Annotated in this window: 45 protein-coding genes and 1 tRNA gene (1 of these 46 cut by a window edge); 7 read left to right on the top strand and 39 right to left on the bottom strand. The window is 47.4% G+C overall.

Features of this window, described 5'->3' with window-relative positions:
- Window positions 1-122: 122 nt before the first annotated feature.
- Window positions 123-2,195: an elongation factor G gene (fusA, locus tag HNQ47_RS08365; protein ID WP_183328947.1), complete on the bottom strand. Its 2,073-nt coding sequence runs from the start codon at window positions 2,193-2,195 to the stop codon at window positions 123-125.
- A 12-nt stretch (window positions 2,196-2,207) separates the two neighbouring features.
- Complete coding sequence (locus HNQ47_RS08360) at window positions 2,208-2,879, bottom strand: ankyrin repeat domain-containing protein (protein ID WP_183328949.1); 672 nt, start codon at window positions 2,877-2,879, stop codon at window positions 2,208-2,210.
- Window positions 2,880-3,171: 292 nt separating this feature from the next.
- Here HNQ47_RS08360 and HNQ47_RS08355 point away from each other — a divergent pair, with 292 nt between their 5' ends.
- Window positions 3,172-3,942, top strand: a complete 771-nt coding sequence (locus HNQ47_RS08355) for a Cof-type HAD-IIB family hydrolase (RefSeq protein WP_183328946.1) — start codon at window positions 3,172-3,174, stop codon at window positions 3,940-3,942.
- Here HNQ47_RS08355 and rnr read toward each other — a convergent pair.
- From rnr to gap, 11 genes are all read right to left on the bottom strand, one after another.
- Window positions 3,939-5,990, bottom strand: coding sequence for a ribonuclease R (gene rnr, locus HNQ47_RS08350; protein WP_183328945.1), 2,052 nt, complete (start codon window positions 5,988-5,990; stop codon window positions 3,939-3,941). The two genes, HNQ47_RS08355 and rnr, sit on opposite strands and share 4 nt — an antisense overlap.
- Window positions 5,991-6,029: 39 nt before the next feature.
- On the bottom strand, window positions 6,030-6,260 hold the full coding sequence (gene secG / locus HNQ47_RS08345) for a preprotein translocase subunit SecG (protein ID WP_183328944.1): 231 nt from the start codon (window positions 6,258-6,260) through the stop codon (window positions 6,030-6,032).
- Between the two features lie 15 nt (window positions 6,261-6,275).
- Window positions 6,276-6,833 carry a transcription termination/antitermination protein NusG gene (gene nusG / locus HNQ47_RS08340; RefSeq protein ID WP_183328943.1) on the bottom strand — a complete coding sequence of 186 codons (558 nt, stop codon included), beginning with the start codon at window positions 6,831-6,833 and terminating at the stop codon, window positions 6,276-6,278.
- 12 nt (window positions 6,834-6,845) lie between these two features.
- Window positions 6,846-7,265: a preprotein translocase subunit SecE gene (gene secE, locus HNQ47_RS08335; RefSeq protein WP_183328942.1), complete on the bottom strand. Its 420-nt coding sequence runs from the start codon at window positions 7,263-7,265 to the stop codon at window positions 6,846-6,848.
- A gap of 12 nt (window positions 7,266-7,277) precedes the next feature.
- Window positions 7,278-7,427 carry a 50S ribosomal protein L33 gene (gene rpmG, locus HNQ47_RS08330; protein WP_183328941.1) on the bottom strand — a complete coding sequence of 50 codons (150 nt, stop codon included), beginning with the start codon at window positions 7,425-7,427 and terminating at the stop codon, window positions 7,278-7,280.
- 42 nt (window positions 7,428-7,469) lie between these two features.
- Complete coding sequence (locus HNQ47_RS08325) at window positions 7,470-8,066, bottom strand: helix-turn-helix domain-containing protein (RefSeq protein WP_183328940.1); 597 nt, start codon at window positions 8,064-8,066, stop codon at window positions 7,470-7,472.
- Between the two features lie 24 nt (window positions 8,067-8,090).
- A complete protein-coding gene (rlmB, locus tag HNQ47_RS08320) occupies window positions 8,091-8,804 on the bottom strand; it encodes a 23S rRNA (guanosine(2251)-2'-O)-methyltransferase RlmB (protein ID WP_183328939.1) in 714 nt (237 codons plus the stop codon).
- A complete protein-coding gene (locus HNQ47_RS08315) occupies window positions 8,801-9,187 on the bottom strand; it encodes a Mini-ribonuclease 3 (RefSeq protein WP_183328938.1) in 387 nt (128 codons plus the stop codon). The genes rlmB and HNQ47_RS08315 overlap by 4 nt, the downstream gene beginning before the upstream one ends.
- On the bottom strand, window positions 9,187-10,521 hold the full coding sequence (gene cysS / locus HNQ47_RS08310; RefSeq protein WP_183328937.1) for a cysteine--tRNA ligase: 1,335 nt from the start codon (window positions 10,519-10,521) through the stop codon (window positions 9,187-9,189). Before cysS ends, HNQ47_RS08315 begins: the two co-directional genes overlap by 1 nt.
- A gap of 36 nt (window positions 10,522-10,557) precedes the next feature.
- Window positions 10,558-10,728 (bottom strand): hypothetical protein, encoded by a 171-nt coding sequence (locus HNQ47_RS08305; RefSeq protein WP_183328936.1) that lies wholly within the window; start codon window positions 10,726-10,728, stop codon window positions 10,558-10,560.
- A gap of 95 nt (window positions 10,729-10,823) precedes the next feature.
- The gene (gap, locus tag HNQ47_RS08300; RefSeq protein ID WP_183328935.1) at window positions 10,824-11,837 is read right to left on the bottom strand and encodes a type I glyceraldehyde-3-phosphate dehydrogenase; all 1,014 of its coding nucleotides are present in this window, start codon (window positions 11,835-11,837) and stop codon (window positions 10,824-10,826) included.
- Window positions 11,838-12,214: 377 nt separating this feature from the next.
- Between gap and HNQ47_RS08295 the strand changes: the two genes are divergently transcribed.
- Together HNQ47_RS08295 and HNQ47_RS08290 are read left to right on the top strand one after the other, a co-directional pair.
- Window positions 12,215-12,709: an Lrp/AsnC family transcriptional regulator gene (locus tag HNQ47_RS08295; RefSeq protein ID WP_183328934.1), complete on the top strand. Its 495-nt coding sequence runs from the start codon at window positions 12,215-12,217 to the stop codon at window positions 12,707-12,709.
- Window positions 12,709-13,872 carry an aminotransferase class I/II-fold pyridoxal phosphate-dependent enzyme gene (locus tag HNQ47_RS08290; RefSeq protein WP_183328933.1) on the top strand — a complete coding sequence of 388 codons (1,164 nt, stop codon included), beginning with the start codon at window positions 12,709-12,711 and terminating at the stop codon, window positions 13,870-13,872. Before HNQ47_RS08295 ends, HNQ47_RS08290 begins: the two co-directional genes overlap by 1 nt.
- 9 nt (window positions 13,873-13,881) lie before the next feature.
- Here the strand turns inward: HNQ47_RS08290 and HNQ47_RS08285 are convergent, their stop codons facing one another.
- From HNQ47_RS08285 to HNQ47_RS08220, 14 genes are all read right to left on the bottom strand, one after another.
- A complete protein-coding gene (locus tag HNQ47_RS08285) occupies window positions 13,882-14,640 on the bottom strand; it encodes an amino acid ABC transporter ATP-binding protein (protein ID WP_183328932.1) in 759 nt (252 codons plus the stop codon).
- A 12-nt stretch (window positions 14,641-14,652) separates the two neighbouring features.
- Window positions 14,653-15,318, bottom strand: a complete 666-nt coding sequence (locus tag HNQ47_RS08280; RefSeq protein ID WP_183328931.1) for an amino acid ABC transporter permease — start codon at window positions 15,316-15,318, stop codon at window positions 14,653-14,655.
- A 45-nt stretch (window positions 15,319-15,363) separates the two neighbouring features.
- On the bottom strand, window positions 15,364-16,185 hold the full coding sequence (locus HNQ47_RS08275) for an amino acid ABC transporter substrate-binding protein (RefSeq protein ID WP_183328930.1): 822 nt from the start codon (window positions 16,183-16,185) through the stop codon (window positions 15,364-15,366).
- A 70-nt stretch (window positions 16,186-16,255) separates the two neighbouring features.
- On the bottom strand, window positions 16,256-17,143 hold the full coding sequence (locus HNQ47_RS08270; RefSeq protein ID WP_221248084.1) for a putative ABC transporter permease: 888 nt from the start codon (window positions 17,141-17,143) through the stop codon (window positions 16,256-16,258).
- An 84-nt stretch (window positions 17,144-17,227) separates the two neighbouring features.
- Complete coding sequence (locus HNQ47_RS08265) at window positions 17,228-18,928, bottom strand: phospho-sugar mutase (RefSeq protein WP_183328928.1); 1,701 nt, start codon at window positions 18,926-18,928, stop codon at window positions 17,228-17,230.
- A 100-nt stretch (window positions 18,929-19,028) separates the two neighbouring features.
- Complete coding sequence (locus HNQ47_RS08260; RefSeq protein WP_183328927.1) at window positions 19,029-21,278, bottom strand: hydratase; 2,250 nt, start codon at window positions 21,276-21,278, stop codon at window positions 19,029-19,031.
- A gap of 97 nt (window positions 21,279-21,375) precedes the next feature.
- Window positions 21,376-21,642 carry a phosphocarrier protein HPr gene (locus HNQ47_RS08255; RefSeq protein ID WP_183328926.1) on the bottom strand — a complete coding sequence of 89 codons (267 nt, stop codon included), beginning with the start codon at window positions 21,640-21,642 and terminating at the stop codon, window positions 21,376-21,378.
- 84 nt (window positions 21,643-21,726) lie between these two features.
- Entirely contained in the window at window positions 21,727-22,134 is a 408-nt protein-coding gene (locus HNQ47_RS08250) for a 2-thiouracil desulfurase family protein (protein WP_183328925.1), read from the bottom strand.
- Window positions 22,134-23,576: a glycogen synthase GlgA gene (glgA, locus tag HNQ47_RS08245; protein ID WP_183328924.1), complete on the bottom strand. Its 1,443-nt coding sequence runs from the start codon at window positions 23,574-23,576 to the stop codon at window positions 22,134-22,136. Before glgA ends, HNQ47_RS08250 begins: the two co-directional genes overlap by 1 nt.
- A complete protein-coding gene (gene glgD, locus HNQ47_RS08240; protein WP_183328923.1) occupies window positions 23,576-24,688 on the bottom strand; it encodes a glucose-1-phosphate adenylyltransferase subunit GlgD in 1,113 nt (370 codons plus the stop codon). The genes glgA and glgD overlap by 1 nt, the downstream gene beginning before the upstream one ends.
- A gap of 1 nt (window position 24,689) precedes the next feature.
- Window positions 24,690-25,829: a glucose-1-phosphate adenylyltransferase gene (locus HNQ47_RS08235; RefSeq protein WP_183328922.1), complete on the bottom strand. Its 1,140-nt coding sequence runs from the start codon at window positions 25,827-25,829 to the stop codon at window positions 24,690-24,692.
- A gap of 112 nt (window positions 25,830-25,941) precedes the next feature.
- Window positions 25,942-28,518 (bottom strand): ABC transporter ATP-binding protein/permease, encoded by a 2,577-nt coding sequence (locus HNQ47_RS08230; protein WP_183328921.1) that lies wholly within the window; start codon window positions 28,516-28,518, stop codon window positions 25,942-25,944.
- Between the two features lie 25 nt (window positions 28,519-28,543).
- Window positions 28,544-29,773, bottom strand: a complete 1,230-nt coding sequence (locus tag HNQ47_RS08225; protein ID WP_183328920.1) for a chloride channel protein — start codon at window positions 29,771-29,773, stop codon at window positions 28,544-28,546.
- A gap of 80 nt (window positions 29,774-29,853) precedes the next feature.
- Window positions 29,854-30,243 (bottom strand): desulfoferrodoxin family protein, encoded by a 390-nt coding sequence (locus HNQ47_RS08220; RefSeq protein ID WP_183328919.1) that lies wholly within the window; start codon window positions 30,241-30,243, stop codon window positions 29,854-29,856.
- Window positions 30,244-30,292: 49 nt separating this feature from the next.
- On the opposite strand from HNQ47_RS08220, the gene HNQ47_RS08215 reads away from it, so the two are divergent.
- Window positions 30,293-31,111 (top strand): RluA family pseudouridine synthase, encoded by an 819-nt coding sequence (locus HNQ47_RS08215; protein ID WP_183328918.1) that lies wholly within the window; start codon window positions 30,293-30,295, stop codon window positions 31,109-31,111.
- Here the strand turns inward: HNQ47_RS08215 and HNQ47_RS08210 are convergent.
- From HNQ47_RS08210 to HNQ47_RS08200, 3 genes are read right to left on the bottom strand one after another with little or no spacing between them, the layout of a single operon-like run.
- On the bottom strand, window positions 31,099-31,512 hold the full coding sequence (locus tag HNQ47_RS08210) for a prepilin peptidase (RefSeq protein ID WP_183328917.1): 414 nt from the start codon (window positions 31,510-31,512) through the stop codon (window positions 31,099-31,101). The two genes, HNQ47_RS08215 and HNQ47_RS08210, sit on opposite strands and share 13 nt — an antisense overlap.
- A 31-nt stretch (window positions 31,513-31,543) precedes the next feature.
- Entirely contained in the window at window positions 31,544-32,410 is an 867-nt protein-coding gene (locus HNQ47_RS08205; protein WP_183328916.1) for a pseudouridine synthase, read from the bottom strand.
- The gene (locus HNQ47_RS08200) at window positions 32,397-33,035 is read right to left on the bottom strand and encodes an HAD family hydrolase (protein WP_183328915.1); all 639 of its coding nucleotides are present in this window, start codon (window positions 33,033-33,035) and stop codon (window positions 32,397-32,399) included. The genes HNQ47_RS08205 and HNQ47_RS08200 overlap by 14 nt, the downstream gene beginning before the upstream one ends.
- A 110-nt stretch (window positions 33,036-33,145) precedes the next feature.
- Between HNQ47_RS08200 and HNQ47_RS08195 the strand changes: the two genes are divergently transcribed.
- Window positions 33,146-34,666 (top strand): 4Fe-4S dicluster domain-containing protein, encoded by a 1,521-nt coding sequence (locus tag HNQ47_RS08195; RefSeq protein WP_183328914.1) that lies wholly within the window; start codon window positions 33,146-33,148, stop codon window positions 34,664-34,666.
- Window positions 34,667-34,713: 47 nt separating this feature from the next.
- Window positions 34,714-36,636 carry an NAD(+) synthase gene (locus tag HNQ47_RS08190; protein WP_183328913.1) on the top strand — a complete coding sequence of 641 codons (1,923 nt, stop codon included), beginning with the start codon at window positions 34,714-34,716 and terminating at the stop codon, window positions 36,634-36,636.
- A 31-nt stretch (window positions 36,637-36,667) separates the two neighbouring features.
- Here the strand turns inward: HNQ47_RS08190 and yihA are convergent, their stop codons facing one another.
- Genes yihA through HNQ47_RS08165 form a run of 5 tightly spaced genes read right to left on the bottom strand, consistent with a single transcriptional unit; the run spans window position 36,668 to window position 42,415 of the window.
- Window positions 36,668-37,249, bottom strand: coding sequence for a ribosome biogenesis GTP-binding protein YihA/YsxC (gene yihA, locus HNQ47_RS08185; RefSeq protein ID WP_183328912.1), 582 nt, complete (start codon window positions 37,247-37,249; stop codon window positions 36,668-36,670).
- 1 nt (window position 37,250) lies between these two features.
- Entirely contained in the window at window positions 37,251-39,554 is a 2,304-nt protein-coding gene (gene lon / locus HNQ47_RS08180; protein ID WP_183328911.1) for an endopeptidase La, read from the bottom strand.
- A gap of 58 nt (window positions 39,555-39,612) precedes the next feature.
- The gene (tig, locus tag HNQ47_RS08175) at window positions 39,613-40,890 is read right to left on the bottom strand and encodes a trigger factor (protein ID WP_183328910.1); all 1,278 of its coding nucleotides are present in this window, start codon (window positions 40,888-40,890) and stop codon (window positions 39,613-39,615) included.
- On the bottom strand, window positions 40,880-41,608 hold the full coding sequence (locus HNQ47_RS08170) for a hypothetical protein (RefSeq protein WP_183328909.1): 729 nt from the start codon (window positions 41,606-41,608) through the stop codon (window positions 40,880-40,882). The genes tig and HNQ47_RS08170 overlap by 11 nt, the downstream gene beginning before the upstream one ends.
- Window positions 41,609-41,662: 54 nt before the next feature.
- Window positions 41,663-42,415 carry an InlB B-repeat-containing protein gene (locus tag HNQ47_RS08165; protein ID WP_183328908.1) on the bottom strand — a complete coding sequence of 251 codons (753 nt, stop codon included), beginning with the start codon at window positions 42,413-42,415 and terminating at the stop codon, window positions 41,663-41,665.
- Between the two features lie 50 nt (window positions 42,416-42,465).
- Here HNQ47_RS08165 and HNQ47_RS08160 point away from each other — a divergent pair.
- Window positions 42,466-42,542 (top strand) — tRNA-Arg (locus tag HNQ47_RS08160).
- A gap of 29 nt (window positions 42,543-42,571) precedes the next feature.
- On the opposite strand, the gene HNQ47_RS08155 is transcribed toward HNQ47_RS08160, so the two are convergent.
- The 4 genes in view from HNQ47_RS08155 to HNQ47_RS08140 are tightly spaced (at most 17 nt apart) and all read right to left on the bottom strand, a layout consistent with a single transcriptional unit that may run on beyond the window.
- Window positions 42,572-43,042 (bottom strand): YfcE family phosphodiesterase, encoded by a 471-nt coding sequence (locus HNQ47_RS08155; protein WP_183328907.1) that lies wholly within the window; start codon window positions 43,040-43,042, stop codon window positions 42,572-42,574.
- Between the two features lie 11 nt (window positions 43,043-43,053).
- Window positions 43,054-44,085, bottom strand: a complete 1,032-nt coding sequence (locus tag HNQ47_RS08150; RefSeq protein WP_183328906.1) for a M15 family metallopeptidase — start codon at window positions 44,083-44,085, stop codon at window positions 43,054-43,056.
- Window positions 44,086-44,102: 17 nt separating this feature from the next.
- On the bottom strand, window positions 44,103-45,863 hold the full coding sequence (gene uvrC / locus HNQ47_RS08145; RefSeq protein WP_183328905.1) for an excinuclease ABC subunit UvrC: 1,761 nt from the start codon (window positions 45,861-45,863) through the stop codon (window positions 44,103-44,105).
- A 10-nt stretch (window positions 45,864-45,873) separates the two neighbouring features.
- On the bottom strand, window positions 45,874-46,080 hold the final stretch of the coding sequence (locus HNQ47_RS08140) for an endonuclease MutS2 (protein ID WP_183328904.1). Its footprint extends 2,115 nt past the window's final position; the window shows 207 of its 2,322 coding nt (coding positions 2,116-2,322); its start codon lies off the right edge, out of view; its stop codon occupies window positions 45,874-45,876.

The raw sequence follows: 46,080 nt of genomic DNA, 5'->3' as shown, positions 1-46,080 counted from the left end.
CAAAAAAAACAGTCACCATAAGATGACTGCTTTGCTTATTGTGATTCTTGTTGCGTAAAACGTTCGTTTATGACCCGTTAACTATAGTATAGAATCCGGGTCACTTGACCCGGAGATTTCCGTTATTCTTCTTTCGATGCTTCAATGATCCGTGCCGAAATATTTTCCGGTACCGGATCATAACGATTCATCTTCATCGTATACGTGCCCAATCCCTGCGACATACTGCGCAGATCCAGTGAATACCGCAGCATTTCTGCCAATGGTACCTGGGCTTCGATGATCTGAATATCATCCTGCGGCGTCATGCCCAGAATCGATCCGCGGCGCTTATTCAAATCGCCGATGATCGTGCCTGTATATTCATCCGGAACGGTAACCGTTACATCCATGATCGGTTCCAAAAGAATCGGATGTACTTTCTTCATTGCATCTTTGAAAGCCAAATGAGCAGCCATCTTAAATGCCATTTCACTCGAATCGACATCGTGATATTTACCATCCAGCAAGGTCGTTTTCAAGTTGACCATCTTATAGCCCGCCAGCGGCCCGTTCATGCAGCATTCCCGCAGACCGGTCTCGACCGCCGGGAAGTATTGTTTCGGCACCGCACCGCCGAAGACTTTCTCATCAAATTCCATCTCTTCGCTGTCTGGGTTCGGCGCAAATTCGACAAAGACATGTCCGAACTGGCCATGACCGCCGGATTGTTTCTTATGACGGCCTTCCCCAATATCCTTCTGGGTGATGGTCTCCCGATAGGTTACTTTTGGATCCTGCGTCGTAACATCGACTTTGTATTTATTTTTTAATTTTGAAAGCAGGACATCCAGGTGCTGGTCACCGATGCCGTATACAACTGTTTCTTTGGTTTCCTTATTGTTTTCGACCTTAAAGGTTGGATCCTCTTCAAGCAGGCGGTTCAAGCCGTTGGACATCTTATCTTCATCGTTCTTGGATTTCGGATAGATTGCCTGACCGAACATTGGCTCATCAAAATGGATCGGATCCGCGATCAATAATTTATCTTTCTGACACAGTGTGTCATTGGTCTTAGTATTCTGCAGTTTCGTTAACGCACCAATATCACCCGTAAACAATTTTCCGACACCGGTCTGGTGTTTTCCTTTGATGATATAAATCGTGCTGATCTTTTCCGGATTGCCGTTATTCGCGTTGTAGACGACCGAATCGCTGGACAATACGCCGCTTAAGACCTTCACATACGAAATACGTCCGACAAATGGATCGACAATCGTCTTAAAGACTTGTGCCGTCAGGACTTCGTTTTCGTTGGTCAGCAGTTCGACTTTTTCACCATTCGGTGTGGTTGCCGTATACATACCACGTTCTGAATAAGTCGGGAAATAATCGACGATCAGATCCATCAATCGGCGGATGCCGATCATATTCGTGGCACTGCCGGAATATACCGGCACGATCTCACCATTGCGGATTCCGATCCGCACGCCGCGCGTCAATTCTGCATCGGTGAACTCCTCACCGGAGAAGAATTTCTCCATCAGTTCATCATCGCCCATGGCAACAGCTTCCGCGATCTGATCTTTATAGACATCAACTTCATCTTTCAGTTCTTCCGGGATCGGCTGCGGTACGTTCTCATTGGCTTTTTCACCTTTGTAGTACCAAGCCTTATTATGCAGGATATTGATCGAACCGACGATCTCACCATTTTCTTTGATCGGCATTTCAAACGGAATGATGTTCTTACCGAATGCTTCACGCAGCTGATCATAAGCGGTATTGAAATCCGTTTCCGGATCATCCAGTTTATTGATGAAAATGATGGCCGGTTTCTTGCTTTCGACAGCGGCTTTATAAGCCAGTATCGTTCCCGGTTCTGTAATATTCTTCGCGTCTGCTACGATCAAGGCACTGTCGCCGACCGCAAAGCCGGCCTGTTTTTCACCGACAAAATCCAGATAACCCGGCGTGTCGATGAAATTGATCTTGCAGTTTTCCCATTCGATCGGAATGACGGTCGTATAGATACTGATGCCGCGGCGGATCTCTTCGCTGTCGAAGTCGATCATGCTGCTGCCGTCGCTGGTCTTTCCAAATCGATCCGTTGCTTTCGTATAGTAAAGCAAGGCTTCCATGACAGCGGTTTTACCGGCACCGCTGTGGCCGATCACACTAACATTGCGTACTTCTGAACTTAAATAATCTCTCATGATCCCGATCTCCTATTTCAATAATGGTTCCAACTGCGGACGGCAGTATTCTCTGACATAATCCAATGCTACGTTGCCTTGTTTATCTTCCATGTCTTTATCGGCACCGAAAGCCAACAACTTTTCAACCAAGCTTGGATAACCGCCGTACGCGGCACGCATCAATGCTGTACATCCATTATTGTCAAATAGGTTCACATCGGCATTTCTTTCCAATAAAATACGAATTGTATCACGTTTAAAGGCGATGCTTGCTTCCATCAGCGCCGTACGTCCGACTTCGTCCTGCGCATTGATATCTGCTCCGGCATCCAACAGTACGTTGACACAGCGGTCACGGCCTAACAATGCCGCACGCATCAGTGCTGTCCGACCGCGGTCATCTTTGGCGTTGACATCCGCCCCGGCCTGGATCAAAGCGATGCAGATCGTCCGGTTGCCCTTCTTGGCCGCACCCATCAAAGCAGTTTTACCTTTATTATCTGTCATATTGACATCTGCGCCGTTGTCGATCAACAGCTGCACGACTTCCTTACGGTCACGTTTCGCTGCCCGCATCAAAGCGCTTCGTCCGTCTCCGTTCTGATAATTGACATCTGCCCCTGCTTTAATTTGAGCAGCTGCCATCGGGAAATCACCATTTGCACATGCATCCCAGAAAACTTTGTTAAATTCTTGGTCCATCATAGATTCCTCCCATCTTATTAAGTTGTATGATGTTGTAAAAGAAAAACCGGAAAACGCCCGCAGTCATTCACCGGTATATCTCTTGAAAAGAGTAAGTAAAATGTTCAAAATTATATACAATTCGTACTTGAACTTTTGTCATTTTAACCACTCCTTTATTTAACTAAGTCCATTATAACGAATCCCCTAAAACAATCAAATCAAGTACCAATTAGGACAAATTTATTACAGTTTTAACCAACTAGACAAAAGATTCCTGTTTTTTTATAATCAAATGAGGGAGGACTGTATGATCAAGATTATTTTTTTCGATATTGACGGCACGCTCCTGCCTTTAGCAGAGCGTAAAATTCATCCCCCGGTGGTGCGGGCCCTGCAGAAACTGCACGAAAAAGGGATCCTGCTGTTTTTGGCAACCGGCCGGCCGCCCTATGTCGTACCGAAATTTCCGGAAATCGAATTTGACGGAGCGATGTGCTTCAACGGTCAATATTGTTTCAACCGCAAAGAAACCGTATTTTCTCAGCCTTTGGATCCGCGCGACATCTGTCGAGTGATCGACAACGCCAAAGCCCTGAACAAACCGGTCCAGCTGGCATCCATGAATCGGATGGGCTGCAACTTCTTTGATAAAGACCTGGATGAGTACTTTTGGATCGCCGGTCAAAAAATGAAAGTTGTCGACGACTATGAAGCACTATTCCATGAAGGTATTTATCAGATGATGGTCCCCGGCACGGCTGAGCACGATCCGCAGCTGCTGAAAGGCTGCCCTACGCTGAAAGCGGCGCGCTGGTGGGACCGGGCAACGGATATCATCAATAAAAATTCTGGCAAAAGCATCGGCATGCGTCATATCCTGCATTATTACGGGATCCGTCAGGATGAATGCATGGCATTCGGCGACGGCGGCAACGACGTCGATATGCTTGAATATGCCGGCATCGGGATCGCGATGGGCAACGCGTTTGATTCCACCAAAGCCTGCGCGGACTACATTACCGATGATGTAAAAAAAGACGGTGTTTATACCGCCTTGAAAAAATTTCAATTGATCTAGCACAATGCGAACTCAACTTGTCCTTTGGACAAGTTGACCGCATAGCACAATACATCAACTTCCTGCCCCAGCGCAAACAATCGGTGACTGTTCTGTCCGATCAGGCACATTCGTGCTTCGTCATAGTCATAATGGTCGACCAGACTGTGCAGCGGCACCAGGCCCTCGACTGTATTATCCAATTCGACAAAGAAGCCAAAATTCATGACACCGACGATGGTGCCTTTGAATTTTTTCCCGATCCGTTTCGACATATATTCGGCTTTCTTATAATCATCGACGCTTCGTTCGGCATGAATGGCGTCTTTTTCTTTGAGCGAAACATAGTAACTTTGTTTCACGATCTTCGCTTCATCTTTGTGCACACCAATGCGGTCGGCATGTTCAAAATGATATTTCCTCAGCATCCGGTGCACCACCAGATCCGAATACCGGCGGATCGGTGAAGTAAAGTGACAGTATTCTTCCAATGCCAGTCCAAAATGGCCCAGGCACTTTGCATCATATCTTGCTTTCTGCATGGCCCGCAAAGCAACAAGCGATAAAACATCCTTCGCATGCGGATCTTCGATGGATAAAAGGAACTGCTGAATATCCTTGGCACTGACTTCGTCCGGATACAGATCGCAGGATTGATTCATGACCCTTGCGACAGTACAGATGGTCGCGGCCTTTTCCGGGTCCGGTGTCTCGTGCACACGATACATACAAGGCAGATGATTCTGATGCAGGAAGTTAGCAACACAGACATTGGCCTGGATCATACATTGTTCGATCATCTCTTCCGCAAAGCCACGTTTCTTTTCATAGATATCAACTGGAAATCCTTTTTGGTTCAGCTGAATGACAGCTTCTTTGGTTTCAAAATCGATCGTACCGCGCTCCTTGGCCCGTTCCTTCATTTTTAACGTCAGTTCTTTCAGATTTTCGATCAACGGCAGCACATCGGCATACTCTTCCTGCGCATCGGGATCACCAGCCATAACGGCATTGACTTTCCGATACGTACAGCGATGATCCGAGTGAATGACGGAGGGCATAATTTCATAAGCAATGCACCGTCCGTTTTGATCCATCTGCATCTTGCAAGTCTGTGTACAGCGATCAACATGCGGATTCAGCGAGCAGATGCCGTTGCTTAATTCAAACGGCAGCATCGGGATCACGCGGTCGCATACATAGATACTGGTGGAACGCAGATAGGCTTCCTGATCGATGGCGCTGCCTTCTTTGACATAATGACTGACATCGGCAATGTGAACATAGAGCACATACCCTTGTTCATTTTTCTCGATCGATATCGCATCATCGAAATCTTTCGCATCATCCCCATCGATCGTCACCGTGTACAAATCTCGGAAGTCGGTCCGTCCGATCCGATCATCTGGTTTAACTTCTGTTGGCAATTTTTCGACTTCTGCTCTGACTTTGTCATTAAATTCCATCCGCACTTTCTGTGTATAAAGCATGGTCGTGATATCGTTTCCGGCTTTCCCGTCATCGGGAATCAATTTGACCAATTTAGCCTGAAGCGGATTGGTATATGCTTCAATGGCCAGTACGGCTTTATCTTTCGGCCGCGGTTTTAAATCTTTCAGATTCGTAATTTTGATCGGCCGATGAAAATCGATGTCGCTGAAAAAAATCATGCCTTTTTTTGTCCGCTTGAACACCCCGGAGATCATTTGGATCTCGTGTTCATAGATCTTGACGATCTCATTCTTCTCCGGTGTCACATGCACCAGGACGACATCCCGATCGAACGCATTTTTGCCAAATTTCTTTTTTACATATATTTTTCCGTCGGCTGAAGTCACGGCGAATTCCCAGCGGGAAATATCTTTGACCCGGCCGACAAAATATTCCTCTTGCGTGATCAAATAATACGCATGGTGATCATTGTATAAAATGCGGCGTTCTTCCAGATCATTTAATGTTTGAATGAATTTGGTGAATTCTCTGCCTTCTTTTAAATGCAGCGCTTTTTCCATCGACCGCAGTGTCCAGCTGTCCTGGCGGTCAAACAGCGCCAGTATTTTATCTTCCATGTCTTTCCCTTCCTTCCGCAGAAAAAAAGGCCGGATGGCCTAGATTTTCAATAAATAAATGATAATGGCAAAAAAAGCAATGCCGCAGATCAGCGTCAGACGGCTGATGACTTTTTCCGGGCCTCTTTCTTTCTGCACAGCAAACAGGTTCAAGTCACCGCTGCCGGTGAAAGCAGCCGAAAGACCATCGGACTTTCCGCCCTGCAGCAATGTCAGTATGATGATCACACCTGCCAAGATCATTAAAATGATATTCAATGTGTTTTCCATATCATTCACCCTTTTCTATTCTTCGACCTTTTTCAGATCCAGGTACGGAATTTCTGTCGGGGTTTCCCGGCCGAATAAGATCAGCAGCACGGTTGCGACTTTTTTCTCGTCATCCATGCTTTCAACGGTGCCTTCCGTTCCTTCGAAAGCACCTTTCAGGACTTTTACCGTATCGCCGACTTTGAAATCTACGGCGATCTCCACATCGGTGCTGCCCAGACGGCGCAGGACACTGTCGATTTCTTCCTGCGGCACCGGGAACGGCTTCGCTCCCTTACCGCTGGATCCGATGAATCCCGTAACACCTGGTGTATTTCGTACGGCATACCATGCTTCATCGGTCATGACCATCTGTACCAGTAAATAACCGGAGAACAGATTGTGCGTCTTTTCGACCGGTTTGCCGTTCTTGATCTCAACTTCCTTTTCTTCTGCCACGATGATCTTGAAAAGATTGTCTTCCAGTCCCATCGTCGTAATACGACGTTCCAGGTTTTCTTTCACACGGTGTTCCTGGCCGGCATATGTATTAACAACGTACCATTCTTTTTTTAATTCCGGATTTTCTGCCATTCTCTTCACTCCTTATCCGAGGATCGCTTTCAGCATACCATTGGCGAGCAGTTCGCACAGAAAGAAATACAAACCAAATAAAATGGTAAACACGATGACCAAAGAACTGGATTTCATCAGCTGCCCAAAAGACGGCCACTGCACACGGCGCAGTTCACCGCGGACCTGACGGATCTGATAAACCCGCTTGGTCAGTTTATCTTCTGCTTTTAAATATTCATCTTCATGTTCCCGCTTTGCGGCCTTGCGTTCTTTTCGCGGAAGCGTCTTCAGATGTGCTTTAAATGCTTTATTGTCCGCTTTTAATTGTGCTAAAGCGGCTTTATTTTCTGCCTTTTCTTTGGCCTTGGCTTCTTTTTCTTCGGCTTTGGCTCTGGCTTTTGCTTCTTTATCTAACTTTTTTTGTTGTTTCTTCTCTTCTCTGCTTGCCATTTCGATCCTCTCCTATTTGGTTTCTTTATGTAACGTATGACGTCCGCACTTCGGACAGTATTTTTTTATTTCCAGACGCTTTGGCTGGGTCTTTTTATTTTTCGTGGTCGTATAGTTTCTGGACAGACATTCTGTACAGACCAAGGTAATTTTTTCCGCCATACCATCACGCTCCTTAACTCATAAAAATTATCATCTTTTCATTTATATGTCAATGTGCAGGAACCATTTTTTGATCTTCAGCAAGATATAACGCACCTTGCGGACCGAAATATTCCGCGCTTCGGCAATTTCCGCATTCGTGTAACCGATTTGTTTCAGCTTTAAGATCGAAATTTCATAATCAGTGAAATATAACTTCATCGATTTTTCGATTTCCAGCTTGCGGATCCCGACCATGACATCATCGTGGACGTTCATTCTGCGGTTTGGGATCGTTTCTGACACATAATGCGCGATATCCTCACGGACAAAGGCATCCAAATGAACCGTTGGATAATGCGCTTCAAGACTGTGGGACACATTATGTTTCGAAGCATCGATCACACGGTTATTCAGACAGTGAGAATAATACGTATCAAATCGAGTAATACGATCCGTGCGGCATCGATACAGGCAGTCGACCATCACCTGTCCGGAAAGATCCAGAAAATCTGCCAACTCTGATTCCTGATAATAGACGTTCAGTCGATTGCGGATCACGGTCATTGTCAAAGGTCGGAAATAAGCCATTAAATTCGGCAGCGCTTCAGGATCTTTTTGAAAGAAGAGATAGATCCATTCGTAATAATTGGTTTTCATGTTGCTCCTTCCGGAGCGAAAAAGTTATACAGGATTTCGTTTTGAATAAATTTCGTACAACACCACACCGCAGGCAACGCTCGCATTCAGTGACTGGATCGAACCTGCCATCGGTAACTTGACCATATAGTCACACTGCTTTTTGACCAACGGTGAAATTCCTTTGCCTTCTGAACCGATCACCAGTACCAAAGGTACATCATAAATGCCTTCACGATAATCGCGTGCCTGCTCCATGTCCGTGCCGACGATCCAGTATCCTGCTTTCTTGAGTTCTTTGAGTGTCTGCGATAAATTCGTGACAATACTCACAGGAACGGAATATGCTGCGCCGGTACTGGTCTTAATGACCGTCGGTGTCAGGCCGGCACTGTTGTGCTTGGTCAAGATCAGACCGTCCGCGCCGGTGCAGTCACAGGTTCTCAGAACAGCGCCGACATTATGCGGATCCTGCACGCCGTCCAACGCAACCAAAAGACCTGGGGCCTTGGCTTTCTGCAGCAGCTGATCCGGACTGTACGTCTGGATGTCTTTGACTTCACAGACGATCCCCTGATGGTTGGCATGATTGGTCATGCGGTCCAGTTCGCTGCGGCTGACGATCCGGCAGCTGAATTGTCCTTTTTTGACTTCATTCAGAATGCGTTTGTCTTTCAGGGAATCTTGGAGATAAATTCGTTTGATCCGATCCGGATCCTGTTTCAGATGTTTCCAGACGTTTTTTCCGTAGACTTTCATAGTTCCTTCCCCGCTGCTGCCAGCTTATCCAGACATTCCTGGAGGCGCTTTTCATGATGATACAGATATAAGTATCCAAGTACAGATTCCAGCGCAGTCGCTTTTAAATACGTCCCGACATCTGCATTTTTGGCTTTTGAATGAATTGTCGCGTTGCGGCCCCTGGCCAGGATCGTTTGTTCATCTTCATTGAAGAAATTCTCCGCCATCAGCTGATCGAGCAGATGGGCCTGTCCTTTGGCGCTGCAGATCCGCGCACTCTTCTTCTGCAGAACATCTGCTTTTCGATAGCCTTCTTTCAGCAGTTCTTCCCGAATACGCAGCGTCATGACCGCATCGCCGATCCATGCCAGACTGGTGGCATTTTCGGTGACGATCTCCATTATAGAATGCCCTTTTCCTGCAGCTGTGCACGGTATTGATCCGCTTTTTCAAAGTCTTTCGCCTTGACGCAAGCCCGCCACTGCTGATAAAGCTTTTTGTCCGCTTCGGTCAGCTGGACCGGTTCAAATTCAATGCCCAGGATATACAGCATCTTATTTAACGTATTTTTCAATGCGTTGACTTTGTTTGTATCAATTTCACGCACACGCAGTGCCTGGTTCAGTTTCTTAACTGTATCGAACACCACAGCAATCGCATTCGGTGTATTCAAATCGTCGTTCAAGGCCTCCATGAACGGCGCAAAGACTTCTTCATCAATAGCATCATCGACTGGTGCATCGGCCAGCTGCAGTTTGACATCTGCCTGACGAAGGACCGTCTGAATGCGTTTCAGTTCTTTTTCGGCTGCGGTAAAGGTTTCTTCGGATAAGTTCAGCGGTGCACGGTAATGCGTGCTGATCAGGATCCAGCGGATCTCATTGCCGCCGAATTTTTTGATCAGATCGTTGGCCCACCAGACATTGCCCAAAGATTTCGACATTTTCGTGCCGTCGATATTGATCATGCCGTTGTGGACCCATAAATTGGCCAAACGGGTATGATGCAGCGCTTCACACTGCGCGATCTCATTCTCATGATGCGGGAATTTCAGATCCAGACCGCCGCCGTGAATATCGATCAGATTTTTCTGAAAGACATTCTGGATCATGACCACGCATTCCGTGTGCCATCCCGGTCTTCCTTTAGACCACGGCGTATCCCACTGGATCCCTTGATCGGTGGCTTTCCATAAGGTAAAGTCCAGCGGGTTTTCCTTTTTGTCGTTTTCATCGATGCGGGCACCGACCATCAGATCTTCGATGCGCTGATGAGATAATTCTCCGTATTTCGGATCGGCATCCACACGGAAATAGACATCACCGTCCACTCGATACGCAGCTCCCGCATCGATCAGTTCCTGGATAAACGCAATGATCTGATCCATCGTTTCGGTGACGCGCGGTGTTACATCCGGCAGATCGGCATGCAGATCGCTCCGGACTTGGTTATAGGCTTTGATGTACTTGTCTGTAATTTCTTTTTCGCTCACATGTTGTTCAATTGCGGTATTGATGATTTTGTCGTCGACGTCAGTAAAATTGCTGACGTAAGTCACATTCAGCCCTTGGGCTTCCAGTGCCTTTTTTAATGTATCAAACACGGCAATCGGCCGGGCATTCCCGACATGCGGATAGTTGTATACGGTAGGACCGCAGACATACATGGAAACCTTGCCAGGTTCAATGGGTTCCAGCGGTTCGATTTTTTGGGTGTAGCTGTTATAAAGTTTCATTGTTCCTCCTTGTAAAAAAAGCATTCAAACGAATGCTTACTTGTCTTCTTTTTGATCCAGTTCCAAAGAGAGATCCCGGAATTGCTCCAGCAAGCTCGGGTCGATGCCGTCTTTCTTCATATTTTCAAGATAGACTTTATCCAGATCATTAACATCTTTGGTTAATTCATCTCGATCTTCGTTGGACAATACCGCCCGGATAGCCATGAAATCACTCCTTTAACTACTACAAGGATACTCTAAAACGACTAAAACTGCAACAAAAAAGGATGCCCGCAGGCATCCTGTATCCTCTGTAAAAATTATGCTAATTCAGAGAAGTATTTGATCGTACGAACCATCTGACTCGTGAAGGAGTTTTCGTTATCGTACCAAGATACAACCTGTACCAATGTGTTGCCGTCACCAGTTGCGACTGCCATTGTCTGAGTTGCATCAAACAGAGATCCGTAACGCATTCCGACAACATCGCTGGATACGATATCATCTTCGCTGTATCCGTAAGATTCTGTAACAGAAGCTTTCATCTTAGCGTTGATGTCATCAACAGTAACTTCGCCTTCAACTTCAGCAACTAAGATCGTTGTTGAACCTGTCGGGCACGGTACACGCTGAGCGGAACCGATCAGTTTACCGTTCAATTCCGGAACAACCAAACCGATAGCCTTTGCAGCACCGGAAGAAGTCGGAACGATGTTGACAGCGGCTGCACGGCTGCGGCGTTTGTTGCCTTTACGCTGCGGACCATCCAGGATCATCTGGTCACCAGTATAAGCATGAACTGTAGTCATGATACCAGATTTTACCGGAGCTAATTCGTTCAAAGCTTTTGCCATCGGAGCTAAGCAGTTCGTGGTGCAGCTTGCGGCAGAGATGATCTTATCATCAGCTGTTAAAGTTTCATGGTTAACGTTGTAAACGATTGTCTTCAGATCAGATCCAGCCGGAGCAGAAATAACGACTTTCTTAGCTCCTGCATCGATATGAGCCTGTGCTTTTGCTTTCGAAGTGTAGAAACCTGTGCACTCCAATACAACGTCTACATCCAGGTCGCCCCAAGGCAGTTTCGAAGCGTCTGCTTCTTTGTAGATTGTAATTTTTTTACCATCAACGGTAATGGAACCTTCTCCTGCAGATACAGTGTCTGCCAAAGCATACGTACCCTGAGTAGAATCATGCTTCAACAGGTAAGCCAGCATATCAGGACTTGTCAAGTCGTTGATTGCGACTACTTCATAACCTTCTGCTCCAAACATCTGACGGAATGCCAAACGTCCGATACGGCCAAAACCGTTAATTGCAACTTTTACTGTCATTTCAGTAATTCCTCCTTTTATATCAAGAATATTATATGAAACCATAAAAATTTTGTCAACGAAATCACGAATATATTAAGATTTCAAAGCGCTTAAAAGTTCGACAATTTGATATATTTTCTATCATGCTTTTGATAAAGAAAGTTTTTTATGACTTTTTTCTTCTTTTACGTCTTATAGGCAGCCAGAAAGAAACATAGACCTGTACGATTGTTTCACTTGTTCCACTCTGAATTTATTATACAATCATTTCCAGAATAAACCTGCTTAATTTTCCAGCAATAACAATTTTTCACAACATATAAAACAGAGATCTTTCGTAGTCTTTTTTAAAGCCCTGATTCATGATAAAATAATAAGAAAAAAAGGAGGATCCTATGCATCAGAACAAAATATTGGATTTATTGGAAAACGATGCAAGATTGACCAGTCAGGATCTGGCAGACATTCTGGACGAGGATAAAACCGAGATCGAAAAAGAAGTCAAATCGTTGGAAGATAATAAGATCATCTGCGGTTACCATACCGTCATCAACTATAATAAAGCCCAGCGGGATCAAAAAGTTATGGCCTATATTGAAGTCAACTGCTCCCCGCAGCGCGATGAAGGATACGACAAGACGGCCATGCGCATCGCCAACTATCCGGAAGTCAACACCATGTATCTCTTATCCGGTGACTGTGATTTTTTGGTACTGGTCGAAGGCAAGACCATGTTTGAAGTGGCCCGCTTTGTCTCGGACAAGATTGCTTGTGTTGAAAATGTGATCTCGACCAAGACTCTGTTTGTGCTGAAACAATACAAACAAAGCGGCATCCTGATCGCCAATCCGAAAAATGAAGAAAATGAAAGATTGGTCGTGACGCCATAATGAAAGAATTATCAAAAACTGTACAAGATCTGAAGCCTAGCGGCATCCGTAAATTCTTTGATTTGGCCAATACCATGGAAGGAGTTATTTCTTTAGGTGTCGGCGAACCGGATTTTGCGACCCCATGGCATATCTGTGAAAATGCCATTGAATCCATGTACGACGGTAAGACCCATTATACGGCGAACCGCGGTTTACTGGAACTGCGCCGGGAAATTGCAAAGTTCCATCGCGAACATTACAATCAATTTTACGATCCGGAAGACGAGATCATCGTGACTGTCGGCGGCAGTGAAGCCATCGATATTGCGATGCGCGCCCTGATCAATCCAGGCGATGAGATCATTGTCCTGGATCCGAACTATGTGGCTTACGAACCGTCGATCTTATTGGCCGGCGGCATCCCTGTCCACATTCAGCTGACGGAAGAAAAGGAATTTAAACTGCTGCCGGAAGATTTAAAAAATGCCATCACACCAAAGACCAAGGCGATCATGATCAATTTTCCAAGCAACCCGACCGGCGGTGTCATGACGTATGAAGACTATGAAAAACTGGTGCCGATCTTAAAAGAAAGCGGTATTTATGTCATCAGTGATGAAATCTATGCCGAACTGAGTTTTGATCAAAAGTTTGCATCATTGGCACAGTTCAAAGAGGTCCGGGATCAGATCATCGTCGTCAACGGTTTCTCCAAAGCCTTTGCGATGACCGGCTGGCGTCTTGGTTACACATTGTCCAATAAAGAAGTCAGTCAGGCCATGACCAAGATCCATCAATATGTGATCATGTCCGCTCCGACCGCCGCCCAGCACGCTGCCATCGAAGCGCTGCGAAACGGATACACCGATGTGCTGCGGATGAAAGAAGAATATCGGAACCGCCGCAATCTGCTGGTCAACCGCCTGAACCGTATGGGACTGCCGACGCATATGCCGCATGGTACCTTTTACGTCTTTGCGAACATTAAAAAATCCGGTTTATCCAGCGACGATTTCTGTGAAAAGCTTTTAAGCGATCAAAAAGTTGCCTGTGTGCCGGGTACCGCTTTCGGAGAAAGCGGCGAAGGCTTCATCCGAATCTCTTATGCCTACAGCATGGATCATATCAAGACTGCCTGCGACCGGATCGAAATTTTCTTAAAAAAACTGGGGATCGAATGATCCTCAGTTTTATTTTGCATAATATTTTCCCAAGAACGCTTTGGTCCGTTCATTATCGGAATGAAACAGCGCATCCGGTGTCGTGTCTTCTACGATGACACCTTGATCCATGAAGATCATGCGATTGCTGACATCATGCGCAAAGCTCATTTCATGCGTTACGATGACCATGGTCATTTTTTCCGCTGCCAGATTCTTGATGACTTTTAAGATTTCCAGCGTCAGTTCCGGATCCAGCGCACTGGTCGGCTCGTCAAAAAAGAGAATATTCGGTTTGATTGCTAATGCTCTTGCGATGGAAACCCGCTGCTGCTGTCCGCCGGAAAGCTGTCCCGGATAGGCATTCTCTTTATCAGACAAACCCATTTGGGCAAGCAATTCCCGTGCCTGCGCATACACTTCATCTTTATTTCGCTTCTGGATGCGGATCGGCGCATCGGTGATGTTCTTCATGACCGTAAAATGCGGAAATAAATTAAAGTTCTGAAAGACCAGACCGAAATAAGTCAGCGCTTCTTTGATTTCCTTCTTATCTGCATAGACGGCTTTGCCGTTTTTACTGGTCACCAATGAATGACCCAAATAGGACATGCTGCCGTCGTCCATCGTTTCTAAAAAAGTCGCACAGCGCAGCAAGGTACTTTTCCCGGATCCGGAAGGTCCGATGATCGAAACGACTTCACCGCGTTCCACTGAAAAACTGATATCTTTCAGAACTTCCGTAGATCCGAAGCTCTTTTTGATATGATTCATTTCCAAGACTTTCATCACGGTTCCCTCCTATTCGTAATAGCGCATTTTCTTTTCGAAGAACTCCATCACGTAAGCCACGATGAAGTTGAATACATAGTAGAAGATCGCCGCGGCCACAAACGGTATCATACTTTTGAACGAAGCGGCCAGGGCTTTTGCCATCGTGAACATTTCCATATACGCAATAGAGAATGCCAATGATGTATCCTTGACCAGCGTGATGATCTCGTTGGTCAAAGCCGGCAGGATGCGTTTGATGACCTGCGGCAGGATGATCACAAAGAACGTCTGCGGTTTACTGTAGCCCAGCACTTTCGCGGCTTCATACTGTCCTTTCGGCATGGATTCAATGCCGCTGCGGTAGATTTCCGCAAAATACGCTGCATAATTCAACGAGAACGCGATGATCACGGCAATTCCTCGGTAAGCCATAGAAATGGTCATATTAAATAAATAGTACGGCCCAAAATAGATCACCAGCAGCTGCAGCATCAGCGGCGTACCGCGCATGATCGAAATATAGATCTTAACAATATTGCGCAGCAGTGCATTTTTTGACATTCTTCCGAATGCGATGATCAGCCCCAGCGGCAGTGCAAACAACAACGTCAGGAAAAAGATCTCCAACGTTGTCCCCATGCCGCTGGCTAGCTGCTGAAATGATTCACCCAGTGTGATCGTACGTACACCCATAATACATCCTCCTTCATGGAAAAACCGGGCCGCAGCCCGGTTGTTTTATTCTCCGGCATCCAAGATGCAGACATTCTGACCGTCAAACCATTTTTCGCTGATTTCCTGGAATGTACCGTCCTTCACCATTTCCTGCAGAGCCTTCTGCACTTTGTCACGAAGTTCCGTATTTCCCTTCTTGAAACCAACCGCATATTGTTCCGATGAAATCTTTTCATCCAGGATCTTCATATTGTCTTTGCCGGCAATTTGATCCTGTGCAACATAGATATCCATCGCAACAGCATCGGCAGCGCCCGATTCCAGATCCATGATACCCGTATTGTAGTCGGCTACTGTCGTATAGTTGCCGAACGATTTCTTCAATTTCTTGTTTTCGCTCAAAGCCGTATCCGCACTTGATTCTTTCTGCGCCTCCACGTTTTTGCCTTTCAAATCAGACAGTGTGTTGATGCCCGAATCTGTGCGTACAACGACGACCTGTGAATTATCCATATACGGATCGGTCCAAGTATATTGCTTTTCCCGGCCGTTGATCGTAAAACCGTTCCAGATACAATCGATCGTACCGGAATCCAGTTCCATATCTTTCGAATCCCAGTCGATCGGCTGCAGCTTGATCTTCATATCCATGCGCTTGGCTGCTTCTTTTGCCAGATCAATATCAAAACCAACATAATTGCCGTCGTCATCGACATAACCGAACGGCGGAAAGTTCTGATCAAAGCCCACGACCAATGTCTTGTCATCATTATCGGATGCATCCGCCTGACTGCTGCTGTCATCCGAAGAGGAGCAGGCAGTCATCGTCAATGCCATACAAAAGCAGACAATGAATGTCTTTAATATTTTTGATACTTTCTTCATACGTTTCTCTCCCTATGCGATTATTCTAGCATAAACTGAAAGTCCTTTCAAAGAATAGAATGAAATTGTTTCATTCTTTATGAGAACGCGGATTGACCCGCCGTTTCAGTTCCTGCAAAATTTCGTTATTTTCATAACGTTTCATATTTGGGAAAGCCCGCAGCATCCGACGTCGGCCGCGGTTTTCAAGAAATTCTTTAACTTTTTCTTCATAACGCTCTTTGCGCTCCAGACGCGCAGCTTCCGCTTCGAGCCGTTTTGCCTTCGCAGCATCCTGCAGTTCCATTTTACCAAGCTCTGCTTGTACTTTTCCTTCCTGAACATGTTTTGCTGTCTCGAGCGTTGTATCTGCGATGACTTCGCTCATCACATTGCTTGGTGCCATCATCGACTGTTTCATGCGGCCCAGCTGCGTCAGTTTCTTATCCAGACCATTGGCCACACCGACGCTGACGATGAAATCGATCAACAGCAGAACATAAAGAACAGCCATGACCGGCCAGCCGACATCCGGAGAAATCCCCTGCGTAGTGTGTCGATCCAATACCGGATAGGCATAACGAACCAATAAAACGACACCGATGCCCCAGAAGATCGAAAATTTCAGGCAAATATACCCATGGAAATTAAACTTTTCATTTGAGTAATCCCACCACCGGGTGTGGAACTGTTTGTCCAGCAGCCAGCCGCCGATCAATTCGATCAGCGTGGTCAGGACCATTCCCCCCAGAAACAGCATCCACACCGGTGCATCAGATGTCGACGCGGAATCTTTCGGCAGCATGTTGGCCATGGCAATGACCGAAAGCATGCCGAAACCGTAAATCGGACAGATCGGACCGCTCAAGAATCCGCGGTTGATGACCAGCCCCTGCGTGATCGCATGAAATGCGACTTCCACGCACCATCCGATAAAGGCATAAACCAGGAAATCCATGCAGATTTCATAATATGTCATTCCAAAAATCATAATCTCACTCTCTCTGATGGTTTCATTTTATCATGAAAAAAGACCGTATCCAAACGGATACGGTCCAAATGTCTATTTACTGGTCAAAGCATCCATGGCTTTCTGGAAATTCAATGTCTTTTTGTGAGCATCATCTTTATCGGTACCCTTGACGCAATAATAGAATTTGCATTTCGGTTCGGTACCGCTCGGACGGACTGCGATCCAGCTGCCGTCTTCCAGATAATATTTCAGCACATTGGACTTTGTGAATCCCGTCAGCGGCGTCACTTTGCCGTTCTCGGTGATCGTACATTCTTGATAGTCTTCACTGCGGACCACTTTCACACCGTCAATTTCCTTCGGTGCATCGGCACGCAGATTGGCCAGAATTTCTTTGATCCGTGCCGCACCGGCCTCACCGGTCAGCGCAATAGCTACCTGGCTTTCTTCATAGGTGCCGTGACGGTCATAGAGATCATTCAGCACATCCACCAGATCTTTGCCGCGTTCTTTATAGTAGGAGCATGCCTCTGCCAGCATCAACAGAGCCTGCGGTGCATCTTTATCACGAACAAACGGTTTGATCAAAGAACCATAAGATTCTTCATAACCGAAGACATAATTCTTTTCATGAGATACTTCATATTTCGCAACTTTTTCACCGATGAACTTGAAACCTGTCAATGTCTTTTCTGTTTCAACACCATAGTCGGCCGCAACTTTTTCACCCAGGTCGCTGGTAACGACGGTATTGAACATAACTGGATGCTCCGGCATCAGGCCTTTTTCTTTTAACTGCGAGCAGATGTATTCGATCTCAACAGCACCGGACTGGTTGCCGGTCAGCACAACGTACTCGCCGTTGTGTTTTACCCCGACACCCATACGGTCGGCATCCGGGTCGCAGACCAAAATGATGTCGGCATCATAACGTTTCGCATAATCCAGTGCCATTTCATAAGCTCCCGGCTGTTCCGGGTTCGGCGTCGGTGTATTGGAATAATCCGGATCCGGCGTGCATTGCTCTTCGACTGGAATGCAGTTGTATCCCGTCAGCTTGAAGATATCGCGGACCGGAATGTTTGCGGTGCCATGTTCCGGACTGAATACGATCTTAATGTCTTTTTTCACATCCGGATTCAGCTGAATGCTCAGTACATGTTTGTAGTAATCCTGATCAACATCATCGCCCATGACGGTGATCAATTTTTTCTGCTCTTCCGTGCAGTTCGCGTCGATGGCTAATTCATCCTCAATCGCATTGACTTCCTTGATCACTGCATCGGCCAGCTTCGGTACCAGCTGGCAGCCTTTGTCATCGTACAGCTTGTATCCGTTGTATTCTTTCGGGTTGTGGCTGGCTGTGATCATGATGCCGCCGAAGCACTTATTATAACGAACTGCGAAGCTCAGCATCGGCGTCGGGCGCAGAGAGTCGTACACAAACGAACGAATATTATTTTTTGCCAGTAAATCTGCACAGTCAAATGCCAGTTCACGAGACATGTGACGATTGTCATAGCCGATCGCGATCCCTGCCTTGCAGGCATCTTCGCCGTTGGCCTTGATGTAGTTCGCATAGCCCTGCGTTGCTTTACGAATGGTGTGGATGTTGATGCGGTTGGTACCCGGACCCAATAAGCCGCGCATGCCGGCGGTACCGAATTCAATGGTCGTATAGAATGCGTCATTCTTTTCTTCCGGCGTCATGTTTGCCAGAGGTTCCTTATAACGAGCATCTAAGTTCGGATGATTGATCCATTTTTGGTATCTTTCTTCAACTAAAGACATAATTATATTTCCTCCTACAGTACTGAAATAATTATAACACTTTATTGTTAAACTGAAAACGATTTCAAACGCAAAAAAAGAGGACTTTCCGTCCTCTTTCTTACTTATTTCGATTGTAGTTGATCAAGCAGCCCGCTTCGACGATTTCTTTCTCATGTTCCGTCATTTCCGCAATGTATAAATTCAATTCCATCTCTTTGCCCAGAACATACGCTTTGATCTGTTTCATATCGCCGTGCAGTGCTTGCCGGATATTCGGCACATAGATATAATCACCAATCTCGAATTTTGGTTCCTCTTTCATCTGGAACGGAATCATGCCCCAGTTGATCACATTCGAGCGATAACGTTTTGTCGCATACTCGGTGCAGATGTTCGCCAGACCGCCTAAAACACGCTGACAGCTTGCTGCCTGTTCACGGGCGGATCCGTCGCCTGGCTTGACCGCATAGATCATGCTGCCGATTTCGATTGTCTTTGGATCGACATCCGGTGTAATGGCTTTGATCTGTTCATACACGGTTTCAAGTGCCGGCAGTGTGCCGTTTGTCCGGCTTTCTTCCAGTGCCCGGGTCGCTTTTGCCCGGCCGACATATTTCGGATCCCGGCGCGAGAGCGTAAATTCAGCAAGACCCAGCGGATTGGATCGATAGGACGACGTTTCACCGGATGGGATCAATTCATCGGTTGTCGTGACCGCGTCCATGATCTTGGCATCGACCCGCAGCAAAATGTTGTCCGCCAGCGGTTCCATGGCCGGCCAGTCTTTGATGTTCGGACCATAAACTAATTCGGTTTCCGGCTTCGGTGCATCAAAGCCATCGTAGATGCGGGATTGATATACCGATGGATCAAAATCATCTTCCGGCACTTCATAATCATCCGCAAATGCCGTAGCCGGTGTCAGCACGCCATGGTTCACGGCTGTTGCCGCGATCGAGCGTGCATCCATCAATGCAACGGCAGCCAGCTGATCATTGCCTGGTTTCGAACCTTCCCGGTTCGGGAAGTTCCGGGTCGTATGGCGGATGCTGAATTCATTGTTGGCCGGTGTATCGCCGGCACCGAAACAAGGTCCGCAGAAAGCAGTCTTCACAGCGGCTCCGGACTTCATCAATTCATAGATCGCGCCTTTGTTCATCAAGTCCATGAATACCGGCTGACTGGACGGATAAACTGACACATTGAAGACATCATTGCCGACCTGTGCATTTTTCATGATGTGCGCGGCTGCCATGACATTGCTGTAGTTGCCGCCGGAACAGCCGGCAATGATTCCCTGCTGAACATGGATCTTGCCGTCTTTGATCTTTTCCGACAAGCTAAAATGAATATTCGGATTGCCGGTCAGTTCTTTGGCGTGTTCATCGATCTCATGAAAGATGTCTTCCGCGTTTTCATTCAATTCTTCAATTTCGTAGACATTGCTTGGATGGAACGGCAGAGCGATCATCGGCTTGATGGTCGACAGGTCCACTTCTACGCAGCCGTCATAATAAGCAACATCCGCAGGATCTAGCTGCCGGTAATCGTTTTCCCGACCGTGCAGGGCTAAATAACGGCGCGTTTCTTCATCCGTCCGCCAGATCGAAGAAAGACAGGTCGTCTCGGTCGTCATGACATCCACGGAATTTCGGAAATCGGTCGACATGGAAGCGACGCCCGGACCGACAAATTCCATGACTTTGTTTTTTACATAACCGTTGGCAAAAACTTCTTTCTCAATGGCTAAAGCAATATCATGCGGACCGACGCCCGGCATTGGTCTGCCGGTCAGATAGATGGCGATCACGCCTGGGTAATCGATATCATAGGTATCTTTCAGCAACTGTTTGACGAGCTCGCCGCCGCCTTCTCCAATGGCCATGGTTCCTAAGGCACCATAACGGGTATGGCTGTCTGAGCCCAAGATCATTTTTCCGCATCCGGCCATCATTTCGCGCATGTACTGGTGAATAACAGCCATATGCGGCGGCACGAAGATACCGCCGTATTTTTTTGCCGCTGATAAGCCAAATACATGATCATCTTCATTGATCGTACCGCCGACCGCACACAATGAATTGTGACAGTTGGTCAGTACATACGGTAATGGAAATGTTTCCAGTCCGGATGCCCGTGCAGTTTGTATAATGCCGACATAAGTGATGTCATGACTGGTCATGGCATCGAAACGTTCTTTTAAATGTTCCATATCGTCGGTGGTGTTATGCGCTTTTAAGATCGAATAAGCAATCGTTCCCTTTTTAGCTTGATCCGGATCAAGCGCCGGATTTTGTTTCGCCGCTGAGGCCGGAACGATGTCTTTTCCGTTCAATAAAAAGATTCCTTCGTCATAAAGCTTGACCATATTCGAGTCCTCCTCATGTAATTATGTTCATTATACATTGATTGCCCCGAAAAATACAAAAAAAGCTTCTCCGAGGAGAAGCTTGATCTTGCCTGAATTAAGCAATGATTTTCTGTGCGCGAAGTACTTCTTCGATCGCAGCGATGGCTGCATCTTCGTCTTCACCGTTGCAGGAAATCGTGATTTCGGACTGAGTCGGGATACCTAAGGACATAACGCCCATGATCGACTTCATGTTTACTTCACGTCCCTTGAAAGCAACGTTGATTTCGCATTTAAATTTGCTTGCTGCGTTTACAACAACCGTTGCCGGGCGTGCATGCAATCCGACCGGATCTACTACAGTGACAGTAATTTGTTTCATTATGAATTCCTCCTATTGTTTTTTTAACACTATGTAAATTCTATTCCATTTTCATTCAGAAAACAATATCAAATTTACTTTTATTCAAACTTCCAAGATGAAATATTTTCGGTTTGACAGTTTTGAAGCAAAGACACCTGAGCCCCGTCGAAGCGTATGTGTAAAGGTGCCGTCATAAACTGCCGTATAGCCGCAGCTGGGTGAATTCCGTTTCAGAACAACGCATCGTACATCTGAATCCTTCAGCAATTTGTACGCTGCTTCTGCCCCGTCCTGGTACGCCCGCGTATAATCCTGACCGTCTTTGCCAATGACTCTGCGGCCGATGATCTCGCACGGAACACGCGGACAGGACAGACCGCCCATCCGCTCCGGACAGAACGGAATGATGTCATGTCCCTTCAGCAATTCGATCAATGGATCGCTGCGATTGTTTCCGCCGTCGTATTTACAGTTTTCGCCCAGCAGGCAGGCACTGACACCGATCTTCATTATTGGCTGACGAGTTCGTTATACAGCAGTGAATACGTCTTGGCACTGGCATCCCAGGATACATCCGTATTCATCGCGTTGGTCTGCAGCATATCCCAGTCTTCTTTACGGTTGTAGTAGACTTCGCATGCATAATACAGCGTATGGATCAGATCGTTGGAATCATATTTCTCGAAGCTGAAGCCATTGCCGCTCTTTTCATATTCGTTATATGCGTTCACGGTATCTTTCAAGCCGCCGGTCTCGCGGACAAATGGAAGCGTACCATAGCGCATGGAGCATAACTGAGAAATTCCGCAAGGTTCAAACAAGCTTGGCATCAAGAACAGATCGCTGCCGGCATAAATACGGTGCGCCAGGGATTCATTGTAGCCGTAATAGAAGCAGATCTTGCCTTTGTTTCCGTTTTCCAGATCACGGAACTTATTTTCGATCGGTGCTTCCCCGCTGCCTAAGATCGCCAGCTGGATTGGTGCGGCACATAATGCATCCAATTGCTCCATCAGCAGATAGAAACCTTTCTGCCAGGTCAGACGGCTGACAACGCCGACCAACATAACATCCGGATTCTGTTCCAGACCCAGCTCTTCCTGAAGAGCCAGTTTATTCTTCCGTTTCTGTGCTTTGACATTGATCTTATCGTAATGATACGGGATCTCCGGATCCGTTGCCGGATTCCAGGAATTGGTATCGATGCCATTGACAATGCCCCACAGATCGTATTTACGCATGTTCAATACGGCTTCCAGATGTTCGCCGTACTGCGGTGAAAGGATCTCCTGTGAATAAGTCGGTGACACGGTCGTCACTTTATCGGCATACAGGATTCCGGATTTCATGAATGAGATACCGCCGTCAAATCGAACGTTGCCGTTATCCAGCAGATAATACGGCAGACCTAAGCAGGAATCCAGCATTTCCGGGCCGAAGTTGCCCTGATAAGCCATGTTATGGATCGTGTAAACGAAACGGATCGCATTGTATCGCGGATCGGAATCATGCGTCTCCTTGACCATGCACGGGATCATGCCCGACTGCCAATCGTGGCAGTGGATGATATTCGGCCAATAATTCAGCTGATTCAGCATTTCAATGACTGCTTTCTGGAAGTAGGCGAAACGCTCACCGTCATCCTCATAACCGTACAATGTATCGCGTTCAAAATATCCCTGATGCTGGATAAAGAAGTAGCAAACATCGCCGACCATTGTCGAGAAGACGCGTACCGGTACTTCGTGATAATTGATCGATACGGTATATTCGCAGTCAAAATATAAATCATCAAAGTTATTTTCGGCAATTTTCTTATACAAAGGGATGACGACCTTCACTTCGTGACCCCGCTGTGCCAGAGCCTGCGGCAAAGATCCGACGACATCCGCCAGACCGCCCGTCTTAACGAACGGCAGCGCCTCTCCGGCTACCATTAAAATTGATGCCATTAAACATTCTCCCTTCTTGCAATATATAAAGGCTCGTCAGGAGTACCTTCCAGATCCTTTTTATGAATGATGCGGCAGTATTTGTCCACAATGACATTCTTTAAATGTGCATTATCCGCGATCGTAACTTCCGGACAAATGACGCAGTTTTCAATGACAGCGTTCTTTCCGATCACACAAGAACGGCCGACGACCGAATTCTTCACTTCGCCGCTGATCTTGCATCCGTTCGAAATCAGTGAGCAGTTCGCATGTCCGTTGTTCAGATAAATCGCCGGTGCTGTATCTTTCGACTGCGTATAGATGGCCCAATCCGGATCGATAAATTCTTTCATGTTTGCGACATCCAGGAAGGCCAGATTACTTTCAAAGTAAGACTTCAGATCGTTGACATAGAAGAATTTTCCGCGGTAGTTGATGGCACGGATATCTTTTTCTTCGCACAGATCATTTACAATGTCCTTGAACCAATACATCGAAGAAGTTTCACGTGCACGTGTTACCGCTTCTGCAAAGATTTCTTTGGACATGATATATGTCTGCAATGACAGAGCACGGTTCTTATAGTTTCCTAAGTTGCGTTCGATGCTCAGCACGCCCTTCTGACGGTTCAGCTGCAGGACATCACAGCCGATATAGCGCTCTTTTGCATCGTCGACATTCTGGTACAGAACCGAGATATCTGCACCGCTTTCAATATGCTGATCCAGCAGATCGCTGTAATTGGCTTTATTGATGATGTTTGCCGGTGCAATGATCACATAGTCGCACGGTGCGGATTTGATCGAATGCAGATTGCCGTAATAGCTTTCTACATCCGGTGTAGTCATACTGCCTTCTGCATCAAAGATCGGAATCAAACTTAATGAACCGTGTTTGGAATTAATATTGTACTGACGTCCGCGGCCGATATGTTCGATCAATGAACGCGGATTACCATTGATGTAAACCTGAATATGATTAATGCCAGAATTGGTCATATTCGAAAGCGGAAAGTCAACCATACGATAACGTCCGACAAAGCTGAATGCAGCGATCGGGCGAAATTTCTGCATGCCTTGTACATGCACTGTGGAATCGTTATACGAAATAATACCTAATGCGTTTGCCATACTACTCACCTTTCTTTACTCGTTTCGAAATCAATTCGATTTCTTGGCTGGATAAAGAGCCGACAACGGCTTCAGCATCGATTTTCACGTTGCCCGCAACAATCGCACGATAAACCTTTGCTCCTTTTCCGACTTTTACGCCCGGCATCAGGACCGACTGCTGTACATCAGCGCCTTCTGCAACTTCGACACCGTTGAATAAAACGGAATCCTTGACGTTGCCGCTGATGATCGCACCCTGGTTGATGTATGAATGTTCAACGTTTCCGGTCGGGCTGACATAATGAGGGAAAGAAGGAACATCTTCCGTATAGATCTTCCAATTTTTGTCGTCTAAGTTCAATTCATTATTTTTATTCAGCAAGTCCATGTTGGCTTCCCACAAAGAATCGATCGTTCCGACGTCTTTCCAGTAGCCTTCGAACTTCCATGCGTACAGCGCTTTGTTCTGGCTCAAGTAAGAAGGGATGATGTCCTTACCAAAGTCATGATGCGTATCTTTCTTGTTTTTGTCATCCATCAGTTCCTTGCGCAGCAGCTTCCAGTTGAAAATGTAGATACCCATCGAAGCAAGGTTGCTCTTTGGATGTTCCGGTTTTTCTTCAAATTCGACGATGCGGTTGTTTTCATCGGTATTCATGATTCCGAACCGGCTGGCTTCCTTCATCGGCACCGGCAGCACGGCAATCGTCGCATCTGCATTGTGTTCCTTGTGGTAAGCCAGCATCTGTGCATAATCCATCTTGTAGATATGATCGCCGGACAGAACCAGGACATAATCCGGATCGAACTGATCGATAAAATCAATATTCTGCGTAATGGCATCAGCCGTTCCCTGATACACATCAAATTTTGTGCCTTCCTTTTCGCTTGGCGGCAGGACATACACACCGGATCCGCGGGTATCAAGGCCCCAACGCTGACCGGCACCGGCATAAGCATTCAATTGTGTCGGTTCATACTGTGTCAGAACACCGACAACATTTACGTCTGAATTCGCACAATTGCTTAGCGGAAAATCAATAATACGATATTTTCCGCCGAAGTACACCGCCGGTTTTGCGTTTTTCTTCGTTAATTCTTTTAAACGCGTTCCGCGGCCGCCCGCCAAAATCATCGCGAGCATATTATTTTGTTCCATATTCATCCTCCTATTTCATATGTAACTCTATAGAAAAATTATAACACGTTTTTGTCAGAATGAAATATTACGAAATGGAAATTTGCCAAATTGTAGGCGCTTTCGTATTAAACTATTCAGAACGCAGGGCTTCGACCGGATCTTTTTTGGATGCGATCCGGGCCGGGATCAAGCCGGCGATGACCGTCAGCACCAAACTGATCAAGATCAGGATCAATGCGCTCTGCACCGGAAGCTTCGCAATATCAGCGATACCGGACATATTTTCAATGATATGTGATATCGGTAAGTCCAGCAGTACTGCGATCACAATTCCCATGACCCCGGAGGTCAGACCGATGATCGTTGTCTCCGCGTTGAATACGCGGGAAATATCTTTCTTGCTGGCACCGATGGCGCGCAGGATACCGATTTCCTTGGTCCGCTCCAGCACGGAGATATAGGTGATGATACCGATCATGATACTGGAAACGACCAATGAGACGCTCACAAATCCAATCAGTACATCACTGACCAGACTGATCATGTGCGTAACGGATTTCAGGATCGTACCGATGAAATCATTATAAGTGATGACATTTTCCTCGTGGCCGTTTTTCTTTTGCTCCTTATTGTAATCATTGATCAGATCACCGACTACTTCTTTTTGATCAAAGCCATCCACATACATTGAAATCTTGCTTGGTGAATCCAGATCGACAACACCCATTTTTTGTAAATTCGACTCATAAGTGGCACTGGCATTCTCATTGTACGAATTCATGTAGTCCATTAATTCAGATTCGGACATACTTGCCAGCGTTGCCTTCTGCTCATCGCTCAGATCCGACATCGACAGTTTACCCGAATCCGAGAACGGACGGCCAGTGAACACGTTGGTATTCGGATCTGCTTTCTGCTGCTGGACAATGGCGCTGTTTTCGCTTTTCTGGATCACTTCATCACGCATCTTCGAAGTGTAATAAACACCGCCGTAGAACTGCTGATTCGCGGTCGTGCTGCGCTGTCGGATGATGCCGACCACACGGACTTCTTCCGCATTCGAGACAACACCTTTCATATAGTCTTCATCATCGCTGCAGTCGATCCATACCCCGTTCCGGTTTTGATACAGATCACTGTTCATGACGAGTTTAAATTTTACATTCTTCAATTCATCATACGTGTACGATTTGGTCTTCGTCGCTTTCAGATCTTCCGTGCTGCCGTTGACAAACGCCTGATAATTTTGGACCAATTGATCCTGATCCAACAAGCCCAGCGAATACAGCGCATAGTCACTGATCTCATTGTTGCTGTCGACCGCGATCACGACTTCATTTTTGCCTGTCGCCCAATGTCCGTCGATCAGTTCGTATTCTTCATTGCGAAGGTTTTTATTTTCCGGAAGCATCATCCAGACGCTCTGACCATTGACCGTTGATTGATTCAGCTGTCCGCTTGCCTTCAGCATGTCGCTCAGTCCCAGTTTTTCAAGCAGGCCATTCGGGCTGACCTGCACTAATCCGGAATCCGTCTGTTCATTGTAGACATACATCTGCAGATCATAGTCATATTCGATAGCTTTCGTGTTTTTCCGGAATTTCTTTCCTTTATCACTTTCCAAATACGATTTGAATTCTTTTAAATTGTTTTTCTTGGAACTGGACACAGAATTCAGAATATCCTCGACAAAAGCCCGGGTATACACCTTGCCGTCTTTTTTCTTGGTCGATTTCTTATTCATATTATTCATGGTGCTCATCATATCGGTCATATCCGTTGTGGTTTCATCCACCTCGATCGGATAACCGGCCATGGTATCATTCTCCACCCGATTGATATAAAGCTGCACCCCGTTGGACAGAGAAATGATCAAGGCAATTCCGATAATGCCGATGCTGCCGGCAAATGAGGTCAAAAACGTTCTTCCCTTTTTGGTCATTAAGTTATTCAAGCTTAACGAAAGAGCGGTCTTAAAAGACATGGAAGGCCGTTTTAGATGAGATGGTGCAGCCGGCTGATCTTTGGCTTTGACCGGATCGCTGTCGCTTTGCACCACACCATCGCGCAGCTGGATGATCCGGGTTGAATATTTTTCGGCAAGTTCCGGATTGTGCGTGACCATGATGACCAACGTCTTCTTGGATATTTCTTTTAAAATTTCCATGATCTGCACGCTGGTCACAGAATCCAATGCGCCCGTTGGTTCATCGGCCAGCAGGATATCCGGATCATTGATCAGCGCCCGGGCGATGGCGACCCGCTGCATTTGGCCGCCGGACAGCTGGGTCGGTTTTTTATCGATCTTATCTTCCAGACCGACTTTTTTCAGCACTTCCACTGCCCGCCGGCGGCGTTCTTGTTTTCCGACCCCGGTCAAAGTCAATGCCAATTCGACATTGGATAAAACCGATTGATGCATGATTAAATTATAGGTCTGAAACACGAAACCTACCTGGTGATTTCGATAGGTATCCCAGTCGTGATCTTTGTAATCTTTGGTCGAGCAGCCGTTGATCTTCAGATCGCCGCTCGTGTAGTGATCCAGACCGCCGATGATATTTAAAAATGTCGTCTTGCCGCAGCCGGACGGTCCGAGTATTGAGACAAATTCATGACTGCGGAATGTTAAGGAAACATCTTTCAGCGCATGAACAACTTCTTCTCCGCTATGATAGTCTTTGACGATGTGTTCGCACGTCAGCATTGATTTACCCTCCCTGATACGGTGATCATGATCTTAATCTTCGTTGTTTTTCATAAATGGATCGATTGTGGTTGCAGTAGAATGATAAAGCACAAACGATTGCAAAATAACGCGCATAGTGGCCGTGGAATAATTCGGTGCCGAAAAAGATCGGTGCTACCAACGTATTGGTTCCTGATGCAAAGACAGCTGCTATTCCCAGTGCAGCTGAAAACGGCACCGGAAGTCCGAGCAAATTACCGAAATAAGAGCCAAATGTCGCACCGATCACGCACAGCGGCATCACTTCGCCGCCTTGGAAACCGGCTGCCAGACAAAGGATCGTAAAGAAGATCTTCAAGACCCAGTCCCACGGCATATCAATTTGTCCGGCAATGGCTGTATCCAGCAAGTCACGTGATAAGCCAGAATAGCGTCCATGCCAGCAGAGAAACATCATGATGGCAATAAAACAGCTGGAAACGAACACTCTGCGGTACGGGTTTGGAAAATATTTTTTCAGCTGCTTACGGCTGAACTTCAAGCTCCAGGCCATAAAAGACCCGACCCAGCCGCAGCAGATCCCTAACAATCCGATCTTCACAAATTCAATGTAAGAAAACGTGTAATTCAGCGGCAGATCATACCGCATCGGCACCAGACCGCAGGCTTTGGCCACCAGGCTCGCTACGGTCGCTGAAACAATGGCTGCTCCTAATCCTTTATACTGCAGGGCACCGGAAACAAACATCTCTAAACTGAAGAAGATCGCCGTGATCGGGGTCCCGAACAAACAGGCAAACCCGGCCGCCAGACCGGATACGGTCAGGCGGATCTTATCATTGTCTAAATGCAGCATGTGCCCGAGCCAGAGCGCGATCGCGACGCCAATCTGGATCACACCGGTCGCACGGCCGACACTGGCACCGACCAGATGCGAAAGCCAGATGGTCAGGATCATCAGCGGAATGACCCGCAGTGAAAGTGAATGCTCTTTTCCCTGCACGATCCGGAAAATATGATTGATCCCTTTATTGCAGTCCTTGCCGAATGTATTCATCAGGTAAACGATCAGCAATCCCGCAAACGGCATGCCGATCAACGTCCAGTTTCCAAGCACTGCGCGCAAATCGTAAATGACCGTGATTCCCTTCAGATAAAAGACTTCTGCCAATGCGACCGGAACACCGACGATCAAACCGATCCATAAAGATACCGCCGAATCACGGGCCGCATTTAAATTTCGATGAACAATTTCTTTTATATATGCAGGCATCCGAAAACCTCTTTTTATTATTCTACCATATGCCCTTTCAAACCATATAAAAAAACTTCACCTGCAGGTGAAGTTTTTACTTATTCAATTGTAAATTCCGCTTTCCACAAACCATGCAGATTGCAGTATTCGTAGACCGTTGCTTTTCCGGATTTTCCCGATACATCAAAGGATGCCGTTGGTTTTTGCGCCGGTGTCAGCCCCGCTTTCATCGACGTACCGTCTTCGAATTCCACCCAGATCGCAGTAATATGGTGCTCCGGCGTCATCGGATGCTCCACGCTGCCGACCGTAACGTTCAGAGTTTTACCGGTCTGAGAAACCGCCGGTACATGCTTTTCCTGTGCCGCATCGACTTCGCCGGCTTTCAGTTCACGTGTCGGCTTGCCGCAGCATACCGGTGTACATCCGCAGGTCTGTTCAACCATTTCATAAACGTTTCCGCATTCATCACATTTAAATAATCTCATACAATGTCCTCCTTTCCTATTGAAGGTGGTTTCATTATATAATAGATCCATGAACAAGTCATTTTTTATACTCCGCGCCATCGACGGGTATCAAATGAAATTGGATACCGAACATCCCGCCGATGAACTAACAGCGTATTTTCATTTATCCAAAAAGAGACAACACGAATATCCGTTTGATCAAAACGGTAAAACAGTGCGGGTCGACTTCCCCGCCCACCCGATCTTGACCAAGTCAGCGGGCCCGGTCGACATCGTCTACGAAGATGCCGTCTGCATCGTCGTAAACAAGCCGCCGTTCTTGCTTGTACATAATGATGGCTCCCACCCGGATAATCTGCAGGACCGGGTCAACGGCTATCTGGATCAATGCGGCTGGCCGCATCCGGCCCAGGCCGTGCACCGCATCGATTACGAAACTTCCGGACTGGTGCTGTTTTGTAAAAATCCGTTTTTTCAGTCAAAATGGGATGCGATGATGTCAGAACATGAGATCCGGAAAGAATACCTGTGCTGCATTCATGGAAGACTGCCGCAGAAAACCATGACCATCCGAAAACCGATCGGCCGCGACCGGCATGATGCCCGCCGGATGATCGTGCAGCCGCACGGCAAAACAGCTGTCACGCACTTGAAACAACTCGACGGCCATCTGGTCCATGCCCGTATCGAAACCGGCCGCCGGCATCAGATCCGTATCCATCTGGCTGCCATCGGTCATCCGATCGTCAACGATGCGCTCTACGGGAAAGTAGTTGATCAGCGGGGCTTGCTCCTGCAAAGTTCCCGTCTGGTTTTTACCCATCCTCTGACCGCAGAGACGATCGATCTGCATCTGCCTGCAGATCCGCGTTTTCAGAACCATTGATACCAGATATGATAGCCCCAAAAAAGCGAGGCACTGACACCGATACAAAGGCAGGATACAAACGGAACGGCTGCTTTTTTTGATATGGCCAAATAGGTTAGACCGATCGGTACAGCGATCATCATCGCGACGATCATGCGCGGATACCCCAATATAAATCCAAAATAACCCAAGAACCAGACATCGGCACTGCCAAGCCATTGCTTATAGTGGTGAAAAAAGAACGCCGGCATGCTGAACAGAAAGGCTCCGGGGATGCTTTCAGCCGGCAGGAAGAAGCTAAATTGATAATAAACCGGGATCATCCCAAGGCAGATCCAGAACCAATGCTTGGAGAAATACATCGTCCGCCAATCCCGCACGGCGGCTGCCGCCAGAAAACAAAGAAAAAGAGTTTTCATACTCACAGTATAAAAACTCTTTATGACAAAATCATGACAAGGTGATCACCTTTTGATCGATCTCGACCGGCGCCTGTGAGAAGTCTAAGCGAAACGCCGTCAAATGATAAGCAGATTCATGACCGCGGTAACCGTATTTCCGATCGCCGACCAAGGGATGGCCTAAATAGGCCAGACAGGCACGAATCTGATGAAACCGGCCGGTCAGCAGTTCGATCTCACACCAGGATGTGCTGCCGTTTGTTTCTGTGACGGTCAGCCGCATCTTTGCCGGCTTGTATCCTGCGGCCGGCGTCTTTCGGACGATGGCTTTCGTCCCGGCTTTTTTTAGATACAATTCAATGTTTCCTTCATCCGGTTCCCCGCTGACCCGGGCGCGATAAAATTTACGGATCTGCCGACGGGCAATTGCCCGGTTGATGGTCCGCAAGGCCTCCGCATTTTTGGCCGCGATCACGAGTCCTTCCGTATTGCGGTCCAGGCGGTTGCAGATCGCTGGTGCAAAACTATGCTCCTGCGGATCCCATTGTCCGCTGCGCGCTAAATAAGACTGTACCCGGGCTGCCGCACAATCTTGTCCGGCGGCTGCGCTTTGGCTCAGCAGTCCGGCCGGTTTATTGATGATCAGCAGATTTTGATCTTCATATACGATGTCCAGCTGATCGTTCTGCACCAGGGTGCGCTGTTTGGTTTCCAGCACATCCGGCGGCAGAAACAGCAGCACACTGTCGCCTTCCTGCAGCTTTTGATCAAACGTACAGCGTCTGCGGTTGACTTTGATTTTCTTATTTCGGATGCTTTTGTACATCATCGATTTCGGCATTTTTGGGAATGTCTTCATCAAAAATTTGTCCAGTCGTTGGCCGGCATCGTTTTTTGAGATATCAATCTGTTTCATGGATGATCTCCCACGCCTGCATCAGAGAATCAGCGACCGGCTTGCCGGTTCGTTCAAGGATATCCTTGCTTTGATGGCCTGTGGAAACCAGCACACAATCAGCCTTGACTGAATCGGCCACCTGCGCATCGTGCACAGAATCTCCCACGAACCATAGTTCATCTTCTGAAAAATTCCGGCGGGCTTCATGAGCCAGATATTCTTTGCTTTCGGCGTAAATGTTACGAATGCCGTAGATCGAATCAATATAGGGCTGCAGCGCAAATAAATCCAGCTGTTTCATTAAATAATCTTTACGGCTGGCAGAAAGGATCGTCTGCGGAATGTGCCGGCTGCGGATCGTCTGCATCGTAGCCAGGGCATCGCCTTGCAGACGGCAGCGATAGCTTTTCTCCTGATAATCGGCCATATACTCAGCAGCCAGTTGTGAAAACGGTGTTTTTTGAAAGTCAAAGCCGGCTTTTTTATAATATTCTTCGATCGGAAAACGGAATACATGCCGATAGGCATCCAGCGAGTCCAGCGGCGGCAGTTCATGCGCCTGCAGCAGACGGTTGATGCATTGAAAACAAAGATCGACATCATCAAACAAGGTCCCGTTCCAATCCCATATAATTCGTTTCATGGCTTGATTTTAGCATTCTTTGGCGGAATATACAAAATTTCGCTTTCTGCCTTCCAATTCAGGCAGGATTTGTTATAATTTAAATGTGAAAAAATTAACGAGGTGAAAAAATGCGAGGAGTCTATAATTCTGTTACGGATATTCGTCGTAAAGTGTTTACTGCCATCGCCGATATGGCATACAGCGATTATCCGGATTATGCGAAAAGGATCGAAGAGATCCCGTATGAAATACGTTCCGGAAAAGATGATCCGTATCGGAATGATATTTTCTTAGAACGTGCGATCATCGGCGAGCGTCTGCGCTTAGGCATGGGCCTGCCGCTGCGCAATGTCAACGAGGCCGGTGCCATTTCCGACGGCATCGAGGAAAGCACCATTGCCCGCAAATATTACGATGCGCCGCTGATCAATATCATCAAATTTGCCTGCAACGGCTGTCCGGAAAAGAAGGTCATGGTCACGACCGCATGTCAGGGCTGCCTGTCTCATCAATGCACGGAAGTCTGCCCGCGGGATGCGATCCATATCGTCAACGGCCACAGCCTGATCGATCAGGACAAATGCATCAAATGCGGCCGCTGCATGGATGCCTGCCCATATCATGCGATCGTTAAAATGGAGCGTCCTTGCGCTGCCAGCTGCGGCATGAATGCCATTTCTACGGATGAAAACGGCAAAGCCCAGATCGACTACGACAAATGTGTCAGCTGCGGTATGTGCCTGGTCAACTGCCCGTTCGGCGCCATTGTCGATAAAGGACAAATTTTCCAAACGATTTATGCGATGAAAGAAGGCTATGAAGTCATCGCTGCCGTTGCTCCGGCATTTGTCGGACAGTTCGGTCCGCAGATGACGATCGGCAAAGTAAAAAACGCCCTGAAGATGTTAGGCTTCAGTGACGTTGTGGAAGTTGCCGTCGGTGCTGACCTCTGCACCATCGATGAAGCCCAGGACTTTATGGAAAACGTTCCAAAGAACCTGGATTTCATGGGCACCAGCTGCTGTCCGGCTTGGTCAGTCATGGCAAAGAAAGAATTCCCGCAGTTTGCGAAGAATATTTCCATGGCCTTGACGCCGATGGTCCTGACCGGACGCTTGATCAAAAAAGAACATCCGGACGCCAAAGTGGTCTTTATTGGCCCTTGCGCGGCGAAAAAGCTGGAAGCCAGCCGCCGCAGCGTGCGCAGTGATATTGACTTCGTTCTGACGTTTGAAGAAGTCATGGGTATGTTTGAAGCCAAGCATATCAATCCGGAAGAAGTGGAAGAAGACGAAAAGTCGTTGAAGGAAGGAACCAAAGCCGGCCGTCAGTTCGCGGTATCCGGCGGTGTTGCTGCTTCCGTCAAAGAACTGATCGAAAAAGAACATCCGGGCACGAAGGTCAATGTACAGGCGGCCGAAGGTTTGAAAAACTGCAAGACGATGTTGATGATGGCCAAAGCCGGCCGTCTGAATGGTTATCTGCTCGAGGGCATGGCCTGCCCGGGCGGCTGTGTCGGCGGAGCCGGCACGCTTCAGCCGATTCCGAAATCGAGTGCTTTGGTCAAGAAATATGCTAAAGATGATGCCAAACTGTTCGCCGACGAATCGAAGTATTCCGATCGCGTCGAAGAATTAGTCAAAGGATAATTCAAAAAGATGGAGCGATCCATCTTTTTGTTAGAACGGAGAAAAACATGAAACGTTTTCAATATTACAAAACAGCCGCAGTGACACCTCCTGTAGCCATCGGAGATCCGGAAGCCAATGCTCAGGCGATCCTTGATCTTGCCCACAGACTGCCGGCCGATACACAGCTGGCTGTCTTCCCGGAATTGTGCATTTCTGGTTATACATGCCAGGACTTATTTTATGAACAGACATTGCTGGACGGATCATTGAATGCACTGATCCGCATCAAAAACGAAATGCCGGAAAATCTGGTGCTCTGTGTAGGCCTGCCATTGGTGGTGCGTAATAAATTGTATAACTGTGCAGCGGTTTTATTTGACCATACGATCCTTGGTATCCAGGTCAAGACCTTCATCCCCGCTTACAACGAGTACTACGAGACCCGTTGGTTCAGTTCCGCGGATGAACTGGATACCGATACCGTCGTGATCGCCGGCGAAGTTGTGCCGATCTCCAATCAAATTGTCTTTGAAGATACCACCACCGGTGCTTGCCTCGGTCTGGAAATATGTGAAGATCTATGGGTATCGATCCCCATGAGTTCCTGCCATGCTCTGGCCGGTGCAAACATTCTGTGCAACCTGTCGGCCTCCAACGATGTCATTGCCAAAAAGGAATATCGCCGGCAGCTGGTCATCGACCAAAGTGCCCGCAGCTATGCCGGTTATGTGTATGCCAGCGCGGGAACAGATGAATCAAGCAGCGATCTGGTCTTCAGCGGTCATGATCTGATCGCGGAAAGCGGCACCCTGCTGGCTGAAGCACATTTTACTGATCCAAAAGAATTTATCATCGGTGAGATCGATCTCCAGCATCTCATCAATGACCGCATCCATTTTAAAACCAGCATGCAGCCAGCAGCGGACGATTACATCAACGTGCCGTTTGCCTCTAAACCATATCCGGAGATCGACCTGACCCGTCGCTACGATGCTTATCCGTTCGTGCCGCGTAATGAAGCCAAACGGATCGAACGCTGTCAGAACATCCTGCATATCCAGGCGCAGGGGCTGGCGACGCGGCTGCGGAAGATCCACTGTAAAGATGTTGTGATCGGAATCAGCGGCGGTCTGGATTCCACCCTGGCCTTATTGGTATGTCATGAGGCTTATCAGATCGATCGTTTGGATGTACGCGGCATTCATGCCGTCACGATGCCGGGCTTCGGCACCACGCACCGGACTAAATCCAATGCTCAGCAGCTGATGGATCTGCTCGGTGTTTCCAGTGAAGAAATCACCATCGGTGATGCGGTCGAACAGCACTTTGCCGACATCCACCATGATCCGTCGGTTCATGATATCACCTATGAGAACAGTCAGGCACGGGAACGAACCCAAATCTTGATGGATCTAGCCAACCAGTACAACGGCTTTGTGGTCGGCACCGGCGATCTGAGCGAACTTGCCCTAGGCTGGTGCACATACAACGGCGATCATATGAGCATGTACGCCGTCAATGTCAGCGTTCCGAAGACACTGGTGCGCTATATCGTGGAAAGTCAGGCTTTGCGTGCGGAAAAAGCGGGCAACCAAGCACTGCACGATGTGCTGACAGATATTTGTGATACACCAGTATCACCAGAATTGCTGCCGCCGGATAAAAATGGTGAAATTAAACAAAAAACGGAAGAGGTCCTCGGTTCCTATGATCTGCACGACTTCTTCTTATACCACATGCTGCGTTATCATGAAGAGCCTGAAAAAATCTATGCTCTGGCTCTGCAGAGCTTCCCGCAGATTTCTGATCAGACGATCAAAAATGCGATCCAAACTTTCTACCGTCGGTTCTTTGCTCAGCAGTTCAAACGAAATTGTATGCCGGACGGTGTCAAAGTGGGTTCGATTTGTTTCAGTCCGCGCGGTGATTGGCGCATGCCAAGTGATGCTTCTCGAAACTTATGGCTGAAACAGGCAGAAAATCTATAAAAAAAGCTCTCGAATGCATTGCATTCGAGAGTTATTTTTTCCTTTGAATAAATGTATCGATCCGGTTTCGAACTTCTTCGAAGCCGGTTTTTTCCGTACTGCTGACCGGATAAACCGATTTGACCGGGATATGCAAGATCTGTGAAATGTTCTTGATGGCACGCACGCGTTTGGTTTTCGGTACTTTATCTACTTTTGTCGCTGCCACCAAGATGGGCAGATGTAAAGCCTGCAGGTATTCCATCATATCGATGTCATCCTGCGTGGGATCATGCCTTGCATCCACAAGCTGGACAACACAGGCAATTTCCTGCCGCTGCTGAAAATAAGTATCCATCATCCGGCCCATTTCCATCAGCATTTTCTTGCTCATTTTTGCATAACCGTAGCCAGGAACATCCACTAACATCCAGCGTTCATCGATCCGGAAGAAGTTGATCAGACGGGTCTTCCCCGGCGTATTGCCGACATAAGCCAGTTTTTTTCTTTCGGTCAAGGCATTGATAAAACTGCTTTTACCAACATTGGACCGGCCGACGACCACTGTTTCCGGCAGGCCTTCCTGCGGCCATTGTTCCGGCTTGACCGCACTGATCACGAATTCGGCCTTCATGCTACTGCACCAAAGCGTGCTGCAGGACCTGTTTTACCGTCGTGACCGGAATGAACTTCACCGAATCTTTGACTTCGCTTGGGATCTCATCCAGATCCCGTTCGTTTTCCTTCGGAATGATGATCGTATCAATTCCGGAGCGATAGGCAGCCAGTGATTTTTCTTTCAGTCCGCCGATCGGCAGCACATTGCCGCGCAGCGTCACTTCACCGGTCATCGCCAGATCCGATTTTACCGGAATATTGCTGAAGCATGACACAAGTGCGGTGGTCATCGTCACACCGGCGCTCGGACCGTCTTTCGGCACTGCTCCCTCCGGTACATGCACGTGCACGTCATTGTTTTCGAACATCTTCGGATCGATATGATATTCTTTTGCATGCGCTTTGATGTAATCCATCGCGATGCTGGCGCTTTCTTTCATGACATCACCCAGCTGACCTGTCAGGATCAGACGGCCTTTGCCTTCAAATTTATTGGCTTCGATCTGCAGGATATCACCGCCGAAGCTAGTATACGCCAACCCAGTAACGGTACCCACCTGGTTTTTCTTTTCCTTCTTGCCGTAATCCACTTTCTCATTGCCCAGCCACTCGTGAACCAGTTTCTTTGTCAAGTTCACTGACCGTTTGTTGTCTTTCAAGATGGCAAGCACGGTTTTACGGCAGATATGCGCGATGGTGCGCTCCAGCTGCCGGACACCAGCCTCCCGCGTGTAATAGCGGATCAAATACAGCAGGATCTTATCATTGATCTTCAGCTGTGACGGTTTCAGACCATTTTCCTTGATCTGCTTCGGGATCAGGTGTTCTTTGGCGATGTGGATCTTCTCCACATCCGTATAACTGGACAGTTCGATGATCTCCAGACGGTCGCGCAGCGCCGGCGGAATGTTGTCGAGATAGTTCGCAGTTGCGATGAACAGGACATTCGATAGATCATATGGCTCTTCGATGTAATGATCGGAGAAAAAGCTGTTCTGTTCCGGATCGAGCACTTCCAGCATCGCACTGGACGGATCGCCTTTATAGTCGCTGGCCATCTTATCCAGCTCATCGATCAAGAAGACCGGATTGGTAACGCCCGCCTTTTTCATGCTCTGGATGATCCGGCCTGGCATTGCGCCTAAGTATGTCCGGCGATGACCGCGGATCTCGGCTTCATCCCGTACGCCGCCTAAAGACATCTTGACGAATTTACGTCCCAATGCACGGGCGACACTGCGTGCCAGACTGGTTTTGCCGACGCCCGGCGGACCGACCAGACAAAGGATCGGCGCATTCAGCGAATTGGTCATTTGTTTCACGGCCAAATATTCCATGATCCTTTCTTTGACCTTCTCCAATCCATAATGGTCCGCATCAAGGATCTCCTGCGCTTTATTCAAGTCTTCGTTATCTTTTGTCTGCTGCCACCAAGGCAGGTCCATCAGCCAATCGATATATGTTTTGATGATGCCAGTTTCGCCGCTGGCCATCGGCAGCATCTCATAACGGGCCAATTCATCTTTGACCTTTTCTTTGATGTAGTCTGGATAGGGATTTTCTTCCAGCCGTTTGCGGATCTGCTCCACATCTTTATCCTGATCGACCACATCGCCGAGTTCTTCTTTGATGACGTTCAGTTTTTCACGCAGATAATAGTCACGCTGACCATCATCGATGCGCTTTTTAACGGTCTCATTGATGTGCTGCTCCATTTCATTCATCTTCTGCTCTTTGGCCATGTCCTGCAGCAGCATTTCCAAGCGGTCATTGACCCCTAATGTTTCCAGATACGCTTCCTTGCGTTCGGTCGACAGCGGCAGGACATTCACTGCCCGGTCGCTGAGCGTCTCGCCGCCCATGCCTTTCGACAATTCCAAGATCAAATCTTTCGAAAGATAATTCTCGCGATTCGGTATTTTCTCAAATGCATCCGCAACCATGCGGACCAATGCCTGTTCTTCCGTCTCATCCTGGCGGACACTGGCCAGAATATCGACATTCGCTAAATCACTGAGGCTGCCGGCGATCCACTCTTTCAAGCGGACACGGCGCAGTCCATTGAATTTAACACGTAAAAAGTTATCAAAACGGCGTATGTGCCGGATCTCACAAAGTGTTCCCACCTCATAAATATCCGAAAGATCAGGTTCATTGACTTTCAGATCTTTCTGCGAGATCAATATCACATTACCGCTGTAATTTTCCTGTGCATTATTGACCGCATCCAAAGACGGTTTCCGTCCGACGTCAATAACGATTTCCTGGCCAGGAAATACGACCACACCACGGGTACAAACTAATGGATATGTTTCACTCATATTGACCTCCGTATTCTAAAAAAGACGCAGCGCGCCTTTTTATTGTTATATCATTATACTACTTTACGGAAGACTTAATCAATTCTAACGCCTTTTGCTGAGCCAGATCGTATTTTACGTTTTCAGCCGGCAACAGACGCTTGATCTGATCGACTTCCATGTTATACAAGTCGGACATTTCCTTGTATTCTTTTTCAACCGCCTCATCGTCGATTTCAATATTTTCGGCTTTGACGATGGCATCCAGGACCAGGTTTGCTTTGACCTTCTTTTCAGCATCCGGACGCAGCTGTTTGCGAATATCCTCTTCGGTCTGGTTCATGGCCTGCAGATACTGCTTCATCGTGAAGCCGCTGCTCTGCATCCGACGATCCATATCCTGGAACATGTTATTGACTTCGTTGTCGATCATCACTTCCGGAATTTCGACCGTCGCATTATCCGTGATCGCAGTCAGGATCTCGTTGGTAAAGTTTTCCTCTGCCTGATTCTCACGCTGTTTGGTCAATTCTTCCTTAGTGACTTCTTTAAACTTTTCGACCGTTTCCACGCCGTCACGCTTCAGCTGTTTGATCAGATCATCATTGATTTCCGGACGATCTTTATATTTGATATCATGTACCGTGACCGTAAAGGTTGCATCCTGTCCGGCCAGGTCTTCAGCCTGGTATTCTTTCGGGAATGTTACATTCACATCTTTGACATCACCTGATTTGACGCCGACCAGCTGTTCTTCAAAGCCCGGGATGAATGTACCGGAACCCAGTTCCAGCGGATAATCCTCTCCGGATCCGCCTTCGAAGGCCTCCCCGTCTTTTTTACCGACGAAATCGATCGTCACCTGGTCGCCGTCTTCAGCAGCTTCGCCTTCTTCACGCAGCACCCAGTCGGCATAGCGGTCCTGAACGCGCTCCAATTCTTTATCAACGTCCTCGTCCGTGACATTGACTTCTTCTTTGTGGATATCCAGTCCTTTATATTCTCCCAGTTTTACTTCCGGTGTGACCGTGCAGTCAAAAACCAGTGTTACCTGCTCATCGCTGGCATCTTTATAATCCATGACCGGGCGCGCAACGATTTCCAGTTTCTGTTCCTGAATACCGAAGACCAATGCATCGTTGGCAATTTCATCCACAGCCATCTGATACAAGCTTTCCTTGGATACCTGAGCGCGGATCAATGCGTCAGGAACCTGTCCCGGACGGAATCCTTTCACGTTGATATTCTTCTTAAATTTGTTGAATGATTTTTTCTGTGCTTTTTTCCAATCTTCACCGTCAACTACGACTTCCAATTCGCCGGTTGAATGCTCTTTCAATGTCCAATTACTTTTCATGATTGTCTCCTCGTCTTTCAATCAGTAGTGGCTGTTCCACTATATTTTGCAGCTGGTGTATTTTTAAGAAGGCTGCATACTCCTCGGATTGTCCGAATGATTCCGCCACCAGACGGACGATCGCTGCAGCGATCGACAGCGGCTCGACATCAGTAAAATCAAACGGCCGGTTTTCCAGCCGCTCCTGTTCCAGGAGCCGTTTGCAGAAACGCTCAAACGTCGGATTGTCGTTTCCGAACCATTCTTCGAAAATGCGGTTTGTCTGGACCAGTGTTTCATCCTCTTCTGCGGAAGGGATCAGGTCCGGAACAAACGTAACATCCAATCCGGATTTTTTCATCGTAAAAGAATGATCGATCCGCTGTTCCATCAGCTCTTCGATCAGTTCTCCCTTGATTTCATCCGTAAGGACCTCTGAATCCAACAAATATTGTACTTCTTGTTCATATTGGCGCAGATTGACCGATTTCATCAATGTCACCGCATATTCCTGCTGATGCACATTGCCGTGGATCAATGACTCTAAGTCCGGATCTTTATGCGGCGGATCGAAATTCGCAATACAATCTTTGCGTCTTTCCTCCAGCGCATCCGCCGCGTCCTGCGGAACGTACGGCAGATCCTGTTCAGCCTGGATCATTTCCAGCGCCCGGTCATATTTTTTCTGTTCGATCTGACGATCGATTTCCTGTATCAGAGAAGTATAATATGGATTCAAAATTCCTCCTGGCGAAACATAAACATTCTATCACAATGCCCCATAAGAATCAATTTATTCCTTGGGTTCAAAAATGGCTGTCAGGACCAAGTCTCCCTGCACATTTCCGCCCAGCTCCTTCACCGGCCGATGCCACTGATTGACCCAGCCTTTAAATGTGAAGCCCGGCTTCCAGGCTGGTTTCAAGGTAATGTTCTGATTCATCGTATAGCGGGATGGATTGCTGCGGGCATTGTAGCCTCCGTCCAAATGATACTGAATGGTGAATACATCCGCGGTCCATTTGGCATACAGCGTGCAGTCGTTGTAGATCTTTTGATCAAATGAAAACGGAAAACGGTATTCTTCATCCCAATACCAGCCGGCAAATGCATGTCCCATACGCATCGGATGCGGGAAAGGTTCCAAATAGCGGTCGGTATTAATGTGTTTTGGATCGATCCGGCCGCCGCCGTACGTCTCAAAACATACCTCACAGGGATCGGAAAACCTTGCCTCGATGTTCATCGCCTCGGTCGTCCCGGCCGGGATCGCATAGATGGGTTCCCCTTGATAATACCAGCCTTCAAAGATCTTGCCGGGATACGTCGGCGGATAGAGTTCCAGCTCCGGCGCCTCGCAGGTGACATACTTTGGATTTTTACGGCTGTTGATGCCGCCGTGCATCTCATAGCGGATCGGATACCAAGAGGGGATCCATTTGTCATATAAAGTCGTAACACGAGGTAAAATTCCGCCCGGATTGATGCGCTTCGTACACTCGGGATCGATGTACCATCCCACAAATTCATATCCTTTTTTGTTCATATTCTTTCCTCGTTGAAATTTAAAAAAACGTTTGCTATAATAGCTGTGCTGTCCTCGTAGCTCAGTTGGATAGAGCAATCGCCTTCTAAGCGATCGGTCGAGGGTTCGAATCCCCCCGAGGACGCCATTCGCAGAAAACGCCGTACGGCGCTTTTTTTATGCCCACTCATCTTCAAACACCAAACGGGCCGAAAAACGGGTGTAATCCAGGTCCAGCACCGCATAGCTCGGCGCCCGGCCGTCCCGCGGCCAGGCAACAGATCCAGGATTCAGCAGAAAGACCTGGTCAAGTACTTCAATATGTGAAACATGCGTATGTCCGTAACAGACGATATCGCAGCTTTCCATTTTTGCCATGCGCGAAAGATGCGCTTCACGATGAAAATAAGAACAGCGGTCCGAATGGATCAGCAGGATCTTATGACCGAGCACCGGAATAACGCGCTGCCGCGCGAATGTACCAAAAAAGTCATTGTTCCCCTGCACAAATGTCCACATCGGATATCGGATCGGATCGTCTTCCAGATCACCGCAGTGCAGATACAGATCCGCATCCGGATTTTGTTCCTGTATCCTGTCTAAAATATCATTCCGTCCATGTGAATCACTGGCGACAATGATTTTCATAGTCCGCCTCCCTATTCGTTTTCTAAATCAGCTGTTTCCATGCAGTCATGTGAACTGTGCATGGTTTTTGCTTCATCTATACCCACATATCGCAGGATGAACGGCTGATACAGCATATTTGTATCGGATTCTGTTCCGCTTGGATAACGGATGATAAATCCGTACCGATACGCATTTTCCTCCAGCCAGATCATCTCTTCTTTTTGTTCATCGGTCAGCTGCTCTTCAACAGCCGTATAATCAACAATGCCGCCATTATTATTCTGCACGCAGAGCTCATACCAGTTCTGTGCACCGCTCAGTTCGATCGTAAACCCCAACTGCGCTTCGTTTTGTCCCGGCGGCAGCACGATCTCATCGATGAGATCGCCGTAGGCTTCCTGTTCGCTTGGATACGCATTGGCCAGCGTTTCATACGATTGATAGCCTGAAACGACATCCAGATCTTTGGAAAAGATCTTCTTATAATCCGCTTCCATTTTTTCCAAGTGGCTGGCCGCTTCACTGCGCAGCTGGATCGAACCGACCGTGGTGAGATCGGACGGCGCATAATGATAAACAGAATGTTCCGCATCCAATATCGTATACATATCTGTTGGATCATCGATCAGATGCAGATTGTTCTGTTTGGAAACTTCCTCTTCATAAAAAGATGTCAGTTCCTGATAGGTATAATTTGTCAGCAGTTTTTCCAATGAATCCCGTGTAAAATTCGTCTGATAGCGGTTGACGAAATTTACGATATATTCATTATCCGCATCGCGGGTTTCTTTTGCGGTTTCATAGTATTTTGTATAGTGAATATCAAAACCGTCGATCTTGATGAAATCCATGTATTCTTCCGGTTTGATCTGCTGCGAGATCATATAATCAATATCGTCTTCATCCAGATATTTCAGGATCACGTTCCGGTTTTTGTCCGTAGCATATTGATAACGTGCCAGCGGGTCATACGATTGATTCAGCTTCATGAAACAGAAGCAAGTCATGACAGCACAGGCAAGGATCAAAAGCCACCGGGCACGCAGTACTTTCCGATTCATGGATTTATTATAGCACATCATTGTTCATTTTCATGAAGACGCACATATAAGTTGTGCGCTGTTTCGGCCGGCACGACTTCGGCCAATTCAGTTTCGGTCGCCTGCCGCATTCGTTTCATGCTTTTAAAACGTTTCATCAAGGCATCTTTTCTTGCCGGTCCGATGCCGCTGACGGTATCTAAAATGGACTTGGTCATGGACTTGCTGCGCAGCTGCCGATGATACGAAACCGCATAACGATGAACTTCATCCTGCATCCGCGTCAGCAGAAAAAACAAGTCGGATTCCTTATCCAGCGGTACTTCATTCAGCTGTTCGTTCATCAGCGCCCGGGTCGTGTGTTTGTCATCTTTGACCAGACCGGCAATCGTGAGATCAAGATCAAGCATTTCTTTGATTTCTTTGGCGGCCATGATCTGCTGGGCGCCGCCATCGACCAGCAGCAGATCCGGCATGGGCTTTTTTTCTTTCAGCAGCCGAAAATACCGGCGGTAGATGACTTCTTTCATACTGTCAAGATCTGAGCGGTAGCCGTCTAATTTATAGCGGCGATATTTGCTTTTATCGGGTTTACCATCCGTAAAGACCACCAAGCCGCTGACATTAAAAGCACCGGCGATATGTGAATTATCAAAGATCTCCACCGTGTGGATCGGTTTGTGGAAGATTTCCGAAAGCTTGCTGTTGGCGTGAGTGAGTTCCCGTTGTTTGCGGAATGCCAGCGCAAATTTCTGCTCATGTGCTGTTTTGGCATTCTTGGTCACCAGATCCACCAAAGTTTTCTTTTCTCCCCGCTGCGGAATGTGCACATAGGTGTTCAGTGCCGCAGCCAGCATCTCTGCCGGCGTACCGGCGGGTACAAGGATTTCTTTGGGCACAATATTATTTTCATAGTACTGCAGGATAAAGCTCACAAACGCATCCATTGTGTCTTCATAGATCGGCGCCACGGTCAGCGTCCGTTCCAGCAGTTTTCCATCACGGATGAAAAATCCTTGGAACGATATATAGCCTTTATCTTCATAATATCCAAATACATCCCGGCTCTGCCGATCTTTGAAATCGATGATTTGTTTTTCCATCACGTGCTCTACCGACTGGATCATCTGGTGATAGTCCTGGGCTTTTTCAAAAAGCAGCTGATCACTGGCTGCCTGCATTTTTTGATTCAGATCTTTTAATATCGAACCGGCATCGCCTTTCAAAAAGCGCCGGATTTCTTTGCGGTATTTTGCATTTACGGCCGGATCCGTTTCATGGATACATGGTGCCTGGCACTGATGCATATGGTAGTACAGACAAGGCTGTTTCGGAATGTGCCGGCATTTACGGATCGGATACAGCGTATTGATCAGTTTTACCATTTCCTGTGCTGAATAGGCACTCGGATACGGTCCGAAGTATTCATACTTTTTATTGCGGACATTGCGGGTCGTATAAACCGCAAAATCATCCTCATCGGTCATGACAATGTAAGGATAGGACTTGTCATCCATCAACATAATATTGTACGGCGGGTGGTGCTTTTTGATCAGATTGATTTCCAGCAGCAGTGATTCTTTTTCAGAATCTGTAACGATGAACTCAAAGTCCCGAATGTGACTGACCAGACGCGTCGTTTTTTGATCATGCGCACCGTGAAAATAGGAACGCACCCGATTTTTCAGCACCTTTGCCTTGCCGACATATAAAATATTGCCGTCTTCATCTTTCATGATGTAGCAGCCGGGCTGATCCGGAAGCAGAGCCAGTTTATCCTGTAATTTTTTTGAGATCATGGCACACCTCCTATTTCAATGTTACGATCGTTGCGCCCAGACCGCCGTCATTGGGACCGGCTGCCGTAATTTCTTTCACCGCCGGCTGATGATGCAGATCGTCCCAGACAGCCTGACGCAGTTTTCCTGCCCCCATGCCATGCACGATGCGGACCTGGGATACATGGTTGGCGACGGCTTGATCGATATAATCATCCAAAGCTCGCAGACCTTCATC

This window comes from Catenisphaera adipataccumulans (assembly GCF_014202755.1).
Taxonomy (GTDB): Bacteria; Bacillota_I; Bacilli_A; order Erysipelotrichales; family Erysipelotrichaceae; genus Catenisphaera; species Catenisphaera adipataccumulans.
This window is presented reverse-complemented; position numbering and strand designations above follow the sequence as displayed.

Bases quoted from the DNA above. Each gene is read 5' to 3' on its own strand.
- fusA (WP_183328947.1), bottom strand. From the start codon at position 2,195: ATGAGAGATTATTTAAGTTCAGAAGTACGCAATGTTAGTGTGATCGGC.
- HNQ47_RS08360 (WP_183328949.1), bottom strand. From the start codon at position 2,879: ATGGACCAAGAATTTAACAAAGTTTTCTGGGATGCATGTGCAAATGGT.
- HNQ47_RS08355 (WP_183328946.1), top strand. From the start codon at position 3,172: ATGATCAAGATTATTTTTTTCGATATTGACGGCACGCTCCTGCCTTTA.
- rnr (WP_183328945.1), bottom strand. From the start codon at position 5,990: ATGGAAGATAAAATACTGGCGCTGTTTGACCGCCAGGACAGCTGGACA.
- secG (WP_183328944.1), bottom strand. From the start codon at position 6,260: ATGGAAAACACATTGAATATCATTTTAATGATCTTGGCAGGTGTGATC.
- nusG (WP_183328943.1), bottom strand. From the start codon at position 6,833: ATGGCAGAAAATCCGGAATTAAAAAAAGAATGGTACGTTGTTAATACA.
- secE (WP_183328942.1), bottom strand. From the start codon at position 7,265: ATGGCAAGCAGAGAAGAGAAGAAACAACAAAAAAAGTTAGATAAAGAA.
- rpmG (WP_183328941.1), bottom strand. From the start codon at position 7,427: ATGGCGGAAAAAATTACCTTGGTCTGTACAGAATGTCTGTCCAGAAAC.
- HNQ47_RS08325 (WP_183328940.1), bottom strand. From the start codon at position 8,066: ATGAAAACCAATTATTACGAATGGATCTATCTCTTCTTTCAAAAAGAT.
- rlmB (WP_183328939.1), bottom strand. From the start codon at position 8,804: ATGAAAGTCTACGGAAAAAACGTCTGGAAACATCTGAAACAGGATCCG.
- HNQ47_RS08315 (WP_183328938.1), bottom strand. From the start codon at position 9,187: ATGGAGATCGTCACCGAAAATGCCACCAGTCTGGCATGGATCGGCGAT.
- cysS (WP_183328937.1), bottom strand. From the start codon at position 10,521: ATGAAACTTTATAACAGCTACACCCAAAAAATCGAACCGCTGGAACCC.
- HNQ47_RS08305 (WP_183328936.1), bottom strand. From the start codon at position 10,728: ATGGCTATCCGGGCGGTATTGTCCAACGAAGATCGAGATGAATTAACC.
- gap (WP_183328935.1), bottom strand. From the start codon at position 11,837: ATGACAGTAAAAGTTGCAATTAACGGTTTTGGCCGTATCGGACGTTTG.
- HNQ47_RS08295 (WP_183328934.1), top strand. From the start codon at position 12,215: ATGCATCAGAACAAAATATTGGATTTATTGGAAAACGATGCAAGATTG.
- HNQ47_RS08290 (WP_183328933.1), top strand. From the start codon at position 12,709: ATGAAAGAATTATCAAAAACTGTACAAGATCTGAAGCCTAGCGGCATC.
- HNQ47_RS08285 (WP_183328932.1), bottom strand. From the start codon at position 14,640: ATGAAAGTCTTGGAAATGAATCATATCAAAAAGAGCTTCGGATCTACG.
- HNQ47_RS08280 (WP_183328931.1), bottom strand. From the start codon at position 15,318: ATGGGTGTACGTACGATCACACTGGGTGAATCATTTCAGCAGCTAGCC.
- HNQ47_RS08275 (WP_183328930.1), bottom strand. From the start codon at position 16,185: ATGAAGAAAGTATCAAAAATATTAAAGACATTCATTGTCTGCTTTTGT.
- HNQ47_RS08270 (WP_221248084.1), bottom strand. From the start codon at position 17,143: ATGACATATTATGAAATCTGCATGGATTTCCTGGTTTATGCCTTTATC.
- HNQ47_RS08265 (WP_183328928.1), bottom strand. From the start codon at position 18,928: ATGTCTTTAGTTGAAGAAAGATACCAAAAATGGATCAATCATCCGAAC.
- HNQ47_RS08260 (WP_183328927.1), bottom strand. From the start codon at position 21,278: ATGGTCAAGCTTTATGACGAAGGAATCTTTTTATTGAACGGAAAAGAC.
- HNQ47_RS08255 (WP_183328926.1), bottom strand. From the start codon at position 21,642: ATGAAACAAATTACTGTCACTGTAGTAGATCCGGTCGGATTGCATGCA.
- HNQ47_RS08250 (WP_183328925.1), bottom strand. From the start codon at position 22,134: ATGAAGATCGGTGTCAGTGCCTGCCTGCTGGGCGAAAACTGTAAATAC.
- glgA (WP_183328924.1), bottom strand. From the start codon at position 23,576: ATGGCATCAATTTTAATGGTAGCCGGAGAGGCGCTGCCGTTCGTTAAG.
- glgD (WP_183328923.1), bottom strand. From the start codon at position 24,688: ATGGCAAACGCATTAGGTATTATTTCGTATAACGATTCCACAGTGCAT.
- HNQ47_RS08235 (WP_183328922.1), bottom strand. From the start codon at position 25,829: ATGGAACAAAATAATATGCTCGCGATGATTTTGGCGGGCGGCCGCGGA.
- HNQ47_RS08230 (WP_183328921.1), bottom strand. From the start codon at position 28,518: ATGCTGACGTGCGAACACATCGTCAAAGACTATCATAGCGGAGAAGAA.
- HNQ47_RS08225 (WP_183328920.1), bottom strand. From the start codon at position 29,773: ATGCCTGCATATATAAAAGAAATTGTTCATCGAAATTTAAATGCGGCC.
- HNQ47_RS08220 (WP_183328919.1), bottom strand. From the start codon at position 30,243: ATGAGATTATTTAAATGTGATGAATGCGGAAACGTTTATGAAATGGTT.
- HNQ47_RS08215 (WP_183328918.1), top strand. From the start codon at position 30,293: ATGAACAAGTCATTTTTTATACTCCGCGCCATCGACGGGTATCAAATG.
- HNQ47_RS08210 (WP_183328917.1), bottom strand. From the start codon at position 31,512: ATGAAAACTCTTTTTCTTTGTTTTCTGGCGGCAGCCGCCGTGCGGGAT.
- HNQ47_RS08205 (WP_183328916.1), bottom strand. From the start codon at position 32,410: ATGAAACAGATTGATATCTCAAAAAACGATGCCGGCCAACGACTGGAC.
- HNQ47_RS08200 (WP_183328915.1), bottom strand. From the start codon at position 33,035: ATGAAACGAATTATATGGGATTGGAACGGGACCTTGTTTGATGATGTC.
- HNQ47_RS08195 (WP_183328914.1), top strand. From the start codon at position 33,146: ATGCGAGGAGTCTATAATTCTGTTACGGATATTCGTCGTAAAGTGTTT.
- HNQ47_RS08190 (WP_183328913.1), top strand. From the start codon at position 34,714: ATGAAACGTTTTCAATATTACAAAACAGCCGCAGTGACACCTCCTGTA.
- yihA (WP_183328912.1), bottom strand. From the start codon at position 37,249: ATGAAGGCCGAATTCGTGATCAGTGCGGTCAAGCCGGAACAATGGCCG.
- lon (WP_183328911.1), bottom strand. From the start codon at position 39,554: ATGAGTGAAACATATCCATTAGTTTGTACCCGTGGTGTGGTCGTATTT.
- tig (WP_183328910.1), bottom strand. From the start codon at position 40,890: ATGAAAAGTAATTGGACATTGAAAGAGCATTCAACCGGCGAATTGGAA.
- HNQ47_RS08165 (WP_183328908.1), bottom strand. From the start codon at position 42,415: ATGAACAAAAAAGGATATGAATTTGTGGGATGGTACATCGATCCCGAG.
- HNQ47_RS08155 (WP_183328907.1), bottom strand. From the start codon at position 43,042: ATGAAAATCATTGTCGCCAGTGATTCACATGGACGGAATGATATTTTA.
- HNQ47_RS08150 (WP_183328906.1), bottom strand. From the start codon at position 44,085: ATGAATCGGAAAGTACTGCGTGCCCGGTGGCTTTTGATCCTTGCCTGT.
- uvrC (WP_183328905.1), bottom strand. From the start codon at position 45,863: ATGATCTCAAAAAAATTACAGGATAAACTGGCTCTGCTTCCGGATCAG.